The organism is Nostoc sp. (genome assembly GCF_036917375.1).
Lineage (GTDB): Bacteria > Cyanobacteriota > Cyanobacteriia > Cyanobacteriales > Nostocaceae > Nostoc.
This window is the reverse complement of sequence record NZ_JBALDN010000014.1, coordinates 1-49,255: the sequence shown is the minus strand read 5'-3', so window position 1 is coordinate 49,255 and position 49,255 is coordinate 1. Positions and strand designations below refer to the sequence as shown.

Here is a 49,255-nt window from a genome sequence, read left to right as displayed (position 1 = left end):
CCAATAAGAAATCTTTGAGATGCACCACACGCTCATTTTCATTCTTGGACAATGCTTAATTTACACGACTTTCAGCCTTAACTGAACCGTATTGGTTCAGAAGTGGTTGCAAACTATGCGCGGTATAGACGTGGAATGGGATGACCACAGCGCCCGTAGTCTTCGCCTCCTCACATCTGAACCGGAAACATCCTCCTTACAGCTATCTGTTACCGATACTCTGCGGTATCTAGCTCCTGGCGTGGTGGAGTGGGAAAAACTTGAGCTAGAAAAGCGAATTCAAGTACCAGAAGTCCTTAGCATTGGTATGTCCCGTATGTACTTAACTTCTTTACCAGGATTGCCACCTGCAAGACGCAAACTTGCTGCTGAAGAAATGGTCGAGGCTATGTGCTACTCGGTAAGAGGTGCAGAGAATTTTCTAGATGGGGTATTTCAGGATTTAGAACAGCGAAAACAGCAGCAACCTGAATGGTGGAGCGATCGCGATCGTATCTTGATTGTCGTGGGTAGCTACGACGAATCCGAATGGGTCACGTCTATCTTACAATCGCGCTACCCTCCGCCGTGACAATGCTCCTACTCATCTTCATGGGATTCTGCGAAGCGAAATCAGGAATCTACAACATTTACCCACCCAGATTGTAGTTGCTCCTTTGATGGCTTTAGAGCGGGGTCATAACATCTTGAATGCTCAAGGCAAAGCTGCATTTGGTGCAGTGTTATTCCTCAATAGACCGATGGCAGGGTGTGTGTGATGATAGAGAGCGATCGCTTTACCTGAGCGTTAGAAAGCCTTTAAATACTGAAAAGCACATATTACGTACATGGCAGTCTCGTCTTGACAATGGCAGCAGGCAACCTGGAAAAGCCAGAATCTTAGAAATTGCCCTGATTCATCACCCACAAATCAAAGGCGACAAGCTAGCTCATTTTGTTCACTCTCTCAGAAGTCGCTGGCCTTATTTTGCAAATGATGTTAGTCTCCCATTGCCTTTTCGCTTTGCTATCAAGGCTAAAGAGTATGCTGTAAGTATCAGAGATACTATAGAACCCTCAGAGGCTGATGATTCAGACTTTTAGCAACAAAGCCGCCTTTTAGATTTTGCAGCTACATTAAATCACTAGCTGTTAAACGTTAAGCTTGGTAAAAATGGGAATAAGTAGGACGTTTCCCTGAATAAAGCTACTATCGAGATATGAGCAATACCAGTAACTTTCGTGAAGCTTTCCGTGAAGCTAAAACTCAAGCCCTTATTGGCCCAAATGTAATTGCTAACGCCCTGCCTTACGTAGGTGGCGGTCTTGTGCTAACGGCACTAGGGACATACGGCGGTCTGGGAGTTATCCGTGCTAACCCCCAACTATTTTTCCCCACCTTCATAGGTGCGGTGATTGTGGAGTTAATTCTGTTCTTTGTTGCCCAAAATGTCGCTGAAAAAGGTAACAAAGGGCTTGCATTGCCCTTGTTGGCAACCTACAGCCTCTTATCTGGATATACTCTCAGTGGCCTAGTTTTTGTCGCTTTGGGACAAAAAGGTGTTGGCATTCAAGGTATTGGTTTGGCTGCCCTTAGTTGTGGCATCACATTTATTGCCGCCCGTCAAATAGGTTCAAATCTCTCTGAACAAGACGGCATAGCTTTGACAAAAACCATCAATCTTGGTGTTATCGCTTTGGTGGCTGTATGCTTTGCCCAATTCGGGTTTGCCATGTTTGGTGTTTACACACCAAATTGGTTAGAAATCGCTATTTCCGGTTTAGGAGTATTCCTGTTTGTTGGTGCATCTGTCGTCGATTTCTACATCTTGCCGCGTGCTTACAGCGATGACCAGTATCTGCCTGTGGCTTTGTCGATGTACCTTACTTACATAAATTTGTTTGTCTTTATCTTGCGGTTGCTAATTGCCATAAATGGCCGCGATTAAGTACCTGTAAGTAGAAAAACTTAACAAATTATCAACCGTGGTTAAGCATTAGCAGCCACGGTTTTTTGTGGGATGAGAAACTAGAGCAATTTTAGTAATACAATATGTAGTAAGTTATCAACGCCTGTGAGTAAAACCATGCTGGAACTGTTGAACATCAAACGCGAAGTAGAAAGGTTATCAAATATCTTGACTAAGGCTGAAGGCTGTCTTTGACGTTCGAGAACTGAGTGCAAGAATTGAGGACTTGAATGAATTAGTTTCTCAACCTACTTTCTGGCATAATTCCATCACTTCGCGTCAGACACTTCAAGAAATTGATTCACTCAACGCTAAAAAGAAACAATATCAGCGATCGCACTTCATTCTAGAAGATATCAAGGCTGCACTAGAACTACTAGAATTATCTGCTGATGAGGAATTGTTGCTAGAGGCGCAAACCAACCTTACCCAACTCCAGCAAGAACTTGAAACAGTAGAAATACAACAATTGATGTCCGACCCCTCCGACCAAAAAGGTGCATTTCTAACTATTACTGCTGGGGTTGGTGGTGCAGATGCTCAATATTGGGTATATATGCTGCTACGAATGTACTCTAAATGGGGAGAAAGCAACAGTTACAAAATCCTTTTAGTGGAAGAATCTTGCGGGGATTTAGCTGGAATTAAGTCTGCCTCCTTGGAAATTATCGGTCGTTATGCATACGGCTACCTAAAATCAGAAACAGGCACACATCAACTAGAGCAAATATCGCCCTTTGATGCTGCTAACAGCTTGCGAACGAGTTTAGCTAGTGTAGAAGTTATCCCAATATTGGGTGAGTCTGTTGAGTGGGAGATTCCAGAGAAGGATTTGGAAATTACTTTTTATCGCTATCGGGGGAATGTCAACCGGACAGAAACATGGGTAAAGATAGTTCACATTCCTAGTAGGATTAGTGTATCTTGTAACCAAGAACGCAGTCAGATGCAAAACAAAGAGAAAGCCTTAGCTATTCTCAAGAGTAAACTGTTTGCGATGCCTACGGCTGGCTACGCCTACGCACTAGCCCAAGGTGTCCAGATTGACAAAATTCAACCTCGGCTAATAAAGTCTCTATCCAGCAAGCTCATCCGTGAATATATCTTGCATCCTTACACCAAGGTGAAAGATTTACGTACTAATGTAGAAACACCTGCTGCGACAGAGGTATTAGACGGCAAAATTGATTTGTTTATCAAAGCCTATCTGCAACAGCTAAATCAGACTACTTCAGTTACCCAAGAAGCACTTGATAATTCCAAGTCACTTTTGTAACTTAGAGTAAGTAGTGGAGAAAAAATTTGCCCAACTACAGCTAAAATCAAGAAACATAAGTAGAATAAAGGGCAATTTTCAAATCTAAAGCGCTCTATCTATCATTCAGCAAGCACTATGGAAGTTTTAGAACTCAAACGCGAAATCGAAACGTTGTCTGGCCGCCTGGGTAAAACCCAGGACTATCTTTGACGTACCTGCACTGACAGCCAAAATTCAAGACCTAGAAAAAATATCAGCACAGCCAGAATTTTGGGATAACCAAACCCAGGCTCAACAAACCCTGCAAGAACTCAACGACCTGAAAGCCCACCTCCAGCAATACGATCGCTGGCACGCCAATCTAGAAGATACCAAGGCAGTTGTTGAATTGTTGGAGTTAGAAACTGATGAGGCACTACTCCAAGAAGCAGAATCTACCATCACTAAACTGAATCGTGACCTGGATCAGTGGGAGTTACAACAGTTACTTTCTGGCCCCTATGATGCGGAAGGTGCTGTATTGACGATTAGTGCTGGTGCTGGTGGCACAGATGCTCAAGACTGGGCATTTATGCTGATGCGGATGTACACTCGTTGGGGCGAAGCTCATGGCTATAAGGTAACTTTAGCTGAAGAGTCAGAGGGTGATGAAGCCGGAATTAAATCGGCAACCTTAGAAATTACTGGTCGCTATGCTTATGGTTACTTGCGATCGGAAATGGGTACACATCGCTTAGTGCGGATTTCACCTTTTAATGCCAACGGCAAGCGACAAACCAGTTTCGCAGGGGTGGAAGTGATGCCGCAGATTGATAACTCTGTGCAATTGGATATTCCAGACAAAGATTTGGAAATCACCACAACTCGCTCTGGTGGTAAAGGTGGTCAAAACGTCAACAAAGTAGAAACTGCGGTGCGGATTGTTCACCTTCCCACTGGTCTTGCCGTGCGCTGTACAGAGGAGCGATCGCAGCTGCAAAATAAAGAAAAAGCCTTAAATCGCCTCAAAGCAAAGCTGTTGGTCATAGCCAAAGAGCAACGTGCCCAAGAAATTGCCGAAATTCGTGGCGATATGGTGGAAGCCTCCTGGGGAAACCAAATCCGTAACTATGTGTTTCATCCTTACCAGATGGTGAAGGATTTGCGTACAAACACAGAAACAACAGCGATTGGTGATGTGATGAATGGCGAAATTGATACATTCATCCAAGCTTATCTGCGCCAAGAAAATAAACTAGTAGAAAATACTTCGGTATAGAGGCGCTCGTTATATAACACCCTGATTGCTAAGGCGTTTCACTGAGAAACGCCTTAGCAATATATAGGCGATCGCAATTCATCGCAATTCTATGTTCAGACCAACTGTTACAGTTATAAAAGAGTCTGTAGACAAATAATTATGAGCAACTCACCTTCAACAGAACCTCAACCTAGCTACGTAAAACTCGCCATGCGAAACATGGTGCGGAAGAGTGGAACTTCCTTAAAGCATTTTGCGTTGACTGCTGTAGGGCTTTTAGCTCTGCTTGTTGGTCTTGCTTACCTCACTCACTAACGACAAATCGTAAACCTCAGACAAGGAGACTGTGTGCCCCTGAGAGTTGAACTATATGTGGAGGAGTATTTTTATGAGTTGTCCCCGACAACATCTGTAAAAATTGGCGAGACTAATGACCGAATTACCCCTGAAACTTGGGAAAACTGGTTTAATCACTGGTTGGAAATACTTCAGCCTCAGATTCCACCAGCGCCAAGTTATGAAATCGGGCTGCGTTTGACAGATGACTTGCAAATTCAAGAACTGAATGCTCAGTATCGTCAGCAAAATAAGCCGACAGATGTTTTAGCCTTTGCAGCTTTGGAGGTGGATTTTCCTCAAAGCAAAGAAATGCTTGCCTCTGTCCCATTATACTTAGGTGATATTATTGTGTCTGTAGATACAGCACAACGCCAAGCTCAAGAACAGGAACACAGCTTACCAACTGAGCTAGCCTGGTTAGCTACTCATGGTTTATTACACCTGTTGGGCTGGGATCATCCTGATGAAAAAAGTTTGGAGCGAATGTTAAAACAGCAAGTGAGATTGCTGAATGCAATAGGTATTGCTATTGACATCGAATAGCAGTAGCTGATGTATCTCTTAATGTTAATTTTGGGTAATACTTTTATAATACTTCTGTGGAAAATTGCTTAAAGATTGCCTCAAAGTTAATTCTGCCATTAAGATCGGCGAATATTCCCACTGTAGCAACTCTGTTCTCGTGTTTTTAAGTCTATGACCCAAAAAATTTCTCCATCACCAACGCCTACCTCGTTACAAACACTGGTGTCTAACGAACGGGAATTCTCCTGGAAAGTAGCCTCTAATTTATTTGTTAGTTTTAAATATGCCTGGGCTGGAATCAGCTATAGTTTTCAAACTCAACGTAATTTTCGCATCCACGTAAGTGTTTGTGCAATGGCGATCGCTTTAAGTGTTTTTTTGCATCTGCGAGCCGTGGAAATAGCCGTAATTGGTATAACTAGTGGTTTAGTTTTAGCATTAGAGTTACTAAATACAGCGATCGAGTCCCTTGTGGATTTAACCGTCAAGCAGACATACCATGAATTGGCAAAAATTGCTAAAGATTGTGCGGCTGGTGCAGTGCTTGTGTCTGCTTTGGTAGCAGTGCTAGTAGCTGGTATCCTATTACTCCCTCCTCTGGTAACGTTGATTATATCGGCTTTATAGCTGTGACTTGCGTAGGACTAGCCCACCGCAAGCATCGCCAAGTGAGTAATTTGGTAAAAAGATCGCACTCTGTCCAATCCCCTTTGGAAAACATATTCAAAATTTAAGTAATGCGATTGTGCCAAGCATCCTGACTAAAGGATTCCTTGGTAATCTTTGAGAAGTGGCCGCAGAGTAGCTGCTTCATACCTATGCGTCCACGTCAGCGTTATTTTTACACCTAACGAACAAATAGCATAAGATACTTATCTATGCTTTTTGCAACTGATGAGTGGTAAAAACCAGGAGTGATAAGCTTTGATTATAGTTATTGACAATTACGACAGTTTTACATATAATTTAGTGCAGTATCTGGGAGAATTGGCATCAGAGTTCCCAGTGGCAGATGATATTAAAGTTTTTCGCAACGACAAAATATCCATAGATGAGATTCGGGCATTAAAGCCGGAAGCCGTAGTTATTTCTCCTGGGCCTGGTCGCCCGGAAGATGCTGGCATTTCTTTAGAATTGATTGAACAGCTAGGACAAGAGTTACCAATTTTGGGTGTCTGTTTGGGACATCAAAGCATTGGTCAAGTGTTCGGTGGTAAAATAATTCCTGCTCCAGAGTTGATGCATGGCAAAACCTCTCAGGTGTCTCACACTGGAGTGGGGGTTTTCCGGGGATTAGAAAGTCCTCTAACCGCCACTAGGTATCATAGTTTGGTAATCGAACGTGAGACTTGCCCAGATGTGTTAGAAATCACCGCTTGGGTTGAAGATAACACCATTATGGGAGTGCGACACCGGAACTATCCTCACATTCAGGGCGTCCAGTTTCACCCAGAGAGTGTCCTGACAGCTTCAGGAAAACAGTTATTGCGAAATTTTCTGGAACAGTTACAGTCAAGAGCATAATTAATGAAACGACGACAGTTGATGGGCTATGCTGGGGCGGGGTTGGTAACAGCTTTGCTTACTACCTTGGGTTCTGAATCTCAAGCTGACGCACAATCTAGCGGTTTATCAGTTCAGTGGTTGGGTCATACTTGCTTTCTTTTTACTGGTGGTGGTGCGAAAGTTCTGGTCAATCCATTTCGGACGGTTGGTTGTACTGCTGGGTATCGTCCCCCAAAAGTTGCAGCAGATTTGGTACTGATTAGCAGCCAACTTTTAGATGAAGGTGCTGTAGACGTACTACCGGGAAATGCAAAACTGATCTACGAACCAGGAGTTTATGAGTTTAAAGGCATTAAATTCCAAGGAATTGCTATAGACCACGATCGCAAAGGTGGTAAGCAGTTTGGCTCAAATACTGCTTGGAGTTGGAAGCAAGGCGGAGTTAATATCCTACACTTAGGAGGAGCTGCTGCACCCATTTCCATTGAGCAAAAAATCCTGATGGGGCGTCCCGATGTGGCATTTATTCCAGTGGGAGGCAGTGCAAAAGCCTACAATGCTGAGGAAGCAAAGCAGGCTGTTCAAATATTAAATCCCAAGTTAGTGATTCCAACCCATTACCGGACACAAGCTGCTGATGCTGCTAAGTGCGATCTTTCCCCACTAGATAATTTTCTAACCTTGATGCAAGGTATGACAGTACGGCGTAGCAATGGAGATAGTATTTCCATTAGCCCTAGCAAATTGCCGGAAAAGGGGGAAATTCAGGTTTTGAGTTACAAATTTTGAATAAAGGGGACTGGGGATTGGGAAAGAAGCAGAGGAAGCAGGGGGAGAATGATGACTCCTGCCTCCATCTCCTGAATTCTGAATTCTTATTTTAGAATGTATACCACTCTCCGGTCAGCTTATCTGCGTCGCTGATAGGATTATCAACTGCCGTTGTCCCATCTATAGTCCAGATGGTGTCTGTACCTGCTGTCTGATCGCGCCAGTAGATATCAGTTTTGCCATCACCGTTGAAATCGCCAAGAGATGGTGTCAAGGCAGCGTTATTAGCTGGTAAGAAAGCTTCAGTTGCAACTGTTGTACCATCCATCAACCAAGCAGTGTTCTCACCAGTTGTGCCATTGTGCCAGAAGATATCGGTCTTGCCATCACCGTTGAAATCGCCAATTTTGGAAGTCCAGGATGAGTCAAGTGTACCTAAAGCACCTTCTGTGACTAAGATGCCATTCATCGTCCAAACCTTGTTCTCACCAGTTTGAGCGTTTCTCCACAGAATGTCTGTCTTAAAGTCGCCGTTGAAATCACCAAGGCTAGCAGTCCAGGCGGCATCTTGTGATTGTAGAGCAAAGTCAGTCTTTTGCGTACCATCCATAAACCAAGCGACGTTATCGCCAGTTGTCTGATTGCGCCAGAAGATGTCACTCTTGCCATTGCCGTCGAAATCAACAATGGTAGGAGTATATGCTGCGTCTGTAGTGTCTAAAACAGTTGCATTCAGAACTGTGGTGCCATCCATCTCCCAAATAGCATTCTCACCGGTTTGACTATTGTGCCAGAAGATATCGGTTTTGCGATCGCCATTGAAATCTCCAATCTGAGGACTCCAGGCTGGATCGACGCTACTTAAAGCAGCCGCACTACCAACTTTGGTTCCATCCATCAGGACAACGCTATTCTCACCGGTTGTCTTATTGCGTAATAAGAAGTCGGTTTTGCCATCAGCATTGAAGTCAGCAATTTTGTAATCATAGGCAGATAGGTCGAATTGACCTAAAGAACCCTGTTCGATAACTTTTGTGCCATCCATCAACCGAATGATAATCTCACCAGTTGAAGAATTGACCCAAACTTTGTCCGTTTTGCCATCACCGTTAAAGTCAGGAGTAATCGCCGCACTAGTTAAGTAAGGATTAGGATTGGGATTTGCTGACGTTTTAATAGGCGCAGTTATCGGTTGACTTTCTAGTGCTAGTGAAGAACTCTTATTTCCAAACCCCAAATCATAATTTAAACTCTTAAGAGAAGTTGTCAAGATTTCTGATTTTGCAAAAGAATCTGATGCTAATCGAGATGTATTCAAAGCTAAGGGTGAGGAATTTTGATTTTCAGGCATGGTGAATTTTTATTATTGGCTGTCATATTTTTTTAACTTTTTTTGGCAATCTCTTTCTGTAACGAAATAACATTTACCTGGTTTTCAAGATTTCTTTATAACTATTTTTTATTTATTAATGTCACTTTTTGAAGATAAATATTTGTTTGTTTTAAACTATTTTTGTAAAATTTTCAAGTTCGATATAAGCAATTGCAAAATATGTTTTGTGATATATATAATTATTTATAAATAAAAATGATTAATTTATCTATTTTCTTTGACATTTGAAGATTGTATCGAAACTTCACCTGTGAACTATAAATTTATTTTATGTTTAATTAAATAGATTTAATTAAGATAGAAGCGATCGCTACATTAGTCCTAATGAATTTCTCTAATATTACCTTTGTTTTTTGGCACATCTTTAAGTAGTGGCTGAAGCTCCATTATTTTTTATTTTCTAAACAAGCTTAGATAAAAAATAACCTTGATCACCGGCTAGTCCTAAATTTGAGCTATCTAATTTAACCCAATAAAAATCAAATGCTATAGGGCTTTTGCTAGTAATTGGATGTATTTCCCAATGCTGCCAAGTAGATGGTGTAGACTGAGTTAATTCGAGATGATAAACATAACGTTCTTGAATTTCATCCCGATAGGGAGTCATGTTGTATTGATAAATACCCAATAACTCAATAATACGAACTCCCTTAACACCAGATTCTTCATAAATTTCTCGCAGCACAGCTTCAGATGGCTCCTCACCTTTTTCAACTGTACCAGCAGGTACTTGCACGCCAGCTTCAGGAAAATCAGTATGTGTAAACACCATTAATTCATCTTTGTTAGTTACGTAAGCGAGAACTTTTTTTATTGTGGGTTGAGTAGACATATTTTTGACTATGTGTTGTTAGATTTATGAAATATTAGAATGTAAGATAAACGTTGAAAAATTATTTCATGAATATCCTAAATCATTAGATAGCTACAAGATTCCCAGCTTTTTTAAAAAGTAAGGAATATAACTCTTTTGAGATAATTGATTATTATCTAATGATTTATGACTTGAGTGGAAACAAATATTGGTTAGAATAACTTAGATTAGCAACTATTAAGAGGCATCATCTGTGCATCTGTTAGTTGCTAAAAGTCTCAAATAATACAATACTTTTAAAAGTACATCAACTATGCAAGCAGAATATCGGCAGCGTCGCGAACAGTTAATGGCAAAAATTGGTGATGGAACAGCCATTTTTCGCAGTGCGCCAATGGCAGTAATGCACAACGATGTCGAGTATGTTTATCGGCAAGATAGTGATTTTTTTTACTTAACTGGTTTTAATGAACCACAAGCAGTAGCAGTGTTAGCGCCGCATCATGCAGAACATCGGTTTGTGCTGTTTGTCCAACCAAAGGATCGCGAAAAAGAAGTATGGACTGGTTATCTTTGTGGGGTAGATGCAGCCAAGGAAATTTATGGTGCTGATGAAGCGTACCCGATTAGCGAGTTAGATGAAAAGTTACCGCAGTATTTAGAAAAAGCCAGCCGGATTTACTATCACTTAGGACGCGATCGCAGTTTTAACGATCAAATCCTCAAACATTACCAAAGTTTACTGCGGACTTATCCTAAACGCGGTACAGGGCCGATCGCTATTGAAGATACTGGCCCTGTCCTCAACAGCATGAGATTGATCAAAAGCGAAGCTGAGTTGGAATTGATGCGTCAAGCAGCTGCGATCGCCACCGAAGCACACAATTATGCCCAAGAAATCGCCGCACCGGGACGTTATGAGTACGAAATCCAGGCGGAGATGGAGCGGATCTTTCGAGTTCGGGGTGGAATGGGGCCTGCTTATCCTTCCATTGTGGCTTCTGGTGTAAATGCTTGCGTACTACACTACATTGAAAATAATCGTCAAATGCAGGATGGAGAATTACTGCTAATTGATGCCGGTTGTGCTTACGGTTATTACAACTCCGATATTACGCGGACATTTCCTGTTGGGGGTAAATTTACGCCAGAACAAAAGACGCTGTATGAGATTGTTTTGGAGGCGCAAAAACAAGCGATCGCTCAAGTACAACCAGGTAATCCCTTCAAATTAGTTCACGATACAGCAGTGCGCGTCATTACAGAAGGTTTAGTCGAAGTTGGTATTCTCAAGGGTGAAATTGATAAGTTAATTGAAGAAGAGAAATACAAACCATATTATATGCATCGCACTAGTCATTGGTTAGGTTTGGATGTCCATGATGTCGGTGTTTACCAGCATGGTGAAGATAAACCACAGATTTTACAACCAGGTCAAATTTTGACAGTGGAACCGGGATTATATATTGTGCCAGATACCAAACTAGCAGAAGACCAGCCAGAGACCGATCCTCGATGGGTTGGGATTGGTATTCGTATTGAAGATGATGTGTTAGTAACACCTGGAGGACATGAGGTGTTAACTGCGGGGGTTCCTAAAGAAATAGATGAAATAGAAAAATAAAAAATGGGTATGATGCCCACCATTTGTAAGATACGATTGTAAATCGCACTTAATACGGACAGAACTCACAGAGGTGGATTTCAAATCCTTGATTTAGTATTAGTCCACGCAGGTGGACTTTGCTTTGTGTAGCCGCTACTTCCAGTCGCTTTTAAAACTCCACTTCTAAAGGAAAAATTGCGGTGAAAGTAGAGCCAACGCCTACCTGCGAGGCTAGGTTAATTTGACCTTGCAATAGTTTTACCAACCGCGAAACGATCGCTAATCCCAATCCTGTACTATCAGGAAGATAGGGGCGATCGCTAGAACTCACGCGAAAGTAGGGTTCAAATATCTGGGCTTGGTTTTCGGGTGCAATGCCAACTCCAGTGTCAGAAACTGCGATCGCCCATCTTTGCTTCTCCAACACCTGACACATGATAATAATAGTTCCCGACTCTGTATAACGAATCGCATTACTAAGAAGATTTGTAATAATCTGTTGCAACTGAAATGAATCTGTGATTAATTTTTCAGGGATGCGATCGCAATCGACTACGATTTGTAAATTTTTTCCCACAGCTAAAGGTTCCAACATTTGACAGACATTATCGATTAATTCCCGCACATCGGTAGGCGCTAATTGGATTTTTATCTGTCCTGCCTCATAGCGGGAAAGTTCTAGTACATCATTGATTAAATGGAGTAACTGTCTACCATTGCGTAGTACCCGCTCAATATGTTCTAAATTAGTATAGTTGTCTTTTATACCAGCTTTCCGCCGTTGTTGGCGTAAAAACAGATCCGAATAACCAATAATAGAAGTTAGAGGATGTTTTAATTCGTGGGCTAGTTGGGAAAGATACTCTTGATTGGCGCTAATTAACCGCGTCAGTTCCTCATTATGGAGCGTTAATGATGCTTGCAACTGCTGTAATTCCCGCAAGCGTTCCTCAACATAACTCTTGAAACATCGAGCGATCGCTTCGTCTAGGATAGCGTCAATCAAACGCATAGAACGAATTATCTCTACAGGTGTTCCTTCCAATAAATCTGCTTGTAGAGCATCAAATATTATTGTTCGCAGCAGATGATATTCTCTGGCGATTTCTGCTGGGTCAAAGCCTTGTTCGGCTCGAATAGCTCCATGCTGAAAACTGGCAGTAACTATTGACTGAATATCATTATCCTGAGATTTTGAAAGCACTGTCACCATAGCTTTCAAAACATCAGGGACGTGATCCTTTACAGCTGTATAAGATAGATCATCAGCACTTTCAATCCGTCTATCCTTGCGAACCGCTAAAATCCATTTATCGACGATGGTATCCGTTTTTTCAGCCAGTACTTGACTAAAATCCATTATGTTAAATTCAGCTAGGAGATAGATGAGTAAACTTCCATATCCAATTAGTTTAACGAGTGCAGTGAGCTTTTACCAAATTTAACAATTTAGTTCACCTACCAAAAGAAATAGATTATATATGTTATTTTGTTTGCTAATTAAGTAGTCGTATATAAAATATTATCGGTATATTCCGTTTTCTATTAAAAAATATTAATCAAGCACGTAACATTTTTGATACTTTGCTTGACTATATTGTTTGGCTGTCTGTCCAAGGAGTTCACTCACAACACAACTCAATACACAAGTACTATATATCACTAAGAAGTAACTAATAGCACTGAAATTAAGTATTAAAATAAACAACATTTCTCATAAAATAGATGGCTTTTACTGAGCATCAATGTTATATTGTTCATAATGTGAATAATTTAGTATCCATTAGAGTAAGTCAGCCTAATTCAGCGTGTCACAGTGCATAACGCTGGAGCGGAGGAACCAAATTGTGGGGCGTATCTCATAGAAAGTGAGGAGTTGAGAGTAGAGGAGTTAGAAGTTACTAACTACTAATATTTAACTCATAACTCATAACTTTCTTCAGAAGGGCATCTCTCAGCCCTAGCCCGTCAGCTAACTTCGTAGGCATTGAGAGGAGACTGAAGAGACGGCATTATTTATAATGTTCCGATCTCATCGGTGTCCAAGGCTGGTACTGCTCGAATTTTTTGTACCTGCACTTAAATCTGTTGAGGTCGTAAATGATATTTCAACTAAATTTGGCTGCGATCGCGGCGATCGCTGGACAAGCTGCTTGGAAAAAAACAAAACCTGTAATTGTCAAGGATGTTTTCTTTCTACCTATATTGGGTTTCTTGGGAATAATTGTGCTGTGGTGGATTGTTGCACTTGCCAACCATGAATTGATGCCCACTCCACCAGAAGCGCTAATTGCTAATCTAGACTACATTTTAAATCCCTTCTACCAGCGAGGCCCAGGCAACTTAGGAATTGGTTGGCTATTGATCGCAAGTCTGCGCCGGGTATTAATAGGCTTTTTGTTGGGTGCGGTAGTAGCGATTCCTCTGGGGTTTCTAATTGGTATGTCCAGATCGGCAATGCTAGCGCTTAATCCGCTCATTCAAATTTTTAAACCTGTATCGCCCCTAGCTTGGCTACCCATCGCCTTAGCAATTTTCAATTTAGCAGATCCTTCAGCTATTTTTGTCATATTTATTACCTCCTTATGGCCAACAATTATTAATACCGCCTTAGGAGTTTCTAGCGTTCCCCAAGATTATTTAGATGTGGCACGAGTCCTAGAAATGCCCCGTTGGCGACGGATTACAAAAATCATTTGGCCTGCAAGTTTGCCGTATATTTTTACAGGTTTACGAATTAGTTTAGGGATAGCTTGGCTAGTAATTGTTGCCGTAGAAATGCTTACAGGCGGTATTGGTATCGGCTTCTTTGTCTGGGATGAATGGAGTCGCTTAAACCTGAGTTCAGTGTTTTTAGCTGTGTTCATAATTGGCTTAACTGGGTTAATTCTAGATTACGCCGTGGGTAAACTTCAAGAATTAGTAACCCATCGTCCTAAAACTTCCAACTAACAAAATCAGGCTGCTATCAAAACAGCAAAGACTCTGCATCTCAAGCGTGAGCAATTAATCACCAATGGAGCTACAAGAATGGGTGATATTAACTGGACTCGACGAGATATTATCAAGGGAATAGGAGCAACAACGGCGGGAATAGCGCTGTCTTCCTGTGGGATTTCAGGAGATAGATCGGCCAAAGGATTGACAGAAGAAGCCTTAGCTGTGCAACCAGTAGTTAAAAGTGGCGACCTAGAAAAAGCCGATCTGACAGTTGGTTACGTTCCCGTTAATGATTGTGCGCCATTTGCGATCGCCTGGAAAAAAGGTTTCTTCCGCAAGTATGGTTTGAACGTTACACTCAACCGCGAAGCCAGTTGGGCTACCTCCCGCGACGGTGTAATTTTTGGTCGCCTGGATGCTTCACCCGTGGTATCTGGTGCAGTTACCAACGCCAGAATTGGTGCTGAAGGCGCACGCCATGCCCCCTTGTGTGCAGCCATGACCATTCACCGCCACGGTAACGCCATGACAATGGACAAAGCTATGTGGGATTTTGGGCTGCGTCCGTGGTACGAGTATCAACAACAATATGGCGATGGTGCTTTAGAAGCCTTTGGGCGCGATTTCCGAGGCTACTTTGACAAGCAACCGCCAGAAGGCAAAGTTTGGGCGGTTGTTTTAAGTTCCGCCATTTACGAATACTTTATCCGTTACTTATCCGCCGCCGCTGGTGTAGATCCGCTTAAAGAGTTTCGGATCATCATCGTTCCGCCCCCCCAAATGGTAACAAATGTGCGGATTGGTGCCATGCAAGCTTACATGGTTGCAGAACCCTGGAACACACGAGCAATAACAGGTAACGAAAACATCGGCTTTACCTTCGCACAAGGTAAAGAGGTCTGGTTGGGACATCCAGATCGCCTTTTGGGGGTGATGGAATCTTTTATTGAGAAATATCCCAAAACCTATCGTTCACTAGTCAAGGCGATGATTGAAGCTTGCCAGTATTGCAGCAAAGTAGAAAATCGCCAAGAAGTAGCCGAACTGATAACAGACCGTTCTTTTACAGGTGCTAAACCTAAAAAGAAAGATGCCCCAATCGCGAAATTTACAAGTCCGGGAATTCTTGGCAATTACAACTATGGCGGCTTTGACGGCAAAGACCGCACCATCAAAGCCGCCGACACCACGATTTTCTTCGATATTCCTGACAACCTTCCCAAACAGCCAGGAGAACACTCGACATTCTTATGGAGATCGAGAAGTATCTGGTTGATGACACAAGCAGCGCGGTGGGGACAAATTAAGCAATTCCCCAAAAATGCCGAGAAACTAGCTCAACAAGGCTGGAGAACAGATTTATATCGGGAGATAGCATCGGAAATGGGCATCCAATGTCCCAAGGATGATTACAAGGTCGAACCACCAGAGGTATTTATAGATAAGAAAGGCTTCGACCCCAGCGATCCGGTGGGTTATCTGAATAGTTTTGCCATCAGGGCTAACGCTCCCACTCGTTTTTTCATGTCTTAAATCCCAAGTTCAAATATTGATTGACTCAATTATTTCCGGAGCCTTTGATGATGGAATATACCTCATTACCTATTAATACCCAGACCGAAGTTCTTCCCCGCCCTGGATTTTTAGAAATTGAAAATTTAGTCAAGTCTTATCCGACACCTGATAAAGATAATTTTGTCGTTTTAGATGGGGTTAATCTGACGATTGGTGAAGATGAATATATTTCTGTAATTGGTCACTCAGGTTGTGGGAAATCAACTCTACTAAAGATAGTAGCTGGTTTAGAAAAAGCAACTTCCGGCTCAGTCAGGCTAGATGGTAAAGAAATTCGTCAGCCGGGAGCCGAAAGGATGATGGTATTTCAGAACTATTCGCTGTTACCTTGGTTAACAGTGCGAGAAAATATCCGTTTAGCCGTAGATGAAGTGTTAAAAAATGCTAATCGATCTGAAAAAATTAGCATTGTAAATCAACACTTGGCAATGGTAAACTTGACGGCGGCGGCTGACAAATATCCCGATGAAATTTCTGGAGGTATGAAACAAAGAGTAGGTATTGCTAGAGCCTTAGCAATTCGTCCCAAAATGTTGCTGATGGATGAACCTTTTGGGGCACTAGATGCATTAACTCGTGGTAAATTGCAGCGGCAGGTATTGGATATTTGGGAAAATAATCGTCAAGCAGTGATGATGATTACCCACGATGTAGATGAAGCAATTTATATGTCCGATCGCATCGTCTTAATGACCAATGGCCCGGCTGCTAATATCGGCGAGATTTTAGAAGTTCCTTTTGAGCATCCACGCGATCGCGCCGCCATGCGAAACTCAAAAGAGTATTTTGAACTCCGCAACCACGCCTTAAATTTCCTCGATCGATATTTTGCCCAAGACGAGTAAATTAGATTATCATTTTTTTAGCGGGTAGCCTAATTCAAATTCATGAAAGCTGAATTTGGAACGGAGGAACCAATGTTTGGGGCTAATCTTACACAGAGGAGCAATTTAAGAGTTAAAAGTGAAAAATAATTAATTTTTAACTCAACACTTAGCACGGGCTAAACGCCCTGCTATCGCTAACAGCACTTAGCACTCCTAAGAGAGAGACACCTTCCAGTCTTAGCCCGTCAGCTAACTCCGTAGGCAATGGAAGGAACCCCCAAGATTTTGGCTGTAATACAGTTATTATTGGGGTTTCCTTGATTAATTTAAGATTTGAAATTTTGGTTATCGTCACTCAATCTAAAATCCAAAATCTAAAATTGGTCGCCCTGCTTCTCATTGCTAATTCATTTCATTAGGAGAAGTAAAGCTGTGCAAATTAAGCCAATGCTAGCACGTCTGCAAAGTGCCACAGGTCGAGATGACTTAATTGAACAAATGGTACTGTTGCCAGAACCAAACAAACCTTTTTCTCAAAAGGCGAAAGCAGTTAATCTAATTGTTGCTTATGACGCATCTCCCAACAGTCATACGGCATTAGATATTGCTTTTTGGATTGCCCATCAAACGCGTTTGGCTACCAATACAGAAGTTACAGTTCAAGCCGTTTATGTAGTAGAAGAGAATCAAAGCAATCAGTATCCAAATATCTTAAGCTTTCCCCAACAACAGTTTTCATTAGAATGTGAACTCAGTGAAGTATCAAAGTCTGTCACACAGGTATTAACTCAACCTAAATTACAGACAGCGATCGCTCCCCTACAACAAGCAGATATAATTCTCTGGCAAGCGCGGAGTCTGGCTGAAGAATGGCAGGGTTCTTTCAAATCTCATTTACGGTTTGGCTGCATTTCCACAGAACTTAGCAAAGTTGTTGAATCAGAAGCTGCCGATATTCTATTTTTAGGTTGCAACTCTGTCGATCATCCAATGATTGAAGCTCTAGGTTCTAATTTTCCCTGTGCCGTTTTAGGCATTCCCAGTTGTATTGATGAATAATCGCTGTTTAAAATTTCAGTAATTTTTATCAAATTTTGATTGCAAAAAAGTCACTTACAAGTAGGTGACTTTTTTGCTACTCAATAAATAAACTTCGAAAGGTAGTAATAAAAAACTGGCAAGCATTTATAGAAGCCAATGCAATACTGCTTTATTCACATTCAATATTTTTGTTGGATGAGCAAAAAACAGAAACTAGAATTGGTTCATTTACAATAAATTTACCTGCTTGGCTAGGCTTATATCCAAGTGGGTGGATTTTTATAAGTCTTGATGATGTGTATAAATCAGCAAATGCGATCGCTGTTCTTTGTAAGTATTTTATAGAAGCTTTTACAGAGTGGAATTGCATTGTAAATATGAGCATCCCAAATGTGTAAAAACATAATTTGTCATTGTGAGTGTAACGCGGTGAAGGAAAGCAATCGCAAAGTACAGATATTGCGATTGCTACCCTATAGGTTCTCTAAAGAAGTACATTCTACAACTCTTAGAGACGCTACCATGCTTGTGGCAGACGACTAATAGCCAATCAAATGTAAAACGTCGCGCAGGACACTATAACCAGCTAAATCCCAAAGCAAATAGGCAAGAAAGCCAATAGCTGCCAAGCGACCATTCCAAATTTCGGCTTGGGGTGTCCAGCCAAACAAAAATGCATTACGGTCTATACCATTGTATGCGGGTGCAACAGCTGGTAAATCGGTAGAAGGACGAGTTTCTTGAGTTGCCATTTTTTCTCCAAAATTTAGTAGCTTTTTAAGTGTTTAGTTTCTAGTAGCCAATCAGATGTAAAACGTCACGCAAGACGCTATAACCAGCTAAATCCCAAAGTAAATAAGCTAGAAAGCCAATCGCTGCCAAGCGACCGTTCCAAATTTCCGCTTGAGGAGTCCAGCCAAACAAAAATGCATTGCGATCTATGCCGTTGTATTCCGGTGCAACAACTGGTAAATCTGTAGAAGGGCGAGTTTCTTGAGTTGCCATTTTTTTCTCCAAAATTTAGTAGCTTTTTAAGTGTTTAGTTTCTAGTAGCCAATTAGATGCAGTACGTCACGTAGGACGCTATAACCAGCTAAATCCCAAAGTAAATAGGCAAGAAAGCCAATCGCTGCCAAGCGACCATTCCAAATTTCCGCTTGAGGAGTCCAGCCAAACAAAAATGCATTACGGTCTATGCCGTTGTATTCCGGTGCAACAACTGGTAAATCTGTAGAGGGACGAGTTTCCATTGTTTTTTCCTTCCTAATCAAGTTGGTTTTTATTCTTTAAATGCTCTCGTAACCAATCAAGTACAAAATATAGTCAACTAAATCCCAAACTAAATAGGCAAGAAAGCCAATCATTGCAAAACGACCGTTTAAAATTTAGGCTTGAGGAATCTAATCAAACAGAAAATCATTGCGATCGCAACTATTATATTCTGTTGACATTACTGGCAAATCTCTAGAAAAAGGAGTTGCCATTTCCTGCCCTCAACAATTCGTTTGTTAACTTTAATGTAGCTATTAATAACTAGAATGCTTTCTGTCTATGGGCACAAAAGACAAGCACTTCTTCTGGCCGATGCTCAAACGTATTGTTATAAATCAATCCACCTAGAGAGGGTGATAAAAATAGATATTTAAATAAATTTAAACTATTTGAAAGCAAACTATTCTTAAAATAAAATTACTCTCTATAAATTAAATAATTAAAGTTAGCACTACATAAGTAATATTGCTTGTCAATTGAATTATGTTTTTTACCAAGAGATAGCAAAAGTTATATCTTCCGCTGGATGAGGTTTTCAGCCTTTGGAGAGATGCTTTAAAGAGGTAAATTCTACGATTGTGATCTAAAGAGTTAGGTATTGCCATAGGTACAAACATAATAAATACTAAGAGTTGCTTCTCAAGAAATTCTTAATTCCCCAAATTTAAACTTAGTAGGTAGAAGGAAATCCAATGTTCCAAAGTACGGAAATCATGGTGGGACTCTATAAACCACTATTATGGTTAGCACAGGTTCCAGTAGAATCCTCAAACGTCACGCCAGAACAGGCATCAGTTCTCATTTCGGGGCCGCGCTTTTTTGTAGCTTTAATCTCCGGCGTGATTCTTGCCTTTGCTTTCCAATTAGTTCTAACTAATCTCTCCCTTGCAGCCGGTATTTCCTACCTGGGGCACTCATCTGACTCGGATTCAGATAATGGGGAAGTCGGAAGTTTGGGCGGCAGTATTCGCAAAATCGGCACAGCAGTAGGACTTTGGACATTAGCCACTGTGACTGTCGCCTTATTAATCGCTTCTTATCTAGCAGTAAAATTGAGCCTTGTCATCTCAGACCGAGGATTGGGAGCGATTCTCGGTTTGGTGATTTGGGGTGCTTACTTTTTGCTTCTAGTTTGGGTAAGTTCCACCACCGTAGGCTCCTTAATTGGCTCAGTTGTGAATACGGCAACATCTGGCTTTCAGGCGATTATGGGGACTGCTACCGCCGCACTAGGTGCGAAAGCTGTAAATAGCCAAGTGGTAGCCACAGCTGAAGCCGCCGCCGCTGCTGTTCGTAGAGAACTAGGAAGCGCCATCGACCCCGTAAGTATCCGAGAAAACATTGAAGATTACTTAGAAAAGATTCGTCCTCCAGAACTCGATGTATCAAAGATTCGGAGTGATTTTGAAAATTTACTCAACGATCCGCAATTAAAAGCGATCGCTGGGACTCCAGATATCCGCAACATCGACCGCCAAAAATTTATCGAGTTAGTCAGCAGCCGCACCGATCTTTCCAAAAAAGACGTTAGCCGCATTGCTGATACTTTATATAAAGTTTGGCAGCAAGTGGTAAGTCAGCAACCAGCCACCGAAGACCGTTTGGGTGAGTTGATGGATTATCTGAAATCGCTTCCACCAGGACAAAGCAAAACAGACGAACTCAACGCCAAACTAGATCGGTTATTAGCAGACAAAGGTAGTTCCAAAGAACCTGACCAAAAAGCAGCTACCGGGCCAATTCAAAGTACACTCCAGCAAGGATTATCTGCGTTAACCGGCATTGTGTTGGGACGTACAGATTTGTCTGATTTGGATGTGGAAAAAATCTTGGGTAGTCTCACTAGCGCTAAAGATAAAGTCACCGAACAAGCAGATAAGCTAGGCTTGCCAACACCATCACAACCCTATAGCCCAATTCGGGCTGATGTGGAAAATTACCTCTACAATACTTATGCTTGGCAACTGAGTCCAGAAAGAATTGCCCAGGAATTTCATGATGTCATCTACGACCCAGCAGCCGACCCTGGAATCGTTCGTAGGGAACTAGAACGGCTATCCCGCAATGATTTCGTCAAAATTCTGCAACAACGAGGATTGCTGACTCAAGGTCAAATTCAACGCATTGCCAATCAGCTAGAAACTGTCCGCCAAGAAGTGCTAGTAACAGTCAGAGCTATTGAAGAAAGAGATATAGTTCAAGACTTGCAACGCGCAGTAGAAAGTTATCTACTCGTTACTCCCAAGGCAGATTTAACACCCGAAGGCATTGAGCAGAATTTTAAACCACTGTTGGAAGACTCAGAGGCAGATTATGAAACCCTGACATTGCGACTAGCACACCTTGACCGCCAAGAAATTCGGCAGATATTGCTACAACGTAATGATGTCCAGTTATATGAAGTAGATAGCATTGTCGATGAGTTGGAAAAACAACGCGATCGCGTCTTGGTAGAATCCAAAGGATTAGCAGAACAGGCACAATATCAAGCAGAAACCCTGTGGCTGAATGTAGAATCATATCTGCGTAACACAGGTAAATCAGAACTGAATCCTGATGGCATCCGCGCCGACTTCAAAAAGCTACTAGAAGATCCGCAAGCTGGAATTAGCTCAATTCGGGCACGCTTGTCTCGCTTTGACCGCGATACCTTAGTGCAATTGTTGAGTCAACGGGAAGATTTGAGTGAAGATCAAGTTAATCAAATCATCAATGCTACTGAAGAGTCGTGGTACAGTATTCGCCACACACCCCAAGCTGTAGTCGATAAAGCTAAAGAGCAATACGACTCTGTGACAACAACGATCGCAGATTATTTACGCAACACTGGCAAACAAGAACTGAATCCAGAAGGTATTCAGCGAGATTTGACCAAATTGTTTGAAAATCCCAAAGAGGGAGCCGTCGCACTGCGCCGTCGGTTGTCGAAGGTAGACAGAGATACACTGGTGAAATTGCTCAGTCAACGCCAAGACTTGAGTGAAGAACAAGTCAATGAAATCATTGATTCCACCCAAACTTCGATTCGTAACTTTGTGCGTGCGCCTCGTCGTCTAGCTAGCCGTACACAACAAAGAGCAGAAACATTCAAAGCTTATCTGGAAGAGTATCTGCGCCAAACTGGTAAAGAAGAACTCAACCCTGAAGGTATCAAACGCGACTTGCAATTATTGTTGCACGATCCGCGAGTTGGGGTGGAAAGTTTTGGCGATCGCCTTTCTCAGTTTGACCGTGATACCATCATTGCCCTGCTGAAAATTCGGGAAGATATTTCTGATGAAGAAGCAGCACGGATTGCCGATAATATGGTGTCCGTAAGGGATCAATTTGTCGAACAAGTACGGAGCATTCAACGGGGCATTCAAGATGCAATTGACGGGGTTTTCGCCCGCATTCGCAACTATCTTAACTCCCTGGATCGCCCAGAACTTAACTATGATAGTATTAAGCGCGATATTCGCACAGTTTTTGACGATCCCCAAGCAGGTTTCGATGCCCTGCGCGATCGCTTATCCTCCTTTGACCGTGATACCCTAGTGGCAATTATGAGTTCTCGTGAGGACATCTCCGAAGAAGATGCCAACCGGATCATCGACCAAATTGAACGGGCACGCAACACAGTATTGCAACGTGCAGAACGCATACAGCACGAAGCCCAACGCCGTCTAGAGCAGGTAAAGCATCAAGCACAGCGGCAAGCAGAAGAAACCCGCAAAGCCGCAGCTACAGCAGCGTGGTGGCTGTTTGCCACAGCATTCGTCTCCGCGATTTTCTCTGCATTAGGAGGAGCGATCGCTGTAGTTTAACAAGTTGTCTCCGCTAACTTTTCAGCCTCCCATTATGGGAGGCTTTTCTATTTTAAGTACGTTGAGAAGAAATAAAAATTATGTCTTTCAATATAGTCATATATGAATATCCTTTACTGCTCTAATATCAGCAATTAGATGGGTGAAAATAGAATTGGTTTTATGTTTTACTTTTATTAAATAACTTGCAATTGAATCTCAGCCTATTATCAATAAATTACTCCGTAATTTTTGCAAGTTAATAATTTTACCTAAGTAGCAATTTCAAACAATGGAAAACACGTTAGTTGATAAAACCTTCCGTGACAGCGATGGCAAAATTGTTGTGGCTCAAATGCCAAACCCCCCACTTATTCTTTGGATAGTAGCTAGTTTACTCACTCTAGTTTTTACAAGTGGTAAAATCAATACAGTGTTAGATTTTGTGGCAAATGGCGCATTGTTTACTTGGGCGTGGATGGAGCTATTTCAAGGCGTTAATTATTTTCGCAGAGCGCTAGGTCTTGCCGTATTGATTGGAATGATTGCATACAGAATTCAATAAATATACGTAATTAAGTAATAAATAATACTAAAGGAATGCTAAATTCCTTTTTTTTGTCCAAAGTTTAAAATGTGAATAAAGTCATACTGACATTATGACTTTATTACACTGTGTTTTCTTATTCAGCATTTTAAACTGAGAGTAATACAGCAAATCAATTAAGTCGTGTAACAAACAAAACTTACTGTAAAGTTAATGAGTAAGAATATCTGTTCGCAAATTATTTATAAATGCTGTATAAAACTCAAGCAAATTAATTGATGGAGATTTGAATATGAAACGTATTTTATTAGGTACATTACTTGCTCTCCCGTTTGCAATTTCCTCCTTACCGTCACAAGCATCAGCAGCAGAAATCATTGTCAGACCCAATGTTCACAGAGCTGCTATTGTGCATAAACCTGTTTTTGCCCGATATCAACGGAAGTTAATTCCTGCACATTGGGAAACAGTACGACGCGGTAACAGGTGGGTTAAAGTTAGAGTTCCTGCTCGTTATGTAAATGTCAGAGTTTAATATCTAAATAGAGGCTAACAACTAGAGTTGTTAGCCTCTATTAGTTAAAAATTTGTTGCTGAATTAAGACTTATAATTATATAAGTAGTTAACATAAGTCAATTTAATCAACATGAACATATCTCCAAATTCTCATCTTTTAAAAAAACTTTTAATATTTATACTAGGAATTAGTTTCGTAACAGCCTGCGATTCCATTCAGGCTGACGAAAAAAATATAACTAAAGACAAAATCTTGATTGGTGATAATTATGGAGAATTATACGATCAAGGTAAATTACGTACTTACTATTTTTACACTCCAAAATCTTATAACCTACACCGTCCGATACCATTAGTTTTAGTGTTTCATGGAGATGATGGTAATGGTCGGTCTATCAGTAACGTGACTCACTTCAATAAATTAGCAGAGCAAAAAGGATTTATTGTAGTTTATCCAGATGGAATTGACCAAAAATGGAGTCTTAGAGGTAACGCTCAAGGAAAGGTAGATGATGTTTTATTTGTCAGTGCTTTGATTAATCATCTTCAGCAGCAACTTAATATTGATAGTCATAAAGTTTATGCCACCGGTTTTTCTAGAGGTGGCATACTTACCCAAGCACTAGCTTGTAAGTTACCTGATAAAATTGCTGGCTTTGCATCAGTAGCTGGTTCGCTCCCAGTTAGACTTAAACCTAGTTGCCAGCCTCAAACTCCCATATCGATGTTAACGATCAACGGTACAAACGATCGCGACGTACTTTATGAAGGTGACGATCGCACTCAACGAGGAGCGCTGGTTTCGATCTCAGACATGGTAGAGTTTTGGCGATCGCACGATCGATGTACCCTATCAAATGAATCTCCAAATTTTCCTGAAGATAAAGTGAAAACCGCTATCTACACAGGTTGTAGTGGCAACTCTGAAGTCTGGCAGTTAGCGGTAGTCAACGGTGGACATTTCTGGCCTGGTGGTTCTTCAACTGACGAGAGCCTAAACAAATTCAATGCCAAGCTGGGACTCAACGCCAGTGAAACAATTTGGGACTTTTTTCAGCGTCACAGTTCATGAGTAGCTAATTTTTAAACACCATTTTCCTTAAACCATGCCAAGAGGCGTTTCCAACCATCCTGAGCTTCTTGCTCGCGGTAGGAGGGGCGATAATCGGCAAAAAATGCGTGGGGTGCATTGGGATAGACGATAATTTTAGATTTGCTGCTACTGGACTTTAAGCGATCGCGCATCTGCTCTACTGTATCAACAGGAATACTTGTATCCTTCCCACCATAAAGTCCGAGAATCGGGACTGTCAGTTTTGATGCAATATCGACAGGATATTTGGGCTGAAGTTTGGTAGCATCGCCCAGAAGTTTCCCATACCAAGCTACACCAGCCTTTACCTGGGGATTATGTGCAGCATATAACCAGGTAATACGACCGCCCCAACAGAAGCCTGTAATTCCCAATTTCTCGCCATTACCCTTAGCTGACTTCTTTGCCCACTCTACGGTGGAATCAAGATCGGATAACACCTGGGTATCTGGCACTTTGGCGACAATTGGACGAATTTCGTCTATGTTGCTTAACTTCGAGACATCGCCTTGACGGATAAATAATTCGGGTGCGATCGCTAAATATCCCAACCGAGCAAAGCGACGAGTGATATCCTGGATATGCTCGTGTACGCCAAAGATTTCCTGGATTACTAGAACAATTGGGAAATTATCACCAGTAGCCGGTGCTGCTCTATAGGCAGGAATTTCGCCATCTTTGACAGGAATTTTCACTGCACCAGCTACTAACCCCTTGGCATCAGTAGTGATGACTTCGGCAGAAATGGGTTGAACTGCAAGGGCAAAACCTGTCGCCACTGTAGCGGTTGCAATAAATTTGCGGCGCGTTATTTCTTTCATCATCTCTACGTTGAATTACTAAGTTCCCTTATATTTAGGTTACTGTATAGTCAAATGCGCGGAGGGGTAGGTGTACAAATTTTACACCCGAAAAAAAGTGCTTCTATCTCAACACCAGCAAGCGTTTCACCCCACTAATTGTCCAAATTCATCCGCGCAATCTCTGAAATGCTTACAATAATTGAGTTTCAGCCTTCAACCTTCCTGACACTCTTCCCAAAGAAATTCTCTAATGCTATGATTGCTTTAGAATCGCACAACTGCACCTTGAAAACTAAATATAGCTTGGCTTTCAGGCTCCCGCATTGCAATTAATCAAAATCCCTATTAGGGATTGAAACAATAAAAGCAGAAAAAGCGATCGCCCTTCTTGCGGTAGAATTTTCATTGCAATTAATCAAAATCCCTATTAGGGATTGAAACTTTTATGTAGTTCCCACTTCACAGCTAGCCAAATTATTGCAATTAATCAAAATCCCTATTAAGGATTAAAGCATTTTTTACCGCCTACCTGCTTAAGTACTACATAAAAACAACCTATACTTTATTAATAGCAGAGTCTTTTAGCTGCCATTAATAAAGTAGCATTGTTCATTTATTCGCCTGTATTACTTGCAAACTCCCACCTGCATATAAAGTTGACTTACTCACTTCAAAGCCAGTCTTAGCTAACAACTCAGCTAAATCAGTTTTCAGCAATTCCCAAGCTGTTTCCGTCTCAAACAACAACAAAAACACTGATATCCCAGGCCAAAATATCGGATTTGTTGGAGCATGAAAATCCACCAACGTAAACACTCCTCCTGGCTTCAGCACCCGATAAACTTCATTAATAATTTTTCGTAATTGCTGAGGCTGCATCTCGTGTAATGCAACGCTGGTATGCACCACATCAAACAGATTATCTGCAAATGGCATTTCCTCGGCAAAAGCTTCTACATAAGAGGCTTCCGGTACATTTAGCCGCGCCCGTTGCAAAGACTTAGGTGAAGCATCCAATCCTGTTACGTTTTGTGAAGTTTTTACTAAAAACTCCGTTGTTTGACCACTACCACAACATAAATCTAAAACCTGAGAATCTGAGTGAATTGTTAAGCCTTGCAAAGCAAGTTGCCGAAAACGGGCTTCACCACCTACACTTAAGGCTGCTAAACGAGAGATACCATCATATAACCACTGATAACGGTAACTCCAATCTCTTAAAATTGTTGCCATTGCATATTTCCTTGCTATTAAGCTTTATATTTAATAAAGATATATTGTTAACATTAGTAAAAAACCTGAAAAGATTGGGGGAAAGTAACTGCTATGGGTCGTGTAGGCGTCTTATTACTCAATCTCGGTGGCCCTGATAAGCTAGAAGATGTCGGGCCGTTTTTGTACAATCTATTTTCCGATCCGGAAATTATTCGCCTACCATTTCGCTGGTTGCAAAAGCCCCTAGCCTGGTTTATTGCCACGCGGCGAACCAGAACATCTCAAGAAAATTATAAGCAAATCGGTGGTGGTTCCCCATTGCGGCAGATTACAGAAGCCCAAGGGGAAGCTCTAAAAGAACAGTTAGGTTCTTTGGGGCAAGAAGTTAATATCTACGTGGGAATGCGTTATTGGCATCCCTATACAGAAGAGGCGCTCGCACAGATTACCCAAGATAAGGTAGAACATCTGGTAATATTACCACTATATCCCCAGTTTTCTATCAGTACCAGTGGTTCCAGCTTCCGGCTTTTAGACAAGCTTTGGCAAGAAGATCCAAAACTTCAACCGATTGATTACACCGTCATTCCTTCTTGGTATAAACAACCAGGCTATCTTCAAGCAATGGCGCAACTCATAGCCCAGGAACTTGAGCAATTCCCTAACCCGGATGATGTTCATATATTCTTCAGCGCTCACGGCGTTCCAAAAAGCTACGTTGAGGAAGCAGGCGACCCTTACCAGGCGGAAATTGAAGAATGTACTGTGTTGATTATGCAGACTCTCAATCGACCCAATGCCCACACCTTAGCTTACCAAAGTCGTGTCGGCCCAGTAGAATGGCTTCAACCCTATACTGAAGATGCCCTCAAAGAACTAGGCGCAGAAGGCGTGAAAGATTTGGTTGTCGTGCCTATCAGTTTTGTCTCAGAGCATATCGAGACACTACAAGAAATTGATATTGAGTATCGAGAAGTAGCCGAAGAATCAGGAATTCACAACTTCCGCCGCGTACCCGCTCCCAATACCCATCCAGTATTTATTAATGCACTAGCTGAATTAGTGATTGATGCACTGAAAAACCCCAGCTTCAAGCTTTCGCAAGCTGCCCAAATGAAAAAAATGGTCAAGATGTACCCCCAAGAGCGTTGGGAATGGGGTCTGACGACTAGTGCTGAAGTATGGAATGGTCGGATTGCGATGCTGGGTTTTATTGCCTTAATCGTAGAGCTAATTACCGGTCACGGCTTCTTGCACATGATTGGGCTTTTGCAATAAATGAAAAAAGTTAGGAGTTGGGAGTCTTAAATTTTTCTCGCTAACTTTTAACTCCTAACTTTTCTGCCGATACCAGTCATACCACTGCTTCGCACTACGAACTGCAAACCAGAGCAGTATTAAAGCAATTACTCCTCCTTGCCAAGGAGCATCAAAGGCAAATAGTACTAGAGCAATGCACAAGGTATCTTGAAGAAAGACTGCCCACAACGGTAAGCCACGTAACCGATAGAACCAACCAATTTGGACTAGCTGGAGTACCAAAGCTAATAAACCTCCAATTATGGCAATTAGCCAGTTTGGGGTTGCTGTTGCTGTTGCTACTCCTAATCCCATAATTGCGCCTACAAGGGGAGACATAAATAACTGAACCACTTGGAGCAATCTTTGCCCCCAGAGCTTTTTTGAGGCTAATAATTCAATTAATGACCAACTGGTGAGGCAACATAATAATATTGGTGGAGAAATGTGAGATAAAATGGGGACTTGTGACCACAAGTTGCTACCCTGCAATAATCCAATAATTAGCAAAGGTATGCCTATTCTCATTCCTGCTGCCGCAGAGGCAGAAAGTGTGGCTAGGATTTCAATCATCAAAGCACTCGTAATATTAATAAATAAGTAAGTATTTGTTATGTATACTACCCAGTGCTGGCAATAATTCGAGCATTAAACAGATTACAATCTTAAATGTTGTTGGGATCTTTATACAGCAGAATTTAGAATTCAGGAGCGATGCTCTGAGCCTGCCGTACCCCTCCGGGGAAGCAAGCTACGCGGAGCGTCTCGTAGAGAAGGGTCAGAATGGGCTGCGCTAACAGTAAAACAGGCTTTATACCTGGCTTTGAGACTTACAGCTATTTTCTAGGTAAATAGATCGCGCGGCAGGAGCGCAAGGCCTTGCGCCCCTACGACTTCGGTACTGTATATGTTTTTTGATGATATCTGCGTATTTTTGGGGTGACAGGTTTGTAGTAAGCGCTCAAACGCTTACTACAAGCAAATTAATCCTAAATGCCTAATCGTTGGTAAACTTCTTCTAAATGCCGCAGATGTTGCTGGGGGTCGAAACAAACCTCTAGTTCTGCTGGAGACAACTTTTGGGTAACATGTGGGTCTTTGCTAATCAAGTCTTGGAAGTTTCCTTCTGGCTGATTCCAAGCAGCATGAGCGCTTTCTTGAACGATCGCATAAGCCTCTTCTCGGCTGCTTCCCTTGTCTATCAAAGCTAGTAACACTTTTTGGCTGAACACAACGCCGCCGTAACAGTTGAGATTGCGTTTCATGTTCTCAGGATAGACCAACAAGTTTTTTACTAAGTCGGTTATTTCTGACAACATAAAATGCGTCAAAGTACAAGCATCTGGCAAAATTACCCGTTCTACAGAACTGTGAGAAATGTCTCGCTCATGCCATAAAGCAACGTTTTCTAAAGCTGCACCAGCATGACTTCTGACGAGTCGTGCCATTCCTGTCAGCCGTTCTGAACGGATGGGGTTACGCTTGTGTGGCATGGCTGAGGAGCCTTTTTGACCTTTGGCGAAAAATTCTTCAACTTCTAAAACGTCTGTTTTTTGTAGGTTGCGAATTTCTACAGCAAAGCGTTCAATGGTTGCGGCTACCAAAGCTAGTTGTTGCACGTAGTCGGCGTGGCGATCGCGGGAAATAACTTGAGTTGAGGCTGTATCGGGTTCGAGTCCGAGTTTTTGACAAGCGATCGCTTCTACACGCGGTTCAATATTTGCGTATGTTCCAACTGCACCAGAAACTTTACCGACAGCGATCGTTTTGCGGAGTATTCTCAGGCGTTCTTGGTGTCGCAACACTTCTGCTAACCAACCAGCTAGTTTAAAACCAAAAGTAATCGGTTCAGCGTGAATACCGTGCGATCGGCCAGCCATCACTGTATGACGATGTTCCCGTGCTTTTTGGCGAATTACCTGAATCAAATCTTCCAAACGTTGCAATAATATATCCAGGCTGGCAACTAATTGCAGTGCTAAAGCTGTATCCAAAACATCCGAACTAGTTAAACCCAGGTGAATGTAGCGTCCGGCATCACCAACATATTCATTGACATTTGTCAAGAAAGCAATGACATCGTGGCGGACTACAGCCTCAATTTCCAGCACCCGCTTTGGATCGAAATCTGCCTTGGCTTTAATTTCTTCAACGGCTTCAGATGGAATGTAACCAAGTTCAGCTTGAGCCTCACAAACAGCAATTTCGACTTGCAGCCAAGTTTTTAGTTTATAGGCTTCACTCCACAGATTAGCCATTTCGGGCAAAGTATAACGCTCAATCACAGTTCGGCACAGAATACAACCGTCATATTTTACAGTCTAATTAATGTCTAATTAATGTAGATCGCTTTTTAACGCTACTTTTTGCTCAGGGACGGAACTAGTTTTTGCATCGGACATGATAATACTAATCCTGCCATCAGCCTCTATATACGCGAACTTCACATCAGCTAAAAATTCTACACCTTGCTGACGTAACTTGCTCATCAATTCATCATCTGTAATTAACTCTCGTTGCAGATGGCGCTCAATCATCCGACCATTTTTTACCAATAGCAGCGGTGGCGGATTCAGGAAACGTTGGAATTGGGGAAGTTTGTAGCCTAACCAGTTCAGCAAGTAACTCCAAAAAATCACTGTTCCTACCAGGATAGCGCCTTCAGTAATTGATGTGTAATTACTTGCCATAGCATTTTGAGCAGCTTCTGCAAATAGCACAACTACGAGTAAATCAGTAATTCCTAGTGTTCCTAATTGTCGGCTAGGAAGTAGGCGTAGCACTGAGAACAGCGCTAAATAGACCAGCGACCCGCGGATAATCAACTCAAAGATGCTGATGCTAGGAATAAAAATTGCTTGCCAATTGATAAAAAACCATTTTTCCATTAGCACTGATTTTCTTCCTTATTCAATAGAATTCTGGAAAAAATCCAGTATAAAAAAAATTCAGAATTGCTGAATACTCTACTCATAAACTGTGGCAAGAAAAAATAATTAACTGGACTAGATATTTAGATACTTCAATATCTATCAGATTTACAAATATAAATCTCCAGTAATCAAAGATTAAAATCGCTGATTTTTTCTTCTCTGCTTTAAGCGTTTGGGCTTTCTAAAATACTGAAAAAAGCGATTAATAAAGCGAGAAGATGGCTTTTTATTAGTTGATGCTTGTCTTGTTGGAGCCTTGCCATTATAGTTTGTGTTATCAGATATATGTACAGCATTTTTAGTTGGAACTATGCCGCTTCCATGCCTTCGGGAATAAACTTGAGTAAATTCTGCACCGAAGAAAAGAATTTGTGCGGCATAGTTAACCCAAGCTAAAATTACCACCAGTGAACCAGCAGCGCCATAGGTCGATCCAAAACTGCCATTACCTAAATATTGTCCTAATAAAAATTTCCCAATAGAAAACAAAACTGAAGTGAGAGCCGCTCCAATTAAAACATCACTCCATGCAATTTTGACATCTGGTAGAACTTTAAAAATTAGTCCGAATAGCACTGTTGTGATCGCAAAAGAGATGATTAAATTGGCAATCTGCCAGATGAAATCGAAACCTGGCAACAAGTTACTAAAGTACGTTACTAATGTTGCTAATATCGTACTAATTACTAGAGAAACTAAAAGTAAAAAGCCAATTCCGATCACCATTGCAAAGGACAAAACGCGGAGGCGTATCATGTTATTTATGCCACGTCCAGGTTTTGGTTTCACTTCCCAAATCGTATTCATGGCATCTTGCAATTCAGTAAATAAGCCCGTAGCACCCAATAGCAAAACTAGGACACTAATAATCGAAGCGATCGCTCCTGTCTTTGGTTGGTTAGCATTTTGGATGGCTGTTTCGAGAAACTTTGCGCCATCTACCCCGACTAAACCTTGAATTTGTCCGACAATTTGACCTCTTGCCGCTTCCTCTCCAAATACTGCACCTGCGATCGCAATTACAATAATTAGCAACGGTGCAATGGAAAAAATCGTGTAATAAGCTAGCGCCGCCGCTAACCGCGAGGCTTTATCGTCACTCCATTCTTTGAACGTCTCTTGTAGTAACTTCCAAATTTCTTGCAAATTCATCCAATCAGTCTCCTTGTAGGGAATGTCGCTTAGTCCCTGATATATTGGATACTGATCTCCTGAGTTGCGACATCCTCCCAAGGGTATTTGTAAAGCGTTCTTGGGGAGGAATTTAGAATTTTATAGTGACATAATAATGCAATGTCTACGATGGGCGTAGCTGCGGCGCTAATTGGCGATAATAAAGTTAGGATTAAGGCTGAATCATCCGTGGAACTAATTCTGGATGATGACGAGGAGATACTGCGCGGACAAATTGATGTTTTAGTGTTACAAGATCGGTTGTGGGTGATAGTGTTGGAGTCGAAAAAAACCACACTCTTAGTTTGGTCGGCTGTACCGCAAACCCTAGCTTATATGATGGCTAACCCCAACCCCTGTAAACCTTTGTTTGGGATGGTGATGAATGGAGACGATATTTTATTTGTCAAAGTGACGCAAACAAATACACCACAGTACGATTTGTCAAGAGTTTTTGCTCCGTTTGCATCCGCCAGAGAACTGTACGCCGTTTTGCAAATTCTCAAGCGTATTGGTCAGTTAATTTCTCCTACGTGTTAGCGTTCCCTTTTCCCTTTTATTGCATTCTATCTATCGTGCGATATTGAATCGCCTCCGCTACATGATTGGTTTTTAACTCATCTTCTCCTGCTAAATCTGCAATAGTCCGTGCTACTTTGAGAATGCGATCGCTTGCTCTTGCTGATAAACCTAATTTTCTAATTGCTGCTTCTAATAAATTGCGGCTAGCATCATCTAACTTGCACCATTTCTGGAGATGACTACTTTGCAGATGGGCATTGCAACGCAGATTTGCTTCTCCTTGGAAACGGGTAATTGCGCGATCGCTTGCTTGTTGGACTCGCTCGCGTACTGATATTGATGTTTCTCCCGTCGGTTGTTGGGTAATTTCTTCTGGTTTCAAGCGATTCACTGCAACTTGTAAATCAATTCGATCCATTAACGGCCCAGAAAGTTTTGCCCAATACTGCTCTCGTTGTCGGGGAGAACAAGTACATTGTTGTATAGTATCGCCATAGTAACCGCATGGACAGGGATTAGTACTCGCCACCAAAGTAAACTGCGCGGGAAACATTACCGATAATTTGGTGCGGGAAATTGTCACATAGCCATCTTCTAGAGGTTGACGTAGAAATTCCAGCACATCCCGCTTAAATTCTGTTAATTCGTCTAAGAACAGCACGCCCCTATGAGATAATGAGATTTCTCCAGGACGGGGGAAGCTACCACCGCCAACTAGAGAAGGCCCGGATGCCGAGTGGTGGGGACTGCGGAAAGGGCGATCGCGTACCAATGAACCACGATTTTTCAATAAACCAGCTACCGAATGAATGCGAGTCACTTCCAAAGATTCGGCAAAGCTCAATGGCGGTAAAATTCCCGGTAAGCGCCTTGCTAGCATCGTCTTCCCACTACCAGGTGGCCCGACAAAAATTAAATTATGCCCGCCAGCCGCAGCAATTTCTAAAGCACGACGCCCATGAGCTTGTCCTTTCACATCATGCAAATCTGCGCCAGGGTAGGATACTGTTGTTGTCTGTGTTGTACTATCTATCTGCACAGGTTTGTAACGCCCCGGATTATTTAAAAAATCCACCACCTCAGACAAATGCTTGCAGCCGTAAACAGCCAAATCTTCAACCACTGCTGCTTCTTGGGCATTATCAGCAGGGAGAACTAAACCTGCAATTCCCATCTTTTGCGCTGCTGCTGCGATCGGTAATACACCAGCCACGGGACGCAAACTGCCATCCAAAGAGACTTCGCCCAAAAATAGATAATCCCCCAACAAATCAGCGCTAACTTGCTCAGAAGCCGCCAAAATTCCTACACTGATAGGCAAATCGAAACAGGGGCCTTCTTTGCGTAAATCTGCCGGAGTTAAATTAATTACTATCTTTCGCATCGGAAAGGCAAAGCCAGTATTTTTCAAAGTTGCTTTGACTCTTTCTCTTGACTCTTGAATCGCTGAATCTGGAAGTCCCAAGACAACAATTCCCGGTAATCCCCCTGACACATCGACTTCCACGCCGACTTTGACGGCATCGATGCCCACAATTGATGCACTCCAGACTCTAGCAAGCATTGCTTATATAATAGTAAACCAATAGACATCTCTAGCAGATGAGTTGGTAGATTGGCATTAGTGAAACCACATAGAGCTTCATTTTCGATGTTCTAGCCAATCTCCCCGGTGGTATAGCGGTTCTCAGTTGAGTGAGGTACAAGAACCCCACCCCCAACCTGCTCCCCGCTCTTCGAGAGGGGACTATGATGTACCTCATTAGTAAAAATCATAAGTTATTGGATACAATTTCTGTTAAAAAACATTGCAGCCCTGTTCTCTGAATTTCCGTCAAATGCTGCTCTGCTGAATTCCTATCACCTGTCCAGACTATCGCCATCCCTTCTTTATGAATTCTAAACATAAGATTAATTGCCTGTTTTTCCGATATTCCAATAACCCTTACTAGAGTATTTACAACTGTTTCCATCGAACTGATATCATCATCAATAAAGATAAGAGCATGTGTCTCAATTCCAGTGAAAATTTTTTTGGATAAAATTGGCTCATTTGTCTGCTTAACAAGACGATTTAGTAAATAGATAATAATGAGACAAAGAAAAACAGATATTAGTAACGGCATATAAAATTTATTTTTATTAAGCTTAAATATTTACATTAGCATTGCTCAGTTAGTACAGCAAATGCTTTGCGGAATTAGGCGGTAGTGCGTGACTTCACAAAGTATCGATATCTAACGCTTTGCTTTTGCTTGCGCGATACTCAGCGACTGCCTCACCTGCCACTTTAGCAAGGAAAATTTGGGACTTCGCAAAGGTCTTATCCTATTGAACTTCATCTTCAAGTTCTTCTAGAATCATTAGAGCGATCGCTTTCATCTTCAGTATAGATTTAGTTTGTCGAGATACTTATTTTGCCCATTATTATTCATAAGTTAATGATGTTCTGAATTACAAACCTCTCGGCGTTTCATAATTGTTTGTGATTTAAATTGCGTCAAATTTAGGCTGATAGAGAATATTTATCAGGTTTTTGGGAATTTTTTAGTTTTGGGTACTAAATTAAACACGATAGGGACGCATAGTTATACCTCCCTACCTTGTTATTACCGCCAGTGTTGGGGTATTTTCAGATTTTCCGGTAGGATAGTTGTGCGATCGCCAATTGCCTGGTCAATCTGCTGTGATTCTACATTTTCCGAGCCGCTCAAGTTGGCGCCACAGAGGTTAGCTTCTTGGAAATTAGCTTCTTGGAGGTTAGCTGTACTCAGTAATGCACTTTCTAGATTAGCGCCAGCAAGTTTTGCCCTTTGCAAGTTACTGCCAATCAAGTTTGTATCTTGGAGATTGCTACCCTCGAAGTTAACTTCTTCTAAATTGGCATCACAAAGGATTGCTCCTTCCAAGTTGGCATCACAAAGAACTGCTCCTGTCAAGTTGGCATCACAAAGGATTGCTCCTTCCAAGTTGGCATCGTAAAGGATTGCTTGGGAAAGGTTAGCTTTTCTAAGAACTGCGCCTTGGAGATTGGCTTCTGGGAGGATTGCTTTTTGCAGGTTGGCTTCATAGAGAATTGAGCCACAAAGACAGGTTAATGATAAGTCTGCTTCAGAGAGGTTGACTCGTGTAAAATTGACCCATTGCAAGTTAGCCCCGACAAAAATTGCTCTAGAGAGGTTAGCTTCCGTTAAGTCTGCATTGCCAAGGTCTGTATTGCGTAAATCGAGTTTCTGATTGACTGGATCTTTAGATGAATCGCGTCTGCCAATGACAGTTAAGGCTGTTTGAATATCTGTAGGAAGTTTTGATGATTGCAGTGGCCCATCCTCATATTCTCTATTCACTGGGGCATTCTCGCGAATAAAAGCAGCGAGGATTTCCATGATTGTCCAATGATCTTTTGGAGAATCTTTGGCAATTCGTTCTAAAGCATAAATTGCGGCAAATCGCGTTTCAATCTTTTCATTTCCCAGTTGTTCAATCGCTTTAGAAAAGCGTTCGGAAACAACTTCTTGGGGACTTAGTTGTGTTTGATTGATACAATTTACGATATTGTTATCCCAAGCTAGTGTTCCACCTAAGAGTTGCGTTAACAAGCTGTGATTCTCCTCTAGAGAGAGTCTAGAGGTATAGTAAGCATTAAGAATTAATGCCAATCCCCCAATAATTATGGCAATCGTTGTTAATGCTTGAGTGATGTATTCAATTTTTTCTTGATTTGAAAATCCTTGAATATTTTCAAAAAATAATATAATTAGAGTGAATGATAAAATAAATATAACTGAGACAAATGCCAACAAAGTCGTGAGTCCATTGGTCTTTATGAAAGACATGTCATAAGTCTTCATATCCGACTCCTTACGGAAGTAAATTTAGGTTGATTCTAAGAGTATCCGTAAAGTTATGATAGAGTACAAACACGGATAAAATTGGCGAACCCTTAAATCAACTATATAAAAATTATCTATATAAGAATCTTGAATCATTCACATCGACTAGATTATCGACTTTCTAGAGAAGTCAGGGATTTGATTATTCATCAATGATTAGATATCTGATGAAATTAAATATGCTGTATCCAGAAACCTTATAGAGACTTAGTACTGCTACATCTCTACACTCTTTTTCACTCAGATTTATTCGATCGAATTTTCAGGTATTTAGTCCACGATCCAGACAGGGAATGAAAAGTAGTGTAGTTCAATTACTTGAAAATTACTGTCAATAGGGGAAGATAAATTTTTGACAAGAGAATAAACTTTTTATATCAACACGCTGTTGAGGCACAACATTTTTCTGGATTACCTGGAGTATTCCAGGCAATTAAAAAGACCATATTATACCAATTCGCAATTCGCAATTAAGATTAGATACAGCAAGACTTTTCTGATTTACATCTGTTGCCTTATTTTAGAGAATTGGTATTACTTGTGAAAAATAGTTTCAAATCTGTAACCTTAAGCCAGTTTATCTAAGGGAGCAATGCGATTTTGTTAGATCGGACTTTAATTCTCAATTAAAGAGCTAAATTCTCAATAAAAACAGTTATTTGGCTGCGATCGCAGCCCTAAATAGGTGATTTCGTACCTGAATTTTAAGCACCTCACAAAATCGCATTGCTCCCTTTATCTAATTACTCAGGTCGATCGCTAACCCTAAGTAGATTGGACTAAGTTAGAAATCGCCACGAGTAATTCCTCTGGTGCTACAGGTTTAACAATGTGCTGTTGAAATCCTGCTCTTAGTGCGTATTGCTGATTGATTTCGCCTGCATAAGCAGTCAGAGCGATCGCAGGCATCTTTTTTGCCCCGATTTTTGCTTCCAGAGTCCGCACCTGTTGCATCAGCATATAGCCGTTCATTTCTGGCATTCCAATATCGCTGAGTAAGATATCTGGCTTTGACTGGGTTAGCGCTTGTAATGCTTCATATCCTGATGCTACTGCGGTAACGATCGCGCCAAACTGTTCCAGTACAAAACTGAAAAAGTCGCGGCTATCATCATTGTCATCCACGACCAGCACTTGTAAACCCATAAGGGGAGAGGAGGGAAAAGCGGCAGTTAAGGAATCAGTATTTGTGTCATTGTTGATTGTTGCAGTGTCCTTGATGAGCGGCAACCTGACTGTGAAAATCGCTCCCTGCTCCTCACCAGGGCTTTCCGCCCAAACCGTTCCGCCGTGCATCTCGATCAAGTGACGAGCGATCGCTAAACCTAACCCTAATCCACCAAACCTTCTAGTTGTTGTACTGTCACCCTGACGGAAGTAATCAAATACATGAGGTAAAAAGTCAGGGTGAATGCCCTTACCTGTATCGGTGACGGTAATCTGCGCTTGAGCGTCGATGCGCTCCAATCGCACATTTACTTTTCCCTTAGTCTCAGTAAACTTGACGGCATTTGAGAGAAGATTCCAGAAAACTTGTTGTAACCGGGCTGGATCGCCCAAAACTTTCCCCACATTTGGATCGAGCTTCGTCTCAATCTGAATAGTTTTAGCCTCTGCTGCTAAATGCACTGTTTCCATTGCGGCTTCAATGGTAGATACCAGATCGACTGGGATCGTATTGAGGCTGAGTTTGCCTTGGAGAATGCGAGAAACATCTAGTAAGTCTTCAATTAATTGAGCTTGTAATTTGGCATTGCGCTCAATAGTTTTCAATGCTTTGTCGAGTCCTACCTCATCAAATTTCCGGCTCTGCAACAGTTTTGCCCAACCGAGAATCGGGTTCAAGGGCGATCGCAATTCATGAGAAAGTACTGCCAAAAACTCATCTTTGATTCGGTTAGCAGCCTCAGCTTCCGCCCTAGCTATTTGCTCTAGTTGCAAAAGGCGATCGCGTTCTGATTCGCTGCGTTTGCGATCGGTGATATCAGTTAGCATGGCGATCGCACCTGAACACTCACCTTGTTCGTTCAAAATCGCTCTGGCAGAAATCAGTGTCCATATGTACGAACCATCTTGGCAGCGCAATCGTCCTTCTTTGAGATCGCTCTCTTCTCCTTTGAACCACTCCAGTTTTGCTTCATCGGCGATATCATCAGCCAGATCCATAAAATCAAATATAGAACGACCGAGTATTTCTTCTGCTGGATAACCCAACATCTGAGATACTCGCTGATTCACAAACTCTGTTCGGGTTTTGGAGTCAATCATCCAGATTCCCTCATAAGAGGTATCAACAATTCGGCGATACTTGGCTTCACTCTTCTGTAAAGACTCCTCTGCTTGCTTGCGCTGACGCCGCTCCTTAGCTTCCCGCAATGCGCGTTGCACCGAGGGAACTAACCGTCCTATTCGTTGCTTTAATACATAATCGGTTGCACCGTTCTTCAAAGCTTCGATCGCTAATTCTTCACCCAGTACCGCAGAGACAAAGATAAAAGGAATCTCAGGACAACGATTTCGGGCAATTTCCAAGGCAGAAATTCCATCAAAAGAGGGCAAGGCATAATCGGCAAGAATTAAATCGAAAGCGTCTGTTTCTAAAGCAGCTAGGAAATCAACATCGGTTTCGACTCGGATCAGTTCGCAATTAATTCCCCCTTCGGTTAATATCATTTGGGCAAGCTCTGTATCTAACAGGCTATCTTCCAAAAGGAGGAAACGCAGAACATTCATCAGTTGCTCTCCTTTTGAGGATGAGGTGCCGGAGGTAAAGCACCAACCGGAGGCTGATTGATCACTGCCCAAAACAAGCCAACACCTTTAATAGAATCGACGAAATCATGGTAATCTACTGGTTTGACGACATAAGCATTCACCCCTAACTCGTAGCAGCGAACTAAATCCGGTTCCTCGCGGGAAGAAGTCAGTACCACCACTGGAATTACTCGCATTAGTGGGTCAGATTTGAGTTGCGCCAGCACTTCTAGTCCATCGATTTTAGGCAGTTTCAAATCGAGCAATACCACAACAGGATACCCTTCCATTCGCAACCGGAACAACCCCCGGCGATAAAGATAATCCAGTGCTTCTTCTCCATCACGTACCACCACTACTTCATTGGCAAGATGGTTTTCTGACAAGGCGGCTAGGATTAACTCTGCATCGTTGGCACTGTCTTCAATTAGCAAGATTCGCTTCAGTTCTTTCATTCACTCTCCTTGTTGGACAATTTAGGCAGCGAGAAATAAAAGGTGGCGCCACTGTCAACTACAGCCTCTGCCCAAACTCGACCATTATGCCGATGAATAATGCGTTGCACGTTTGCCAATCCAACACCAGTGCCTTCAAATTCTGGGTCGCTATGCAGGCGTTGAAATACTCCGAATAGCTTGTGGACATATTGCATATTAAAGCCTACGCCGTTATCTCGTACAAAAAAGATAACTTCGTTTTCATTGTCAATGCTGCCAACAGTAATTTCTGCTGGGTTTCGAGTCTGGCTATATTTTACGGCATTGCCCATCAGGTTGCGAAGCACCAGTCGCAGCATGGAGGGATCGCCCTGCGCTTCTGGCAGTGGCTGTATGTGCCAATGGATTGTGCCTCCTGAAGTTTCTGCAATTAAATCGCGTTTTACCTCATGTACCAATTCCTCCATATTCAGGTTGATGTAGCGCATTTCGATGCGCCCCATCCGAGAAAATGTCAGCAACTCATCGATTAGTATCCCTGCTTGTTTGGCAGTGTCGGCAATTATTTTTAAATAGCGCTGACTTGTTTCATCTAAGCTTGTTGAGCTATGGCGCTTCTGAAGTAATTCGATAAATCCGGCGATGTGGCGTAGCGGTGCCCGCAAGTCGTGAGAGACGGAGTAGGAGAAAGATTCGAGTTCTTTATTGGCGGCTTCGAGTTGGGCAGTGCGCTCTTGAATTCGTTGCTCTAGGATTTCGTTGAGTTGTTGCAAGGCGGCTTCGGCAACCTTGCGATCGTGAATGTCGCTGGCGATGCCCACCCATTTGATAATCTCTCCGCTTGGATCTCGAAATGGTAAACCTCGAACAATATGCCAACGATAGCTACCATCAGAAACTTGACGAAAGCGAATTTCTATTTCGTAGTTGGTGGCGTTAGCAATAGCCTGCATCGAACTTTTCAAGACGCGATCGCGATCGTCGGGGTGAATAGCATAAATCCAGCCATAGCCAGCGGTCTGCTCCATTGTCAGTCCGGTGAAATCTAACCAGTGTTGATTGCAATAGGTAATACCACCATCGCGATCGCCCATCCAAATAGCCTGTGGCGACACTTCCGTTAAAATTCGGTATCGCTCCTCACTGTCACGTAGCGCTTTTTCTGCCAAGTTGCGATCGTGGATATCAACACAGGAGCCGATATAGCCGAGAAACTCCCCTGTTGGTGCAAACCGAGGCACACCAGTATCTAAAACCCAACGGTATTCGCCATCATTCCTTCTAAGGCGATATTCCATTTTAAATTTTTGTCGGGCATCAAAGGCATTGGTGTATGTATCTAAGCAACGCTGAAAATCATCGGGATGAACGCCTTCAGCCCACCCGTAGCCCATCTCTGACTCCAGAGTTCGCCCGGTAAAATCTAGCCAAGGTTTATTAAAGTAGTTACAAAGTTTGTCAGTGCCAGACATCCAAATCAGTACGGGAGCAGTGTCTGCCATCTGACGAAAGCGCGATTCACTTTCGCGCAGTGCTGCTTCTGCCTGGTCACGAGCGCGTAGCGCAGCTTGCTGTTCGCTAATATCGGTGACTAACGCCGCATACCCTTCAACAATTCCCTGTCTATTAAACTGGGGAACGTAAATGGCACTAATGTAACGTGTCCCACCATCTTTATAAGGAACTTCACTTTCAAAAGTAACCTGCACTCCTGCTAGTACTTGTTCCACATAAGGACGAAGCACTTCATAAGCGGATTCACCCAAAACTTCCCAAAGATGCTTCCCATAAACTTCTACCGTCGAATGCCCAAACCAATCTTGATAGGCTTGATTGTTGAAGCGGTAGCGTTGTTGTGAATCTACAAAGGTAATCAGAACTGGCAGCGTATCTGTAATTAAACGAAGTTCTGTTTCTCGTTGCCGCAGTGCTTCTTCCATGAGCTTACGGTTAGTGATATCGCGCCAGCAATCTATTGCACCAATAATCTCACCTTGGGAATCGCGAATTGGGACGACATTGGCGATCGCTGTAATTGTAGTACCATCTGGACGTTCAATGATGCATTCTTCATCGCGGATCGTTTCACCATAGCGCGTAGCACGGTACAAAGGTAGTTGCTCTAAGGCGAGCGGCGTTACACCATCAGCCAAGAACAGACTGTAAAGCTGAACATAAGATTCAGAAGACATACCAACCAGAGATTCATTTGGTCTGCCCAAAAGTTTTTGCGCGAGTTTGCTGTTAGCGATGATTGGGAAATCAGGAGAACCAGCAGTGATAGTAATTCCCTCTGGGACGTGTTCTAGGAGCATTTGCAAAATGCTTTGGGCTTCTTCTGCTTGGCGGGAGCGATGCTGGGCTTCTGCTTGGGCTTGTTTGCGTTCGCTTAAGTCAAGTACAAAACCAATGATTGTCCGATCTCCCTGTTTAGCAAAACCAAGTAGAACGGGAACTAGAGAGCCGTCTTTGCGGATGTATTCCTGCTCAAAGGGACTACAACTCCCAGCCATTGTCAGTTCTTGAATCGCTCGCTCGCTTACATCAATATATTGGAGTGGAACGATCTCGCCCCAGCGGATTCGACCAGAGCGCAAATCCTCGTGTGTATAATTGAGCATTTTGAGAAAGGCATCATTGGCTTCAACGATTAAGCCGTTCAGATTAGCCACAATTATCCCAATAATATTGGACTCGGTTAAGCGACTAAACCGAGCTTCACTTTCGCGTAGTGACTTCAGGCTTGCCTCTACTTGCCGTTGGGCTGTGCGGCGTGATTCGTTAAGCCAGCTGATTAATCCTGCTGTCAGCATGAACACTACCAAGGGAACTACAATATTCAGATTTGTAATGTTCTGCGCATCGAGTGGCTTAAAAAAGAAGTAATTGACTGCAAAAGTAGACAAAAGGGTAGCAAGTAACCCCGGCCCCAAGCCACCGTACCAGGCACTCACCATCACCGCAGCAAAAAATAGTGCCCCAGGCGTTGGCATGATATATGGATGGAGTAGCAGAGTTGCCGACAGTGCTAAGGCAGCGGATAGGGAAGCAACACCATAGTGCAGCAGTTTCTCCCGGATGAATGCGCCCTTGTCTCTACCGCCAGTAAAGATTGTTTGCGATTCAGATACCCTTGCCTTATGACTCATAACCCTACTCTGCTTCTGGAAAATACTGAGTCAGCAGTCTTTTGCCAGGTTCACCCATCTTCCGTAACATTTCTTCTATTAGTTTTAGCGCTATGCGTGAAGGGACTGTATGCCCATTCTCCCAACGATTGACTGTTTTGAACGAAACTCCTACTTTAGCAGCAAACTGTTTCTGAGAAAGATTGAGCTGGTGACGAAGTTCCCGAATTAAATCTAAAATTTCCAGCCGCTTTGTTAGAGACATCTCTGTATTTTATCCCCATAGGACAATTAGCGTAGGACAGGTGTCTTATTCATTGTCTCTTACTCAGGGAATATTTTAAAAGTGAATGGCTGTAATTTGAGGCACTTGTCGATCTCCCGTAACCCCCCTTAAAAAAGCTACGGTGTACGCACAAGTCAAACTCCGTATAAACGGTCATTAGTCATTATGTAGACTTCTTGCATAAGTCGGGAAAAGGGAAAGGGGGGAAGGGGAAAAAATTCTGTATTGTCCCCTTCCCCTTTAACCTTTACCCTTTTTCCCCTCTTGCAAAAAGCACTTTTGAAAGAGGTCTAGTCATTTGTGTTTTGTGTTTCTAAGGACAAAGAACAAATCACAAAGGACAACCTTCATTAGTTAATGTGCAATTTTAATGCGTAACAGCTGACAATATTACACAACTTCGTTGATGAATTGACTGCGTTGGCGTAGCCTCTCCTCTGGAGAATCGCTTACCCTTTTAGTATTTAAGCATTTGCACCCAGAATAGAAAAGTCATAGTGCTGTAGTAAATCTTCTGGATCGTTGTCAATTGCGATCGCAACATTACTTAAAACCAGTGTGCCATCAATATCTAAAATCACTCCTTCTAATGCCATGAAAAACCTCGGCTGAAGTATTGTTTTATCGCTGATGATGGCATGGCAAATCAGTTTACTTCATCATCCCATGAGAAAAGAAGGGAGTTAGAGAAGAGATGGCGATCGTCTGAGATAATTCCAGAAAGTGCGTAGACGCATTCGCGCAGCGTCTCGTAGAGAAACGGCTTCTCGCCAGACATCGCCTCAATAAAACTTCACCAACCCCAAATCACGTTCTGCGCGTTGGATGGCTCCCTCTTTTAACTGTTCTCTAAGATTGGCTGAGGTTTTCTGAGCAATATAATATTGCACAGCTTCGTTGATGAATCTACTGCGATCGCCTAAACAAATAAATTTTAAACTAGCTTTGATTTTTCCATTCTTTATAAGCTGTTAGCCAGTTCAAAGACTGTTTAGGGCCTAGTTGTTTTTGTATATCCTCTGCTGAGTTATAAGGACGTTTAGATTCTATTTTCTTAGCATATTTTTCTCCTATTCCACGAATTTTAGTAAGAAGAGATTCTGGGTTATTCAAAAACTCTACAAAATTTTTAATATCTTCTGAATCAATTACTTGGTCGTTTAGTTTTGATTGTAAAGCAAATTGTTCAATAAGTTTTTCAACTTCGGGTTTTTTGTGAGCTATAAGAAATACCCATATTTGTTCTAACCCACTTTTTATAGCCGATTCATATATCGGTAAACCTGTCATCAGAAAAAATTTATCTTCTTCATCAGACAAAGAAACAATTGGAAGTGCTAGATTATATTTTAAATCGTTCAAACTTTGACTAAGTTTCGATAAGTCTTTTTTATCAAAATTGTGTAATCCTACTTGTGGCGTTTTTATTTGACTTAGAAAAATTTTCCCTGGGCCACTTTCAATATTTTTATACATTTTTAATTTCCCCTTCTACTTTCATCTTGATCAATTCTGCTAATAATTTCTTCTGTTAAATTTGATAATTGTTCAACAGCCTCCTTTTCACTGTTCGTTCTCTTAGACTCAGATTTTTGTTCCACAAACACTCGCAGAGGTAGCCTTTTTTCTGAGGCATCAGAAAAGCTCTTTGTTCTTTTAATTTCCGGCAACAGCTTTGTGCCTAATTGTGCTCTTTCCAGTAGCTGTTTAGCAAAATTGTTAATCTTTATTTTGCTAGCAGATGCTTTACCTCTGCCACGTAATGGCTCTGTCATCATAGGTACGATACCTAAAACTCTGGCTTGCTGTCCTCCCATTTCTTCATGAACTCCTCTCTCAATTTCCCTTACTACAGAGCTAACACCATACACTGAAAAATACTCTAACTGAGTAGGTATAATCAAGTAACGAGCAGCATATAAACCATTTAGTGTAGCTGGAGTAATATTCGGTGAAGTATCCAGTATCACATAATCATATTCGTTATCAAACTTTTTTAACGCTTTTTTTAGAAGCATTGCAACATTTCCCATTCTGCCAACACGAGAGGTTAACCTGTCTATTTCTTCCGTTGTTCTATAGCTACTAGGAATAACATCTATCCTAATATTAGAAGCAGAGGAATTTAGATAGTTATTAAATGGTGATCTTTCTTGTATATAATCTTTGTATTGGAAGTTTTTAGAATAGATGTCAGCACTAATAAAATCTATGATTTCTTTTCTATTTTTAAATTCTTCTAATATTCTATTAAATTCATCTAGTGTTTTAGCCTTATCAAGATCGTCAGCTTGATTGACTCCTAAGTATAAACTACTATTCCCTTGATCATCTAAGTCAATTATAAGAACTTTATTTCCTAACCTTGCTATTTCATAGGCAAGGTTTACTGATAGAGTTGTTTTACCTACTCCACCCTTAGATGTATGAATTGCAATGGTACGCATTTATTAAATATTTAAATTAAACTCATGTTTTCGAGCTATAAATATTACATATTTATACTATTTTGATCATAGTCGGTTAATTATTAAGGGTCAAGCAAGCATTAATACAATCTTTGTATATATCATTTACTAATCACATGAGGTAGATCATAGCCCCATATTCGATTGCGGGGAGCGGTTTGGGCGTGGGGTTCTTGTAGCTCACTCAATCGAAAACTGTTATATTTTACTTAAGATCGATAATCTTTTGTATAAAATCTTTACCAAGCCGTAAGATTTGCCCTTCCCAATCAAATACCTCAATATTATAAAATATATTTGAACCTTCAGGTTTAATACTAACAAAATAAGGTTGTACAGTTTTTGTAGCAACACCATTAATATACTGTTTTTCTCCAATAGGCTTTGCATTAATCTCGCGGAGCATACGAATTGGCACAAATGTTTTATCATCTGTGAGTTGAATAAAACCTTTTCCGCATACTACCTTGTCACAATGAATATCGCAAGCTTTTATTTCAACGGGAATGCTATCAGTGTGCTTTACTAATGAAATGAAAAGATTAGTATTTTTGTTATGATTACGAATAAATTTTATCAAATAATCATGAATAAGTTGATAACGATTGCTTGGCATTTCATAAATTAAAAAAACTAATCCTGAAGCTACTAAAATATTTAAAACAAACTCTACTTTTTCCGGTGCTTCATCACATATAAATACTAAATCATCTTTAGTTCTCAAAGGTCTGATGTTTTTTTCATCTGTTAGTAGATACAAAATTTTCCAGGCAGTCTCTTGATTTTTATATCCACAATCTGCAATCACTGTTTCAAGTGATTTCTCAACTAATTTCAGTTTAGGGTTATGTCCAATATTGTGGTATTTCTTTAAAGTTGTAATTTTCTCAGTTTGTAACTGCATCCCCACAATTTGTAACTCAATCGGGCGTACCTCACCCAAATCACCTGCTAAATCCCGAACTAATTCATCAATCAGTGTAGGCTCTAGATAAAATTGAGAACGTTCTGTTAAACTCTGCACAACTGCTTTAGCATCGTCTGGCAAAAAATTCCCCAAGTAATAGCGAATATTTTTATCGAGAATATTATTATTAATTGCACCTAAACTAAACAGACGTTCTAACTCTAATAAATAATGTAAATAATCTTCCCGCAAAGACAGAATTATCTTGACAAAAGGAATATTTAGACAAACCCGCAAAAACTCATAAAATGCTCGTCGTTGACCTTGGTCTGGATAAACAAAGAAAAACTCCTCAAACTGGTCAAATATTAAAACCGTCAACAAATTCCGGTCAGCATTTCTCTGCAATTGTTCTAAAATAGCGGCTGAAGAATCAAGATTAGCAAATAATTGATTCCCTCTGACTTCTTCAAAAGCCTTAGCCAAACTCTGTCCCAACATCCCCACCCAATCTGTATAAACTCGCAACAAAATAGGTAAAGCATCTCGCTCACCAATTGCTTGCTGTTGCAACGCTGGTATTAATCCACCCTGCAAGATTGAGCTTTTCCCCACTCCTGACTGACCATGAATTACAGTCAATTTATGCTCAGTCCCGCCAATTCTTTCTCGCAACCGCTTAACATCTTGCCCCCGATCAGAAGCGGCAATTTCTTGAGCAATGGTTTCAGAATTTTCCACTTGCAACTGTGCAGAATTAATTGCCTGTCGCTGGGGATTGAGATAAGATGCGCCAACAAAAGCACGGAAACCATACTGTTGTTCAATTTGTAATTGTTCTTGCTTAATCTTAAAAGCTTTCAGATATTCACCTTGTTCAAAGTAGAGTAAGCGTAACCTTTCTAATATAGATATATATAATTGCGGGTTATACTGATGATTACTTTCAGCTTTAGCAGCTTTTAAACTATTAATTGCTACTTCAAATTGACCTAAACCCTGTTGAGATTTAGCTAAAATAAACCGATACCAACTAAATTCATTTGATTGTAAATTGGGTATCTCAGCTAATATTTGTAATCCTTGCCCCGCAAGTTGACCAGCTTCATCCCAACGTGACTGCTCTAAAGCTACTTCTGCCAAAAAACCATAATCTTTAGCCAATTGCAACGACGTGCCATAATTTTGATGTAGCGGCAGAGATTTATCAATAAGGCTTTGCAACTCTGACCATGCTTGTAAACGTCGTAGCGCTTCACCTAGCTTAGTAATATGTTTTGCAACTAAATCTGAACGTTGTGCTTGTTCAAAAATCTCAATAGCTTGCTGAAAGTAATTTCTAGACTCTTGCCAATAGCGTTGATTTTCTGTCTGATTTTTTTCAGCGTGGCGGTTATAAACTGAAGCAATATTAACGAGTAATATACCTTGTCGCTCTAAATAATTACTTTGTCGCCAGAACTCTAAGCTTTGTTGATAATGTGCTAAAGCAGAATCTATCTCATCATGTAAATAATCATTTAAACCAAGCACAAATTCTAAACTTGCTTGCAGTGCTGGCTCTAATACCTCTTGACGGTTTTGCAAATCTTGACGAGCAGTTTCTAGTTCCCGGCAAATTTGGGGATTCGGCGTAACATCACCAGCAAAGATTTCATCGCTTTTTTGTTGGAGAAAGCTAATTAACTCATCAGTAGGATTTTCAAAATCAATAATAGTTGCCCAACTTTCTAAATCAGTTGCTAATCGAATAAATTTTTGCATAACTGAATCATTAACCCACAACAATATCGGAAACGGGAAGTTCTTTCTAAACTCCTCCCGTACTTGGTTAGCTGAAGTCAGAACTGTATCAATATCTTTAACCGACTCCAAACCAAAAATCATTAATGCAGGTGGCTGTTCATCTCCCAGTTGTTCGCGTATATTTGTGTAAAGCGTTTTGACTGATGCAGGTAAAGTAATTTCGCGAATGTGTATAGGAGATAATTGGCGCAGGCGTTGTACCATGCGCTGACGTAAATCAGCATAGTTACAGCGCAGTAAAATCAGCGAAAATGTTCCCTGAGAAAGGGTAATTGTTCGCACCAGAGTTTGCAATGAATGCTCATTGTCAAAGGCTAAATTTTCTGGCTCTTGCTGATTACTCATAACATACAGCAGTTTTCTTTTGCATAAAGTACAAAGCTACCTACGGGTTTTGAGGCAGGAGGTAGGGGGCAGAAAGGATGACGGACGATTTCTGCTAGTTGTAAAAGCTGTAGTTGTGAAGATGACAACTGACACGGCTCCCGCACTTGTCGATCTAGCTCCCGCACTTGTCGATCTAGCTCCCGCACTTGCTGATCTAGCTCCCGCACTTGCTGATCTAGCTCCCGCACTTGCTGATCTAGCTCCCGCACTTGCTGATCTAGCTCCCGCACTTGCTGATCTAGCTCC

45 protein-coding genes and 2 riboswitches are annotated in these 49,255 nt (G+C 41.6%); of the genes, 21 read left to right on the top strand and 24 right to left on the bottom strand.

All coding sequences use genetic code 11. From position 1 onward, the window contains the following. Positions 1–115: 115 nt before the first annotated feature. The 10 genes from V7K45_RS03270 (at position 116) to V7K45_RS03225 (ending at position 7,606) form a co-directional block, all read left to right on the top strand. Entirely contained in the window at positions 116–571 is a 456-nt protein-coding gene (locus V7K45_RS03270) for a hypothetical protein (RefSeq protein WP_335000321.1), read from the top strand. 119 nt (positions 572–690) lie between these two features. Further along, positions 691–1,083: an RNaseH domain-containing protein gene (locus V7K45_RS03265; RefSeq protein WP_335000319.1), complete on the top strand. Its 393-nt coding sequence runs from the start codon at positions 691–693 to the stop codon at positions 1,081–1,083. Between the two features lie 116 nt (positions 1,084–1,199). Beyond that, positions 1,200–1,928 carry a Bax inhibitor-1/YccA family protein gene (locus tag V7K45_RS03260; protein ID WP_335000317.1) on the top strand — a complete coding sequence of 243 codons (729 nt, stop codon included), beginning with the start codon at positions 1,200–1,202 and terminating at the stop codon, positions 1,926–1,928. 141 nt (positions 1,929–2,069) lie between these two features. After that, positions 2,070–3,225 (top strand): PCRF domain-containing protein gene (locus tag V7K45_RS03255; protein ID WP_335000332.1). Its coding sequence is split into 2 segments (ribosomal slippage): positions 2,070–2,141 and positions 2,143–3,225, totalling 1,155 coding nucleotides; the frame shifts between segments, so codons are not numbered across the junction. Between the two features lie 117 nt (positions 3,226–3,342). Further along, a protein-coding gene (prfB, locus tag V7K45_RS03250) for a peptide chain release factor 2 (protein WP_335000315.1) occupies positions 3,343–4,465 on the top strand; the annotation gives its coding sequence in 2 pieces (ribosomal slippage) (positions 3,343–3,414 and positions 3,416–4,465; 1,122 coding nt in all). A gap of 141 nt (positions 4,466–4,606) precedes the next feature. Continuing rightward, positions 4,607–4,762, top strand: coding sequence for a DUF3285 domain-containing protein (locus tag V7K45_RS03245; RefSeq protein WP_335000313.1), 156 nt, complete (start codon positions 4,607–4,609; stop codon positions 4,760–4,762). 39 nt (positions 4,763–4,801) lie between these two features. Further along, entirely contained in the window at positions 4,802–5,329 is a 528-nt protein-coding gene (gene ybeY / locus V7K45_RS03240; protein ID WP_335000330.1) for an rRNA maturation RNase YbeY, read from the top strand. A 153-nt stretch (positions 5,330–5,482) separates the two neighbouring features. Further along, on the top strand, positions 5,483–5,938 hold the full coding sequence (locus tag V7K45_RS03235; protein WP_335000311.1) for a diacylglycerol kinase family protein: 456 nt from the start codon (positions 5,483–5,485) through the stop codon (positions 5,936–5,938). Between the two features lie 297 nt (positions 5,939–6,235). Further along, positions 6,236–6,835, top strand: a complete 600-nt coding sequence (locus tag V7K45_RS03230; protein WP_335000309.1) for an anthranilate synthase component II — start codon at positions 6,236–6,238, stop codon at positions 6,833–6,835. A gap of 3 nt (positions 6,836–6,838) precedes the next feature. Further along, the gene (locus V7K45_RS03225) at positions 6,839–7,606 is read left to right on the top strand and encodes an MBL fold metallo-hydrolase (protein WP_335000307.1); all 768 of its coding nucleotides are present in this window, start codon (positions 6,839–6,841) and stop codon (positions 7,604–7,606) included. 91 nt (positions 7,607–7,697) lie between these two features. On the opposite strand, the gene V7K45_RS03220 is transcribed toward V7K45_RS03225, so the two are convergent. Further along, on the bottom strand, positions 7,698–8,939 hold the full coding sequence (locus V7K45_RS03220; protein ID WP_335000305.1) for an FG-GAP repeat domain-containing protein: 1,242 nt from the start codon (positions 8,937–8,939) through the stop codon (positions 7,698–7,700). Between the two features lie 442 nt (positions 8,940–9,381). Beyond that, the gene (locus tag V7K45_RS03215) at positions 9,382–9,813 is read right to left on the bottom strand and encodes an NUDIX hydrolase (protein ID WP_335000303.1); all 432 of its coding nucleotides are present in this window, start codon (positions 9,811–9,813) and stop codon (positions 9,382–9,384) included. Positions 9,814–10,108: 295 nt separating this feature from the next. On the opposite strand from V7K45_RS03215, the gene V7K45_RS03210 reads away from it, so the two are divergent. Beyond that, a complete protein-coding gene (locus V7K45_RS03210) occupies positions 10,109–11,419 on the top strand; it encodes an aminopeptidase P N-terminal domain-containing protein (RefSeq protein ID WP_335000301.1) in 1,311 nt (436 codons plus the stop codon). Between the two features lie 151 nt (positions 11,420–11,570). Here V7K45_RS03210 and V7K45_RS03205 read toward each other — a convergent pair whose 3' ends face one another. After that, entirely contained in the window at positions 11,571–12,761 is a 1,191-nt protein-coding gene (locus V7K45_RS03205) for a sensor histidine kinase (protein WP_335000299.1), read from the bottom strand. Between the two features lie 425 nt (positions 12,762–13,186). Next, positions 13,187–13,403, top strand: a riboswitch (cyclic di-AMP (ydaO/yuaA leader). Between the two features lie 98 nt (positions 13,404–13,501). On the opposite strand from V7K45_RS03205, the gene ntrB reads away from it, so the two are divergent. The 4 genes from ntrB to V7K45_RS03185 all read left to right on the top strand — a co-directional run bounded on the left by ntrB (position 13,502) and on the right by V7K45_RS03185 (position 17,802). Beyond that, complete coding sequence (gene ntrB / locus V7K45_RS03200) at positions 13,502–14,353, top strand: nitrate ABC transporter permease (RefSeq protein ID WP_335000297.1); 852 nt, start codon at positions 13,502–13,504, stop codon at positions 14,351–14,353. Between the two features lie 78 nt (positions 14,354–14,431). Beyond that, on the top strand, positions 14,432–15,874 hold the full coding sequence (locus V7K45_RS03195) for an ABC transporter substrate-binding protein (protein ID WP_335000295.1): 1,443 nt from the start codon (positions 14,432–14,434) through the stop codon (positions 15,872–15,874). 50 nt (positions 15,875–15,924) lie between these two features. Further along, positions 15,925–16,761: an ABC transporter ATP-binding protein gene (locus V7K45_RS03190; RefSeq protein WP_335000327.1), complete on the top strand. Its 837-nt coding sequence runs from the start codon at positions 15,925–15,927 to the stop codon at positions 16,759–16,761. Positions 16,762–16,798: 37 nt separating this feature from the next. Beyond that, positions 16,799–17,022: riboswitch (cyclic di-AMP (ydaO/yuaA leader) on the top strand. A gap of 168 nt (positions 17,023–17,190) precedes the next feature. Continuing rightward, positions 17,191–17,802, top strand: coding sequence for a universal stress protein (locus tag V7K45_RS03185; RefSeq protein ID WP_335000325.1), 612 nt, complete (start codon positions 17,191–17,193; stop codon positions 17,800–17,802). A gap of 521 nt (positions 17,803–18,323) precedes the next feature. On the opposite strand, the gene V7K45_RS03180 is transcribed toward V7K45_RS03185, so the two are convergent. The 3 genes from V7K45_RS03180 to V7K45_RS03170 are packed head-to-tail and all read right to left on the bottom strand — an operon-like array spanning position 18,324 to position 19,034. After that, on the bottom strand, positions 18,324–18,536 hold the full coding sequence (locus V7K45_RS03180; protein WP_335000293.1) for a high light inducible protein: 213 nt from the start codon (positions 18,534–18,536) through the stop codon (positions 18,324–18,326). 40 nt (positions 18,537–18,576) lie between these two features. Beyond that, entirely contained in the window at positions 18,577–18,789 is a 213-nt protein-coding gene (locus tag V7K45_RS03175; protein WP_094350426.1) for a high light inducible protein, read from the bottom strand. A 41-nt stretch (positions 18,790–18,830) separates the two neighbouring features. Then, a complete protein-coding gene (locus V7K45_RS03170) occupies positions 18,831–19,034 on the bottom strand; it encodes a high light inducible protein (RefSeq protein WP_335000291.1) in 204 nt (67 codons plus the stop codon). 714 nt (positions 19,035–19,748) lie between these two features. On the opposite strand from V7K45_RS03170, the gene V7K45_RS03160 reads away from it, so the two are divergent. The 4 genes from V7K45_RS03160 to V7K45_RS03145 all read left to right on the top strand — a co-directional run bounded on the left by V7K45_RS03160 (position 19,749) and on the right by V7K45_RS03145 (position 24,977). Next, positions 19,749–22,862, top strand: a complete 3,114-nt coding sequence (locus V7K45_RS03160) for an MFS transporter (protein WP_335000289.1) — start codon at positions 19,749–19,751, stop codon at positions 22,860–22,862. 271 nt (positions 22,863–23,133) lie between these two features. Continuing rightward, complete coding sequence (locus tag V7K45_RS03155) at positions 23,134–23,406, top strand: hypothetical protein (protein WP_335000287.1); 273 nt, start codon at positions 23,134–23,136, stop codon at positions 23,404–23,406. A 274-nt stretch (positions 23,407–23,680) separates the two neighbouring features. Next, a complete protein-coding gene (locus V7K45_RS03150) occupies positions 23,681–23,923 on the top strand; it encodes a hypothetical protein (protein WP_335000285.1) in 243 nt (80 codons plus the stop codon). A gap of 112 nt (positions 23,924–24,035) precedes the next feature. Then, positions 24,036–24,977, top strand: a complete 942-nt coding sequence (locus V7K45_RS03145; RefSeq protein WP_335000283.1) for an extracellular catalytic domain type 1 short-chain-length polyhydroxyalkanoate depolymerase — start codon at positions 24,036–24,038, stop codon at positions 24,975–24,977. Positions 24,978–24,988: 11 nt separating this feature from the next. On the opposite strand, the gene V7K45_RS03140 is transcribed toward V7K45_RS03145, so the two are convergent. Both V7K45_RS03140 and V7K45_RS03135 read right to left on the bottom strand, forming a co-directional pair. Beyond that, complete coding sequence (locus tag V7K45_RS03140) at positions 24,989–25,819, bottom strand: dienelactone hydrolase family protein (RefSeq protein WP_335000323.1); 831 nt, start codon at positions 25,817–25,819, stop codon at positions 24,989–24,991. Positions 25,820–26,410: 591 nt separating this feature from the next. Beyond that, positions 26,411–27,034 carry a class I SAM-dependent methyltransferase gene (locus tag V7K45_RS03135; protein ID WP_094350418.1) on the bottom strand — a complete coding sequence of 208 codons (624 nt, stop codon included), beginning with the start codon at positions 27,032–27,034 and terminating at the stop codon, positions 26,411–26,413. Positions 27,035–27,127: 93 nt separating this feature from the next. Here V7K45_RS03135 and hemH point away from each other — a divergent pair, with 93 nt between their 5' ends. Then, on the top strand, positions 27,128–28,294 hold the full coding sequence (hemH, locus tag V7K45_RS03130; RefSeq protein ID WP_335000281.1) for a ferrochelatase: 1,167 nt from the start codon (positions 27,128–27,130) through the stop codon (positions 28,292–28,294). Positions 28,295–28,348: 54 nt separating this feature from the next. Here the strand turns inward: hemH and V7K45_RS03125 are convergent, their stop codons facing one another. From V7K45_RS03125 to V7K45_RS03110, 4 genes are all read right to left on the bottom strand, one after another. Continuing rightward, positions 28,349–28,888 (bottom strand): DUF4126 domain-containing protein, encoded by a 540-nt coding sequence (locus tag V7K45_RS03125; RefSeq protein ID WP_335000279.1) that lies wholly within the window; start codon positions 28,886–28,888, stop codon positions 28,349–28,351. Between the two features lie 416 nt (positions 28,889–29,304). Continuing rightward, positions 29,305–30,600, bottom strand: coding sequence for an adenylosuccinate lyase (gene purB / locus V7K45_RS03120; protein ID WP_335000277.1), 1,296 nt, complete (start codon positions 30,598–30,600; stop codon positions 29,305–29,307). Positions 30,601–30,651: 51 nt separating this feature from the next. After that, on the bottom strand, positions 30,652–31,203 hold the full coding sequence (locus V7K45_RS03115) for a DUF421 domain-containing protein (protein ID WP_099101436.1): 552 nt from the start codon (positions 31,201–31,203) through the stop codon (positions 30,652–30,654). A gap of 180 nt (positions 31,204–31,383) precedes the next feature. Further along, a complete protein-coding gene (locus V7K45_RS03110; protein WP_335000274.1) occupies positions 31,384–32,400 on the bottom strand; it encodes a YihY/virulence factor BrkB family protein in 1,017 nt (338 codons plus the stop codon). A 141-nt stretch (positions 32,401–32,541) separates the two neighbouring features. Here V7K45_RS03110 and V7K45_RS03105 point away from each other — a divergent pair, with 141 nt between their 5' ends. Beyond that, positions 32,542–32,961: a hypothetical protein gene (locus V7K45_RS03105; protein ID WP_335000272.1), complete on the top strand. Its 420-nt coding sequence runs from the start codon at positions 32,542–32,544 to the stop codon at positions 32,959–32,961. A gap of 16 nt (positions 32,962–32,977) precedes the next feature. Here V7K45_RS03105 and V7K45_RS03100 read toward each other — a convergent pair whose 3' ends face one another. The 12 genes from V7K45_RS03100 to V7K45_RS03045 all read right to left on the bottom strand — a co-directional run. Next, the gene (locus tag V7K45_RS03100) at positions 32,978–34,507 is read right to left on the bottom strand and encodes a YifB family Mg chelatase-like AAA ATPase (protein ID WP_335000270.1); all 1,530 of its coding nucleotides are present in this window, start codon (positions 34,505–34,507) and stop codon (positions 32,978–32,980) included. Between the two features lie 208 nt (positions 34,508–34,715). Next, positions 34,716–35,069 (bottom strand): ATP-dependent Clp protease adaptor ClpS, encoded by a 354-nt coding sequence (locus V7K45_RS03095; RefSeq protein ID WP_335000268.1) that lies wholly within the window; start codon positions 35,067–35,069, stop codon positions 34,716–34,718. Positions 35,070–35,552: 483 nt separating this feature from the next. After that, a complete protein-coding gene (locus tag V7K45_RS03090) occupies positions 35,553–36,779 on the bottom strand; it encodes a pentapeptide repeat-containing protein (protein ID WP_335000266.1) in 1,227 nt (408 codons plus the stop codon). 822 nt (positions 36,780–37,601) lie between these two features. Further along, entirely contained in the window at positions 37,602–39,569 is a 1,968-nt protein-coding gene (locus V7K45_RS03085) for a hybrid sensor histidine kinase/response regulator (protein ID WP_335000264.1), read from the bottom strand. Further along, positions 39,569–40,045: a response regulator gene (locus tag V7K45_RS03080; RefSeq protein WP_335000262.1), complete on the bottom strand. Its 477-nt coding sequence runs from the start codon at positions 40,043–40,045 to the stop codon at positions 39,569–39,571. Before V7K45_RS03080 ends, V7K45_RS03085 begins: the two co-directional genes overlap by 1 nt. After that, entirely contained in the window at positions 40,042–43,176 is a 3,135-nt protein-coding gene (locus V7K45_RS03075) for a PAS domain S-box protein (protein WP_335000260.1), read from the bottom strand. The genes V7K45_RS03080 and V7K45_RS03075 overlap by 4 nt, the downstream gene beginning before the upstream one ends. A gap of 4 nt (positions 43,177–43,180) precedes the next feature. Then, entirely contained in the window at positions 43,181–43,420 is a 240-nt protein-coding gene (locus tag V7K45_RS03070; RefSeq protein ID WP_335000258.1) for a helix-turn-helix domain-containing protein, read from the bottom strand. A gap of 485 nt (positions 43,421–43,905) precedes the next feature. Beyond that, positions 43,906–44,037, bottom strand: coding sequence for a hypothetical protein (locus V7K45_RS03065; protein WP_335000256.1), 132 nt, complete (start codon positions 44,035–44,037; stop codon positions 43,906–43,908). A 343-nt stretch (positions 44,038–44,380) separates the two neighbouring features. After that, positions 44,381–44,917, bottom strand: coding sequence for a hypothetical protein (locus tag V7K45_RS03060; protein WP_335000254.1), 537 nt, complete (start codon positions 44,915–44,917; stop codon positions 44,381–44,383). A 2-nt stretch (positions 44,918–44,919) separates the two neighbouring features. Further along, on the bottom strand, positions 44,920–45,888 hold the full coding sequence (locus V7K45_RS03055) for a ParA family protein (RefSeq protein WP_335000252.1): 969 nt from the start codon (positions 45,886–45,888) through the stop codon (positions 44,920–44,922). Positions 45,889–46,114: 226 nt separating this feature from the next. After that, positions 46,115–48,967 carry an nSTAND1 domain-containing NTPase gene (locus V7K45_RS03050; protein WP_335000250.1) on the bottom strand — a complete coding sequence of 951 codons (2,853 nt, stop codon included), beginning with the start codon at positions 48,965–48,967 and terminating at the stop codon, positions 46,115–46,117. After that, the coding region (locus V7K45_RS03045) for a hypothetical protein (protein ID WP_335000248.1) at positions 48,964–49,255 on the bottom strand (292 nt) is incomplete at its 5' end. The genes V7K45_RS03050 and V7K45_RS03045, both read right to left, overlap by 4 nt.

What these genes read in the sequence shown, in the direction of transcription:
- V7K45_RS03270 (WP_335000321.1), top strand. Translation starts at nt 116, where the DNA reads ATGCGCGGTATAGACGTGGAATGGGATGACCACAGCGCCCGTAGTCTT.
- V7K45_RS03265 (WP_335000319.1), top strand. Translation starts at nt 691, where the DNA reads ATGCTCAAGGCAAAGCTGCATTTGGTGCAGTGTTATTCCTCAATAGAC.
- V7K45_RS03260 (WP_335000317.1), top strand. Translation starts at nt 1,200, where the DNA reads ATGAGCAATACCAGTAACTTTCGTGAAGCTTTCCGTGAAGCTAAAACT.
- V7K45_RS03245 (WP_335000313.1), top strand. Translation starts at nt 4,607, where the DNA reads ATGAGCAACTCACCTTCAACAGAACCTCAACCTAGCTACGTAAAACTC.
- V7K45_RS03235 (WP_335000311.1), top strand. Translation starts at nt 5,483, where the DNA reads ATGACCCAAAAAATTTCTCCATCACCAACGCCTACCTCGTTACAAACA.
- V7K45_RS03225 (WP_335000307.1), top strand. Translation starts at nt 6,839, where the DNA reads ATGAAACGACGACAGTTGATGGGCTATGCTGGGGCGGGGTTGGTAACA.
- V7K45_RS03220 (WP_335000305.1), bottom strand. Translation starts at nt 8,939, where the DNA reads ATGCCTGAAAATCAAAATTCCTCACCCTTAGCTTTGAATACATCTCGA.
- V7K45_RS03215 (WP_335000303.1), bottom strand. Translation starts at nt 9,813, where the DNA reads ATGTCTACTCAACCCACAATAAAAAAAGTTCTCGCTTACGTAACTAAC.
- V7K45_RS03210 (WP_335000301.1), top strand. Translation starts at nt 10,109, where the DNA reads ATGCAAGCAGAATATCGGCAGCGTCGCGAACAGTTAATGGCAAAAATT.
- V7K45_RS03205 (WP_335000299.1), bottom strand. Translation starts at nt 12,761, where the DNA reads ATGGATTTTAGTCAAGTACTGGCTGAAAAAACGGATACCATCGTCGAT.
- ntrB (WP_335000297.1), top strand. Translation starts at nt 13,502, where the DNA reads ATGATATTTCAACTAAATTTGGCTGCGATCGCGGCGATCGCTGGACAA.
- V7K45_RS03195 (WP_335000295.1), top strand. Translation starts at nt 14,432, where the DNA reads ATGGGTGATATTAACTGGACTCGACGAGATATTATCAAGGGAATAGGA.
- V7K45_RS03190 (WP_335000327.1), top strand. Translation starts at nt 15,925, where the DNA reads ATGGAATATACCTCATTACCTATTAATACCCAGACCGAAGTTCTTCCC.
- V7K45_RS03185 (WP_335000325.1), top strand. Translation starts at nt 17,191, where the DNA reads ATGCTAGCACGTCTGCAAAGTGCCACAGGTCGAGATGACTTAATTGAA.
- V7K45_RS03180 (WP_335000293.1), bottom strand. Translation starts at nt 18,536, where the DNA reads ATGGCAACTCAAGAAACTCGTCCTTCTACCGATTTACCAGCTGTTGCA.
- V7K45_RS03175 (WP_094350426.1), bottom strand. Translation starts at nt 18,789, where the DNA reads ATGGCAACTCAAGAAACTCGCCCTTCTACAGATTTACCAGTTGTTGCA.
- V7K45_RS03170 (WP_335000291.1), bottom strand. Translation starts at nt 19,034, where the DNA reads ATGGAAACTCGTCCCTCTACAGATTTACCAGTTGTTGCACCGGAATAC.
- V7K45_RS03160 (WP_335000289.1), top strand. Translation starts at nt 19,749, where the DNA reads ATGTTCCAAAGTACGGAAATCATGGTGGGACTCTATAAACCACTATTA.
- V7K45_RS03155 (WP_335000287.1), top strand. Translation starts at nt 23,134, where the DNA reads ATGGAAAACACGTTAGTTGATAAAACCTTCCGTGACAGCGATGGCAAA.
- V7K45_RS03150 (WP_335000285.1), top strand. Translation starts at nt 23,681, where the DNA reads ATGAAACGTATTTTATTAGGTACATTACTTGCTCTCCCGTTTGCAATT.
- V7K45_RS03145 (WP_335000283.1), top strand. Translation starts at nt 24,036, where the DNA reads ATGAACATATCTCCAAATTCTCATCTTTTAAAAAAACTTTTAATATTT.
- V7K45_RS03140 (WP_335000323.1), bottom strand. Translation starts at nt 25,819, where the DNA reads ATGAAAGAAATAACGCGCCGCAAATTTATTGCAACCGCTACAGTGGCG.
- V7K45_RS03135 (WP_094350418.1), bottom strand. Translation starts at nt 27,034, where the DNA reads ATGGCAACAATTTTAAGAGATTGGAGTTACCGTTATCAGTGGTTATAT.
- hemH (WP_335000281.1), top strand. Translation starts at nt 27,128, where the DNA reads ATGGGTCGTGTAGGCGTCTTATTACTCAATCTCGGTGGCCCTGATAAG.
- V7K45_RS03125 (WP_335000279.1), bottom strand. Translation starts at nt 28,888, where the DNA reads ATGATTGAAATCCTAGCCACACTTTCTGCCTCTGCGGCAGCAGGAATG.
- V7K45_RS03115 (WP_099101436.1), bottom strand. Translation starts at nt 31,203, where the DNA reads ATGGAAAAATGGTTTTTTATCAATTGGCAAGCAATTTTTATTCCTAGC.
- V7K45_RS03110 (WP_335000274.1), bottom strand. Translation starts at nt 32,400, where the DNA reads ATGAATTTGCAAGAAATTTGGAAGTTACTACAAGAGACGTTCAAAGAA.
- V7K45_RS03105 (WP_335000272.1), top strand. Translation starts at nt 32,542, where the DNA reads ATGTCTACGATGGGCGTAGCTGCGGCGCTAATTGGCGATAATAAAGTT.
- V7K45_RS03100 (WP_335000270.1), bottom strand. Translation starts at nt 34,507, where the DNA reads ATGCTTGCTAGAGTCTGGAGTGCATCAATTGTGGGCATCGATGCCGTC.
- V7K45_RS03095 (WP_335000268.1), bottom strand. Translation starts at nt 35,069, where the DNA reads ATGCCGTTACTAATATCTGTTTTTCTTTGTCTCATTATTATCTATTTA.
- V7K45_RS03090 (WP_335000266.1), bottom strand. Translation starts at nt 36,779, where the DNA reads ATGTCTTTCATAAAGACCAATGGACTCACGACTTTGTTGGCATTTGTC.
- V7K45_RS03085 (WP_335000264.1), bottom strand. Translation starts at nt 39,569, where the DNA reads ATGAATGTTCTGCGTTTCCTCCTTTTGGAAGATAGCCTGTTAGATACA.
- V7K45_RS03080 (WP_335000262.1), bottom strand. Translation starts at nt 40,045, where the DNA reads ATGAAAGAACTGAAGCGAATCTTGCTAATTGAAGACAGTGCCAACGAT.
- V7K45_RS03075 (WP_335000260.1), bottom strand. Translation starts at nt 43,176, where the DNA reads ATGAGTCATAAGGCAAGGGTATCTGAATCGCAAACAATCTTTACTGGC.
- V7K45_RS03070 (WP_335000258.1), bottom strand. Translation starts at nt 43,420, where the DNA reads ATGTCTCTAACAAAGCGGCTGGAAATTTTAGATTTAATTCGGGAACTT.
- V7K45_RS03065 (WP_335000256.1), bottom strand. Translation starts at nt 44,037, where the DNA reads ATGGCATTAGAAGGAGTGATTTTAGATATTGATGGCACACTGGTTTTA.
- V7K45_RS03060 (WP_335000254.1), bottom strand. Translation starts at nt 44,917, where the DNA reads ATGTATAAAAATATTGAAAGTGGCCCAGGGAAAATTTTTCTAAGTCAA.
- V7K45_RS03055 (WP_335000252.1), bottom strand. Translation starts at nt 45,888, where the DNA reads ATGCGTACCATTGCAATTCATACATCTAAGGGTGGAGTAGGTAAAACA.
- V7K45_RS03050 (WP_335000250.1), bottom strand. Translation starts at nt 48,967, where the DNA reads ATGAGTAATCAGCAAGAGCCAGAAAATTTAGCCTTTGACAATGAGCAT.